At 68.7% G+C, this 56,511-nt stretch carries 55 protein-coding genes, 2 tRNA genes and 1 pseudogene (2 of these 58 only partly in view); 27 read left to right on the plus strand and 31 right to left on the minus strand.

Annotation, left to right across the window (positions count from 1 at the left end; genetic code table 11):
* The 3 genes from AC0LPE_RS14780 to AC0LPE_RS14790 form a co-directional block, all read right to left on the minus strand.
* Positions 1–197 carry the start of a DUF3145 domain-containing protein gene (locus AC0LPE_RS14780; protein WP_088897242.1) on the minus strand. Its footprint begins 310 nt before the window's first position, so only the first 197 of its 507 coding nucleotides appear in the window; its start codon is at positions 195–197; the stop codon falls past the left edge of the window.
* A 123-nt stretch (positions 198–320) separates the two neighbouring features.
* Complete coding sequence (locus AC0LPE_RS14785; protein WP_088897241.1) at positions 321–1,133, minus strand: serine hydrolase domain-containing protein; 813 nt, start codon at positions 1,131–1,133, stop codon at positions 321–323.
* Between the two features lie 52 nt (positions 1,134–1,185).
* Entirely contained in the window at positions 1,186–2,313 is a 1,128-nt protein-coding gene (locus AC0LPE_RS14790) for an NDMA-dependent alcohol dehydrogenase (RefSeq protein WP_016691368.1), read from the minus strand.
* A gap of 168 nt (positions 2,314–2,481) precedes the next feature.
* Here AC0LPE_RS14790 and AC0LPE_RS14795 point away from each other — a divergent pair, with 168 nt between their 5' ends.
* The 4 genes and pseudogenes from AC0LPE_RS14795 (at position 2,482) to AC0LPE_RS14810 (ending at position 7,041) form a co-directional block, all read left to right on the plus strand.
* On the plus strand, positions 2,482–4,134 hold the full coding sequence (locus AC0LPE_RS14795; RefSeq protein WP_490604742.1) for an MBL fold metallo-hydrolase: 1,653 nt from the start codon (positions 2,482–2,484) through the stop codon (positions 4,132–4,134).
* A gap of 144 nt (positions 4,135–4,278) precedes the next feature.
* The gene (locus tag AC0LPE_RS14800) at positions 4,279–4,698 is read left to right on the plus strand and encodes a Zn-ribbon domain-containing OB-fold protein (RefSeq protein ID WP_016691366.1); all 420 of its coding nucleotides are present in this window, start codon (positions 4,279–4,281) and stop codon (positions 4,696–4,698) included.
* Positions 4,699–4,732: 34 nt separating this feature from the next.
* Positions 4,733–5,803, plus strand: a pseudogene (locus AC0LPE_RS14805) (thiolase family protein).
* Between the two features lie 200 nt (positions 5,804–6,003).
* Complete coding sequence (locus AC0LPE_RS14810) at positions 6,004–7,041, plus strand: alpha/beta hydrolase (RefSeq protein WP_490604743.1); 1,038 nt, start codon at positions 6,004–6,006, stop codon at positions 7,039–7,041.
* Between the two features lie 9 nt (positions 7,042–7,050).
* Here AC0LPE_RS14810 and AC0LPE_RS14815 read toward each other — a convergent pair whose 3' ends face one another.
* Together AC0LPE_RS14815 and AC0LPE_RS14820 are read right to left on the minus strand one after the other, a co-directional pair.
* Entirely contained in the window at positions 7,051–7,902 is an 852-nt protein-coding gene (locus AC0LPE_RS14815; protein ID WP_490604744.1) for an endonuclease/exonuclease/phosphatase family protein, read from the minus strand.
* Positions 7,903–8,056: 154 nt separating this feature from the next.
* Positions 8,057–9,022, minus strand: a complete 966-nt coding sequence (locus tag AC0LPE_RS14820; protein WP_490604745.1) for a helix-turn-helix transcriptional regulator — start codon at positions 9,020–9,022, stop codon at positions 8,057–8,059.
* Positions 9,023–9,083: 61 nt separating this feature from the next.
* On the opposite strand from AC0LPE_RS14820, the gene AC0LPE_RS14825 reads away from it, so the two are divergent.
* A complete protein-coding gene (locus tag AC0LPE_RS14825) occupies positions 9,084–9,656 on the plus strand; it encodes a DinB family protein (RefSeq protein WP_490604746.1) in 573 nt (190 codons plus the stop codon).
* A 1-nt stretch (position 9,657) separates the two neighbouring features.
* Positions 9,658–10,095, plus strand: coding sequence for a VOC family protein (locus AC0LPE_RS14830; protein ID WP_490604747.1), 438 nt, complete (start codon positions 9,658–9,660; stop codon positions 10,093–10,095).
* 12 nt (positions 10,096–10,107) lie between these two features.
* On the opposite strand, the gene AC0LPE_RS14835 is transcribed toward AC0LPE_RS14830, so the two are convergent.
* A complete protein-coding gene (locus AC0LPE_RS14835; RefSeq protein ID WP_490604748.1) occupies positions 10,108–10,497 on the minus strand; it encodes a VOC family protein in 390 nt (129 codons plus the stop codon).
* 73 nt (positions 10,498–10,570) lie between these two features.
* Between AC0LPE_RS14835 and AC0LPE_RS14840 the strand changes: the two genes are divergently transcribed.
* Complete coding sequence (locus AC0LPE_RS14840) at positions 10,571–11,317, plus strand: TetR/AcrR family transcriptional regulator (RefSeq protein WP_490604749.1); 747 nt, start codon at positions 10,571–10,573, stop codon at positions 11,315–11,317.
* A gap of 315 nt (positions 11,318–11,632) precedes the next feature.
* Here AC0LPE_RS14840 and nhaA read toward each other — a convergent pair whose 3' ends face one another.
* Positions 11,633–13,486 carry a Na+/H+ antiporter NhaA gene (gene nhaA, locus AC0LPE_RS14845; protein WP_490604750.1) on the minus strand — a complete coding sequence of 618 codons (1,854 nt, stop codon included), beginning with the start codon at positions 13,484–13,486 and terminating at the stop codon, positions 11,633–11,635.
* A 437-nt stretch (positions 13,487–13,923) separates the two neighbouring features.
* On the opposite strand from nhaA, the gene AC0LPE_RS14850 reads away from it, so the two are divergent.
* Complete coding sequence (locus AC0LPE_RS14850; protein WP_490604751.1) at positions 13,924–14,370, plus strand: hypothetical protein; 447 nt, start codon at positions 13,924–13,926, stop codon at positions 14,368–14,370.
* Here AC0LPE_RS14850 and AC0LPE_RS14855 read toward each other — a convergent pair.
* The 3 genes from AC0LPE_RS14855 to AC0LPE_RS14865 form a co-directional block, all read right to left on the minus strand.
* Complete coding sequence (locus AC0LPE_RS14855; RefSeq protein ID WP_490604752.1) at positions 14,367–14,810, minus strand: hypothetical protein; 444 nt, start codon at positions 14,808–14,810, stop codon at positions 14,367–14,369. The genes AC0LPE_RS14850 and AC0LPE_RS14855 overlap by 4 nt on opposite strands.
* Positions 14,811–14,869: 59 nt before the next feature.
* Positions 14,870–14,943: transfer RNA gene (locus tag AC0LPE_RS14860), tRNA-Ile, on the minus strand.
* Positions 14,944–15,132: 189 nt separating this feature from the next.
* Positions 15,133–15,205 (minus strand) — tRNA-Asn (locus AC0LPE_RS14865).
* 148 nt (positions 15,206–15,353) lie between these two features.
* Here AC0LPE_RS14865 and AC0LPE_RS14870 point away from each other — a divergent pair.
* Complete coding sequence (locus AC0LPE_RS14870; protein WP_024101344.1) at positions 15,354–15,599, plus strand: hypothetical protein; 246 nt, start codon at positions 15,354–15,356, stop codon at positions 15,597–15,599.
* Positions 15,600–15,603: 4 nt separating this feature from the next.
* Here the strand turns inward: AC0LPE_RS14870 and dnaG are convergent, their stop codons facing one another.
* The 3 genes from dnaG to AC0LPE_RS14885 form a co-directional block, all read right to left on the minus strand.
* Positions 15,604–17,499, minus strand: coding sequence for a DNA primase (gene dnaG / locus AC0LPE_RS14875; RefSeq protein ID WP_490604753.1), 1,896 nt, complete (start codon positions 17,497–17,499; stop codon positions 15,604–15,606).
* A gap of 79 nt (positions 17,500–17,578) precedes the next feature.
* Entirely contained in the window at positions 17,579–18,850 is a 1,272-nt protein-coding gene (locus AC0LPE_RS14880; protein WP_088897228.1) for a deoxyguanosinetriphosphate triphosphohydrolase, read from the minus strand.
* A 38-nt stretch (positions 18,851–18,888) separates the two neighbouring features.
* Complete coding sequence (locus AC0LPE_RS14885; RefSeq protein ID WP_059380849.1) at positions 18,889–19,581, minus strand: YdcF family protein; 693 nt, start codon at positions 19,579–19,581, stop codon at positions 18,889–18,891.
* 86 nt (positions 19,582–19,667) lie between these two features.
* On the opposite strand from AC0LPE_RS14885, the gene AC0LPE_RS14890 reads away from it, so the two are divergent.
* Complete coding sequence (locus AC0LPE_RS14890; RefSeq protein ID WP_490604754.1) at positions 19,668–21,677, plus strand: TPM domain-containing protein; 2,010 nt, start codon at positions 19,668–19,670, stop codon at positions 21,675–21,677.
* Between the two features lie 3 nt (positions 21,678–21,680).
* Positions 21,681–22,751: a DUF6670 family protein gene (locus AC0LPE_RS14895; RefSeq protein ID WP_490604755.1), complete on the plus strand. Its 1,071-nt coding sequence runs from the start codon at positions 21,681–21,683 to the stop codon at positions 22,749–22,751.
* 82 nt (positions 22,752–22,833) lie between these two features.
* Here the strand turns inward: AC0LPE_RS14895 and AC0LPE_RS14900 are convergent, their stop codons facing one another.
* Positions 22,834–24,225, minus strand: coding sequence for a glycine--tRNA ligase (locus tag AC0LPE_RS14900; protein ID WP_006554466.1), 1,392 nt, complete (start codon positions 24,223–24,225; stop codon positions 22,834–22,836).
* Positions 24,226–24,341: 116 nt separating this feature from the next.
* On the opposite strand from AC0LPE_RS14900, the gene AC0LPE_RS14905 reads away from it, so the two are divergent.
* Complete coding sequence (locus AC0LPE_RS14905) at positions 24,342–24,785, plus strand: ArsR/SmtB family transcription factor (protein ID WP_202399854.1); 444 nt, start codon at positions 24,342–24,344, stop codon at positions 24,783–24,785.
* A complete protein-coding gene (locus AC0LPE_RS14910) occupies positions 24,782–25,198 on the plus strand; it encodes a Fur family transcriptional regulator (RefSeq protein WP_088897226.1) in 417 nt (138 codons plus the stop codon). The genes AC0LPE_RS14905 and AC0LPE_RS14910 overlap by 4 nt, the downstream gene beginning before the upstream one ends.
* Positions 25,199–25,238: 40 nt before the next feature.
* Here the strand turns inward: AC0LPE_RS14910 and AC0LPE_RS14915 are convergent, their stop codons facing one another.
* Genes AC0LPE_RS14915 through recO form a run of 4 tightly spaced genes read right to left on the minus strand, consistent with a single transcriptional unit; the run spans position 25,239 to position 27,808 of the window.
* Positions 25,239–25,796, minus strand: coding sequence for a T3SS (YopN, CesT) and YbjN peptide-binding chaperone 1 (locus AC0LPE_RS14915; RefSeq protein WP_088897225.1), 558 nt, complete (start codon positions 25,794–25,796; stop codon positions 25,239–25,241).
* Complete coding sequence (locus AC0LPE_RS14920) at positions 25,793–26,218, minus strand: hypothetical protein (protein WP_016691345.1); 426 nt, start codon at positions 26,216–26,218, stop codon at positions 25,793–25,795. The genes AC0LPE_RS14915 and AC0LPE_RS14920 overlap by 4 nt, the downstream gene beginning before the upstream one ends.
* Entirely contained in the window at positions 26,215–27,021 is an 807-nt protein-coding gene (locus tag AC0LPE_RS14925) for an isoprenyl transferase (protein WP_051032947.1), read from the minus strand. Before AC0LPE_RS14925 ends, AC0LPE_RS14920 begins: the two co-directional genes overlap by 4 nt.
* On the minus strand, positions 26,978–27,808 hold the full coding sequence (recO, locus tag AC0LPE_RS14930) for a DNA repair protein RecO (RefSeq protein ID WP_072740431.1): 831 nt from the start codon (positions 27,806–27,808) through the stop codon (positions 26,978–26,980). The genes AC0LPE_RS14925 and recO overlap by 44 nt, the downstream gene beginning before the upstream one ends.
* A gap of 103 nt (positions 27,809–27,911) precedes the next feature.
* Between recO and AC0LPE_RS14935 the strand changes: the two genes are divergently transcribed.
* The 4 genes from AC0LPE_RS14935 to AC0LPE_RS14950 all read left to right on the plus strand — a co-directional run bounded on the left by AC0LPE_RS14935 (position 27,912) and on the right by AC0LPE_RS14950 (position 32,347).
* Positions 27,912–29,321, plus strand: a complete 1,410-nt coding sequence (locus tag AC0LPE_RS14935; protein WP_490604756.1) for an amidase — start codon at positions 27,912–27,914, stop codon at positions 29,319–29,321.
* Positions 29,312–29,887 carry a TetR/AcrR family transcriptional regulator gene (locus AC0LPE_RS14940; protein WP_490606356.1) on the plus strand — a complete coding sequence of 192 codons (576 nt, stop codon included), beginning with the start codon at positions 29,312–29,314 and terminating at the stop codon, positions 29,885–29,887. The genes AC0LPE_RS14935 and AC0LPE_RS14940 overlap by 10 nt, the downstream gene beginning before the upstream one ends.
* 259 nt (positions 29,888–30,146) lie before the next feature.
* Positions 30,147–31,658, plus strand: a complete 1,512-nt coding sequence (locus AC0LPE_RS14945) for a permease (RefSeq protein ID WP_490604757.1) — start codon at positions 30,147–30,149, stop codon at positions 31,656–31,658.
* 41 nt (positions 31,659–31,699) lie between these two features.
* Positions 31,700–32,347 carry a cysteine hydrolase family protein gene (locus AC0LPE_RS14950; RefSeq protein WP_490606357.1) on the plus strand — a complete coding sequence of 216 codons (648 nt, stop codon included), beginning with the start codon at positions 31,700–31,702 and terminating at the stop codon, positions 32,345–32,347.
* A 10-nt stretch (positions 32,348–32,357) separates the two neighbouring features.
* On the opposite strand, the gene era is transcribed toward AC0LPE_RS14950, so the two are convergent.
* The 5 genes from era to AC0LPE_RS14975 form a co-directional block, all read right to left on the minus strand.
* On the minus strand, positions 32,358–33,275 hold the full coding sequence (gene era, locus AC0LPE_RS14955; RefSeq protein WP_024101353.1) for a GTPase Era: 918 nt from the start codon (positions 33,273–33,275) through the stop codon (positions 32,358–32,360).
* Positions 33,272–34,588, minus strand: a complete 1,317-nt coding sequence (locus AC0LPE_RS14960; RefSeq protein ID WP_088897220.1) for a hemolysin family protein — start codon at positions 34,586–34,588, stop codon at positions 33,272–33,274. Before AC0LPE_RS14960 ends, era begins: the two co-directional genes overlap by 4 nt.
* A gap of 58 nt (positions 34,589–34,646) precedes the next feature.
* Positions 34,647–35,189: an rRNA maturation RNase YbeY gene (gene ybeY / locus AC0LPE_RS14965; RefSeq protein ID WP_006554478.1), complete on the minus strand. Its 543-nt coding sequence runs from the start codon at positions 35,187–35,189 to the stop codon at positions 34,647–34,649.
* A gap of 49 nt (positions 35,190–35,238) precedes the next feature.
* Positions 35,239–36,300, minus strand: a complete 1,062-nt coding sequence (locus tag AC0LPE_RS14970) for a PhoH family protein (protein WP_016691337.1) — start codon at positions 36,298–36,300, stop codon at positions 35,239–35,241.
* Between the two features lie 103 nt (positions 36,301–36,403).
* Positions 36,404–37,006 (minus strand): TetR/AcrR family transcriptional regulator, encoded by a 603-nt coding sequence (locus tag AC0LPE_RS14975; protein ID WP_172414873.1) that lies wholly within the window; start codon positions 37,004–37,006, stop codon positions 36,404–36,406.
* A gap of 181 nt (positions 37,007–37,187) precedes the next feature.
* On the opposite strand from AC0LPE_RS14975, the gene AC0LPE_RS14980 reads away from it, so the two are divergent.
* A complete protein-coding gene (locus AC0LPE_RS14980) occupies positions 37,188–38,801 on the plus strand; it encodes an MFS transporter (RefSeq protein ID WP_490604758.1) in 1,614 nt (537 codons plus the stop codon).
* Here AC0LPE_RS14980 and AC0LPE_RS14985 read toward each other — a convergent pair.
* The 4 genes from AC0LPE_RS14985 to hrcA all read right to left on the minus strand — a co-directional run bounded on the left by AC0LPE_RS14985 (position 38,745) and on the right by hrcA (position 42,709).
* Complete coding sequence (locus AC0LPE_RS14985) at positions 38,745–39,557, minus strand: alpha/beta hydrolase family protein (RefSeq protein ID WP_088897217.1); 813 nt, start codon at positions 39,555–39,557, stop codon at positions 38,745–38,747. The genes AC0LPE_RS14980 and AC0LPE_RS14985 overlap by 57 nt on opposite strands.
* 140 nt (positions 39,558–39,697) lie before the next feature.
* The gene (locus AC0LPE_RS14990; protein ID WP_088897216.1) at positions 39,698–40,456 is read right to left on the minus strand and encodes a 16S rRNA (uracil(1498)-N(3))-methyltransferase; all 759 of its coding nucleotides are present in this window, start codon (positions 40,454–40,456) and stop codon (positions 39,698–39,700) included.
* 9 nt (positions 40,457–40,465) lie between these two features.
* Entirely contained in the window at positions 40,466–41,617 is a 1,152-nt protein-coding gene (dnaJ, locus tag AC0LPE_RS14995; RefSeq protein WP_088897215.1) for a molecular chaperone DnaJ, read from the minus strand.
* Positions 41,618–41,665: 48 nt separating this feature from the next.
* Complete coding sequence (gene hrcA, locus AC0LPE_RS15000; RefSeq protein ID WP_490604759.1) at positions 41,666–42,709, minus strand: heat-inducible transcriptional repressor HrcA; 1,044 nt, start codon at positions 42,707–42,709, stop codon at positions 41,666–41,668.
* 157 nt (positions 42,710–42,866) lie between these two features.
* Between hrcA and AC0LPE_RS15005 the strand changes: the two genes are divergently transcribed.
* Complete coding sequence (locus AC0LPE_RS15005) at positions 42,867–43,220, plus strand: type II toxin-antitoxin system VapB family antitoxin (RefSeq protein ID WP_060651486.1); 354 nt, start codon at positions 42,867–42,869, stop codon at positions 43,218–43,220.
* A gap of 84 nt (positions 43,221–43,304) precedes the next feature.
* Positions 43,305–44,801, plus strand: a complete 1,497-nt coding sequence (locus AC0LPE_RS15010) for a serine/threonine-protein kinase (RefSeq protein ID WP_490604760.1) — start codon at positions 43,305–43,307, stop codon at positions 44,799–44,801.
* A 40-nt stretch (positions 44,802–44,841) separates the two neighbouring features.
* Here the strand turns inward: AC0LPE_RS15010 and hemW are convergent, their stop codons facing one another.
* The gene (hemW, locus tag AC0LPE_RS15015) at positions 44,842–46,065 is read right to left on the minus strand and encodes a radical SAM family heme chaperone HemW (RefSeq protein ID WP_490606358.1); all 1,224 of its coding nucleotides are present in this window, start codon (positions 46,063–46,065) and stop codon (positions 44,842–44,844) included.
* A 392-nt stretch (positions 46,066–46,457) separates the two neighbouring features.
* On the opposite strand from hemW, the gene AC0LPE_RS15020 reads away from it, so the two are divergent.
* From AC0LPE_RS15020 to AC0LPE_RS15050, 7 genes are all read left to right on the plus strand, one after another.
* Complete coding sequence (locus AC0LPE_RS15020) at positions 46,458–48,173, plus strand: nitrite/sulfite reductase (protein WP_088897211.1); 1,716 nt, start codon at positions 46,458–46,460, stop codon at positions 48,171–48,173.
* Positions 48,174–48,222: 49 nt separating this feature from the next.
* Positions 48,223–48,951, plus strand: coding sequence for a phosphoadenylyl-sulfate reductase (locus AC0LPE_RS15025; protein WP_016695466.1), 729 nt, complete (start codon positions 48,223–48,225; stop codon positions 48,949–48,951).
* Positions 48,948–49,892 carry a sulfate adenylyltransferase subunit CysD gene (cysD, locus tag AC0LPE_RS15030; protein WP_088897210.1) on the plus strand — a complete coding sequence of 315 codons (945 nt, stop codon included), beginning with the start codon at positions 48,948–48,950 and terminating at the stop codon, positions 49,890–49,892. The genes AC0LPE_RS15025 and cysD overlap by 4 nt, the downstream gene beginning before the upstream one ends.
* A 2-nt stretch (positions 49,893–49,894) precedes the next feature.
* Positions 49,895–51,229 (plus strand): sulfate adenylyltransferase subunit 1, encoded by a 1,335-nt coding sequence (locus tag AC0LPE_RS15035; protein WP_120279711.1) that lies wholly within the window; start codon positions 49,895–49,897, stop codon positions 51,227–51,229.
* Positions 51,226–51,969, plus strand: coding sequence for a sirohydrochlorin chelatase (locus tag AC0LPE_RS15040; protein ID WP_229565093.1), 744 nt, complete (start codon positions 51,226–51,228; stop codon positions 51,967–51,969). The genes AC0LPE_RS15035 and AC0LPE_RS15040 overlap by 4 nt, the downstream gene beginning before the upstream one ends.
* Positions 51,970–52,074: 105 nt before the next feature.
* Positions 52,075–52,965, plus strand: a complete 891-nt coding sequence (ppk2, locus tag AC0LPE_RS15045) for a polyphosphate kinase 2 (protein WP_120279713.1) — start codon at positions 52,075–52,077, stop codon at positions 52,963–52,965.
* Between the two features lie 96 nt (positions 52,966–53,061).
* Positions 53,062–53,934, plus strand: a complete 873-nt coding sequence (locus AC0LPE_RS15050) for a universal stress protein (RefSeq protein WP_229565094.1) — start codon at positions 53,062–53,064, stop codon at positions 53,932–53,934.
* Positions 53,935–53,967: 33 nt separating this feature from the next.
* Here the strand turns inward: AC0LPE_RS15050 and AC0LPE_RS15055 are convergent, their stop codons facing one another.
* The 3 genes in view from AC0LPE_RS15055 to cysT are tightly spaced (each overlapping or abutting the next) and all read right to left on the minus strand, a layout consistent with a single transcriptional unit that may run on beyond the window.
* Complete coding sequence (locus tag AC0LPE_RS15055; protein ID WP_490604761.1) at positions 53,968–54,966, minus strand: sulfate/molybdate ABC transporter ATP-binding protein; 999 nt, start codon at positions 54,964–54,966, stop codon at positions 53,968–53,970.
* The gene (cysW, locus tag AC0LPE_RS15060) at positions 54,963–55,769 is read right to left on the minus strand and encodes a sulfate ABC transporter permease subunit CysW (protein WP_145692437.1); all 807 of its coding nucleotides are present in this window, start codon (positions 55,767–55,769) and stop codon (positions 54,963–54,965) included. Before cysW ends, AC0LPE_RS15055 begins: the two co-directional genes overlap by 4 nt.
* Positions 55,766–56,511 carry the 3' portion of a sulfate ABC transporter permease subunit CysT gene (cysT, locus tag AC0LPE_RS15065; RefSeq protein ID WP_016694104.1) on the minus strand. Its footprint extends 52 nt past the window's final position, so the window shows 746 of its 798 coding nt (coding positions 53–798); the start codon falls outside the window, past its right edge — the gene reads right to left on this strand; its stop codon occupies positions 55,766–55,768. Before cysT ends, cysW begins: the two co-directional genes overlap by 4 nt.

The raw sequence follows: 56,511 nt of genomic DNA on the forward strand, positions 1-56,511 counted from the left end.
GTGCCCACGGGCCCGACCCAGTCGACGCAGGTGCGCAGCAGCCCCGGTGCGGCGGGCTGGCCCGTCCACGAGAGATCGGGCCGGCAGTCGAGGATGTCGGCCAGTGCCCACTCGATGTGCGGGCACACGGCCGCCGGTGAGGAATGGACATAGATCACCCCCGCCGTGGCATCCGCGAATTGGTTGGATGCGCGCATACATTCACCTCCGATTCGACCAGGACGTCTTCCCCAACGACCTTCGTCGATCAAGGCTTCTCCATGCAGGCTGCGTACAAGTGTGCCCGTGTGGCGTGTGTTTCGCCAGCGAACCAGAGAGGTTTATGTGAATTCGGTGATGATCGCGTCTCCGAGGGCAGGCCAGAGCGGTTTCGCCCAGTCTCCGAACGCACGATCAGTAAGTACCACAGCGGCGACGGAAATTTCGGGATCTACCCAAATGAAGGTGCCCGACTGACCGAAATGACCGAAAGTGCGCGGTGAATTACCGATGGCGGTCCAATGCGGATTCTTCTCACCGCGGATCTCGAATCCGAGGCCCCAGTCGTTGGGCTTGAACATCCCGTAGCCGGGCACGAGTCCGTTCAGACCCGGGAACTGCACGCTGGTCGCCTCGGCGAGGGTTTCGCGCGAGACCAGCACGGGGTCGAGCAGCTCGCGCGCGAACAACGCGAGATCGGCGACCGAGGACTGCGCCCCGTGACCGGCCGGCCCCGGCAGGGACGAGGACGGCATGCCGAGCGGCTCGAAGACCGCCTGCCGGAGGTATTCCGGGAACTCGATACCGGTTTCCGTCTCGACGAGTTCGGCGAGCACCTCGAAGCCCGCACTCGAGTAGATCCGCTTGCGTTCGGGTTCGGTCTGCACGGTGCGCTCACCGAACGCCAGACCCGAGGCGTGGGCGAGCAGATGGCGCACCGTCGACCCCTCGGGGCCCGCGGGCTGATCGAGCTCGATCGCGCCCTCCTCGACGGCCACCAGCGCGGCGTACGCCACGAGCGGCTTCGTCACCGATGCGAGGGGGAAGACCTCGTCGAGGTCTCCCCTGGACGCGACCGTTCCGCCGTCGCGGGTCACCACCGCGGCGGCGGAACGGTCGACAGGCCAGTCGCTGAGCAGATCGAGGCTGTGCACGCGATCAGCCTACGAGACGGCCCGGCGGGGCGAGGTCACCGGTCGGAACCGGTCACCAGTCGGCTTCGGTGTAGCGGATGACGCCGCGGATGTTCCTGCCCTCGAGCATGTCCCGGTATCCGTCGTTGATCTGCTCGAGGGTGTAGGTGCGCGTGACCATGTCGGCCAGGTTCAGCTGACCGGACTTGTACAGGTCGAGCAGGTTCGGGATGTCGACGCGGGCGTTGCACCCACCGAAGATGTTGCCCTTGAGGTCCTTCTGCAGCATCGAGAACAGGAACGAGTTCAGCTTGACGTCCATGTCGGACATGTAGCCCATCGCCGTGACGACGCACCGGCCGCCCTTGGCCGTGAGGGTCAACGCGGGATCGACCAGTTCACCCTTCATCTCGCCCACCGTGATGATCGTCGAGTGGCACATGCGGCCCCACGTGATCTCCATGATCGGCACGATGGCCTCCTCGATGGAGGCGTAGGTGTGCGTGGCACCGAACTTCAGCGCCTGCTCGCGCTTGAACGGTTCCGGGTCGATCGCGAAGACGTGACGCGCACCGGAGGCCACGGCGCCCTGCAGGGCGCTCATGCCGACGCCGCCGACGCCGATGATGGCAACCGAGTCGCCGGCCTTGACCTCGGCGATGTTCGTCGCCGAACCCCAACCGGTGGGCACGCCGCAGCCGACGAGCGCGGCGAGCTCGAACGGCACGTCCTTGTCGATCTTGACGACCTGGCTCTGGTTGACTGTCATGTACGGCGAGAAGGTACCGAGCAGGCACATCGCGATCACGTTCTGGCCGCGCGCCTGGATGCGGTAGGTGCCGTCGGAGATCGCCTGGCCGCTGAGCAGTCCGGCGCCGAGATCGCACAGGTTCGAATGCCCCGAGGCACAGGACGGACACCGCCCGCACGCGGGGATGAAGGACAGCACGACGTGGTCGCCCACCTCGAGGCCCACCACTCCCTCACCGACCTTGGTGATCACGCCCGAACCTTCGTGACCGCCCATGGCGGGGAACGACGGCATCGGGGTTGCGCCCGTGACGATGTGGTGGTCGGAATGGCACATGCCGGCGGCTTCCATGCGGATCTGCACTTCGCCCGCGACGGGATCGCCGAGTTCGATCTCCTCGACCGACCACGGTTCGTCGATGCCCCACAGCACTGCACCCTTGGTCTTCATCTGGCTCGCCCTCCATCGCATTGCCGGTTGTGCACGTGACGATAGACACAATCGCACAGAATTGGAACAGGTTCTAGCCCTCGTCCCGGTCCGGTCGACATGCGACCGCGGATACCGTGGGACCCGAGCACCGCGGGTCCCCACCGCCCGACCGTCCGAGGAGATGCCGTGCCCGACAATCCGGAACTCACCTTCCACGGCGCGGCGAGAACCGTCACCGGCTCGTGCGCGATGATCGAACTCGGCGACGCCCGCATCCTGGTCGACTGCGGGATGTTCCAGGGTTCGCGCAGCCTCGAGAAACTCAACGTCGCAGAGTTCGCGTTCGCTCCGGAGTCGATCGACGCGGTGATCCTCACCCACGCGCACATCGACCACTGCGGGCTGCTTCCCAAGCTCGTCGCGCGCGGATTCGGGGGCCGCATCTTCTGCACCGCACCGACGGCCGAGCTGCTCTCGTTCATGCTCGCCGACTCGGCGCGGATCCAGGAGTTCGAGGCCCAGCGCCGCAATCGGCGCCGCGACCGCGCGCACCGGCCGAAGTTCCACCCGATCTACACCGAGGAGGACGCCCGACTCGCCGCCTCACGCGCCCGCCCGGTCCCACTCGAGGAGTGGTTCGAGCCGGCACCCGGTTTCCGGGTCCGCCTGTGGAATGCCGGACACATCCTGGGATCGGCGTCGGCGGAGATCGAGGCCGGTGGTGTGCGCATGTTGTTCTCGGGCGATCTCGGCCCGGAACAGAAGGCCTTCCACGCCGATCCGGAAGGCCCGACCGGACTCGACCACGTCGTCTGCGAATCCACCTACGGGGACCGCTCGCGCCCTCGGCTCACGATCGCCGAGCGCCGCGACCTCCTTGCCCGGGAGGTGAACGAGGCACTCGAGCGGGGCGGAAATCTGATCGTGCCCTCGTTCGCCCTCGAACGCACCCAGGAGTTGTTGCTCGACATCGGATACCTGCTCGACGACGAGCGGATTCCGGGGGTGCCGGTCTTCGTCGACTCCCCGCTCGCGATCCGCGCCACCGATGTCTTCGCCGCGCATGCCGAAGAGCTCGAGGACCTCGACGGCCGGAACGTCTTCCGCCATCCCGGCATCCGGTACACCGCCGAGGCCGAGGAGTCGATGCGGATCGACACCTACCGACGCGCGATCATCATCGCGGCCTCCGGGATGTGTGAGGCGGGACGGGTTCGGCACCACCTGCGGAACAACCTCGCCCGCTCCGACTCGACGGTGCTCTTCGTCGGCTACCAGGCGCAGGGCACGCTCGGCAGGGTGATTCTCGAGGGTGCCTCGAAGGTCCGGATCTCGGGTGAGGACATCGACGTCCGGGCGCAGATCCGGTGGATCGACAGCTACTCCGCGCACGCCGACCGCGGTGAGCTGGTGCGCTGGGTCGGGCACCGCGCGCCGATCTCCGGCACGGCCTTCCTCGACCACGGCGAGCCCGATGCGCTCGCCGCCTTCACGGCGTCGCTGCACGGACTCGATGCGGACCTGAACGTGGTCGTTCCGGAGATCGGTGCGCGATACAAGCTCGTGGCAGGTGGCCCGGCCGAGTACGTCGCGACCGTCGCACCGCCGGCGCCGGTGCACGTCGGCCGCGACTGGCAGAACGAGTACGCCGAGTTCGCCACCGGTCTGCGCGACCAGCTGCTCGAGATCGACGACCCGCGAACCCGGGAGCGCGCGATCGCCGCGATGCGGAAGGTGCTCGACGAATACCGCACGGGTGCCCCGCCCCCGGAGGAGCACCGACGCCACTCGAGGCCGGGCCGACGCAAGCCACCACCTCGTCGGAGGCGCCGTTTCTGAGCCGATCCCTCCACCTTCCGCGAGAATCGTCTCGCGCGATATGCATCCTCTCATTGTAGAGAATGGCATTTCCGTCTAACGTGATCCTCATGTTCGACCGCGGCGAGGGCCGCCGCATCGGCATCGGACAACGGAGGACGAACCATGACGACGAAGGCGCTCGCGCCCGACGTATCCACGTGGCCGGCAGAGAACCCGCAGCTCATCGGCAGCCGCTGCGACGACTGCTCCGCGACCACGTGGCCCACCCAGCCGCGCTGCCCCCGGTGCAGCGGGGCGAACATCTCGGAACTGCTGCTGCCGCGTCGCGGCACGCTCGTGGCATGGACCACGCAGGGCTTCGTGCCGAAGCAGCCCTACGCGGGCAACGAGACGGCGGCGACCTTCACGCCCTTCGCGTTCGGCCTCGTCCAGCTCGACGACGTGGTCCGCGTCGAGGCCCGCCTCACGGAGACCGACCCCGAGAAACTGCGCCCGGGTATGGAGCTCGAGCTCACCTTCGTCCCCTTCTACACCGACGAAGAGGGCACCGACATCGTCACGTGGGCCTTCGCGCCGATCTGATCCGCACACATCCCATCGAGGAGTTCCCGACATCATGAACGACGTTGCCATCATCGGGGTGGGCCTTCACCCGTTCGGTAGATTCGGCGCCAAGTCGGCCATCGAAATGGCCGCAGACGCAATCCAGCTCGCGCTCGAGGACTCGGGTGTCGCCTGGAAGGACATCCAGTTCGGCATCGGCGGCAGCTACGAGGTCGACAACACCGACGCCGTCACCCGCCTCGTCGGCCTGACCGGCATCCCCTTCACCAACGTGTTCAACGCGTGCGCGACGTCCGCCAGCGCGATCGAGCAGACCGCCGACGGGATCCGTTCCGGCAAGTACGACATCGGCATCGCGGTCGGCACCGACAAGCATCCCCGCGGCGCCTTCACCGCCGATCCCGCCATGCTCGGCCTGCCCGCCTGGTACGCCGAGAACGGACAGTTCGTCACCACCAAGTTCTTCGGCATGAAGGCGAACCGCTACGCCATCGAACCATAACATCTCGCACGAGACGCTCGCGCGGGTCGCCGCGAAGAACTACCGCAACGGCAGCCTCAACCCGAAGGCCTTCCGCCGCACGGAGTTCGGCATCGAGGAGATCCTGTCGTCCCCGATGCTCAACTACCCGCTCACCGCGAAGATGTTCTGCGCGCCGGACGAGGGCGCCGCAGCGGTGATCATGTGCCGCGGCGACCTGGTGTCGAAGTACACCGCCAACAAGCCGGTCCATCTGCGCTCCACCGCGATTCGCACGCGCACCTACGGCGCGTACGAGGTCCACGCGACGTGGGCGTCGGTCGAGGAGGACGTCTCCCCCACCGTCTACGCCGCCAAGGCCGCCTACGAAGCCGCCGGGATCGGCCCCGAGGACGTCGACGTCGCCCAACTCCAGGACACCGACGCCGGCGCGGAAGTGATCCACATGGCCGAGACCGGCCTGTGCGCCGACGGCGACCAGGAGAAGCTGATCGCCGAGGGCGCCACCGACAGGTCCACGAACTGGTGCTGCAGTTGCGCGGCCAGGCCGGCGAGCGGCAGGTTCCGGGCGAACCGAAGGTGGGCCTCGCCCAGGTCTACGGTGCACCCGGCACCGCCGCCGCGTCGATCCTGTCACTCTGAGTACCACGTGATTGTTCGAAAGTTCGGCCACCGCACGAGATCCCGAGCGCGGTGTCCGAACTCGTCCCGCGGCCACCGCGAGTCCGGAATCACAGCACCCCGGGGCGCTTTTCGCAACCGGAGGAAGGTACTGTCCAGCTCAGCGGGTCGAGCGTGGGGGAACGACTCATCAGCATCAATTCGAGTCGAGGAGTTCATCCGTGCGCCGATCCGTCGCGTCCCGTCGTGGCTTCCGCAGCCTTGCGATCGGTCTCGCAGGCCTGTCGGCACTCGTGTTCGGCACCGCCACCGCGCACGCCGATCCCGAGCAGCCCGACGCCGAACCCACCACCGCCTATGTCGACGGCGTCGACGAGGTGACCGACCAGCACTGGACGGTCCGCGTCTACTCCCCCGCCATGGACACCATCGTCCCGCTCGACGTCCTGCGACCGGCCGATCCGAGCGAGCCCCGGCCGGTCGTCTACGCCCTCGGCGGCGCGGGCGTCGGCGTGATCGACGGCACCGGATGGATGGAGAGCAGCGACATCGCCGAGTTCTTCTCGGACAAGAACGTCAACGTCGTCATCCCCGCCACCGGCAACTTCAGCTACTTCACCGACTGGGATCTCGACGATCCGGTCCTCGGTCGCAACCAGTGGCAGACCTTCCTCATCGAAGAACTGCCGCCCGTCGTCGACGAACTGCTCGACACCGACGGCAAGCAGTCGATCATCGGGATGTCCATGAGCGCCGGCTCCGCGCTGGACCTCGCGATCCAGAGCGGCGACCTGTACTCCGGCGTCGCGTCCCTCAGCGGATGCGTCCGCACGAGCGATCCGGTCGGTCAGCTGTACGTGAGGCTCGTCGTCGAGCGTCGCGGCAAGGGCAACGTCGAGAACATGTGGGGTCCGGCCGACGGTCCGCGCTGGGCCGAGCACGACGTCTACCTCAACGCGGAAGGCCTGCGCGGCAAGGCCTTGTACCTGTCGAGCCGCAACGGTCTGCCCGGCCCGTACGACATCCCCGGCCAGGAACGAGCGGCCGGTGAGTCGTTCGCGACGCAGATCGTCGCCGGCGGAGCGATCGAGGCCGCCACGAACGCCTGCACGCGTCAGCTGGTGGACCGGCTCGAAGCGCTCGACATCCCGGTCACGGCCGAACTCGATGCCGACGGCACGCATTCGTGGGGTTACTGGGAGGACGACCTGCGCAAGGCATGGCCGATCCTCGCCGAATCGATGGGCGCCGAGGCCTGATCCCCGACGTCACGCACCGGGATTCAGCCGGATCCGGGCGACCACCGCGCGGTGGTCTGCCCCGGGCAGCTCGACGGGCTCGAATGTGATTGCCGTCCCGTCCGCGACGAGGATGTGGTCGATCGCGACGAGCGGTGTGCGCCGCCGGTCCGCGGGGTAGGTACGCACCGCACCGGCCCCCGCCTGCTCGGCAGCATCGGCGAACCGCCCCGACAGCAGAGCGCGGAATTGCGAGTGACCGTAGGTCGCGTTGAAATCGCCGCCGGCGACCCCCGGGATGTCCGCGCGGAACCGCTCGAGGATCTCTCGCAACTGTGACAGTTCGGCAGCCCAGATATGGGTACCGAGCACGGGCGGCACGGGGTGGAAGGCGTGAATCGCGAGCGGCCCTGCGCCCGGGACGTCCGCGATCACAGAAATCTGGTGGAACACGAACCCGTCGTGCTCGACCGTGTCCGAAAGCGGGAAGCGGCTCCAGATTCCCGTTCCCGACGCCAGCCGTCCGGGAACGAGATACCGATAAGGCAACAGACCGTCGAGACCGGCGCGGGTCAGGGCACCGGCCGCAGCGGACGTGAGTTCGTCGACCGTGAGCACGTCGACGTCCCGCTCCCGCACTCGTGCGACGAGGACGTCGGGATCGGCACCTCCCTGGAACAGGATGTTCGCCTGCATCACCGTGACTTCCGGCCCGTCCCTGGGCACGGCCGTTGCGATGTGGAGGGGCGCCTGCGTCCAGATCGCTGCCACGGCCACCGCGACCGACACGAGGACAGCGACCCAGCGACGACGAGCCGCCAACACCACCGGCCCGACCAGTGCTCCGACCATCAGATACGGGGCGCCGGACGCTGTGAGCACGAGCGGTCGTGCCGACGACGTACTGAAATAGAGTGCGAGGCCGACCGCACCTGTCGCGGTCGCTGCCCACCCGAGAACATCTGCTCCGAGCCGGAGCCACTTCGTCGTCACCTTCGCCAGACAACCATGCCGCGGGTCCGTGCGCGAGGACCGGTCACCGATCGGAGCGGGAGGCGATCGCGGCGAGGCGCGTCGCGAGCCGGTCCGCGGCGACCCGAAGTTCCGGCGGATCGAGGACGACCGCCTCGAAACCCATCCGCGCGACGTGCATCACGACCCAGTCCGGGTCGTCCGCGCCGACGACGAGTACGCACCACCCGTTCTCGTCGTCCTCCACCCGCCCCACCTGCGGCGGCACCATGTCGCGCACCTGGTCGGCATCCGCCCGCAGACTGATCCGCGCGATGTACCGGTAGGGCGACTCGCTCACCGAACGCTGGACGTAGGCCACCGGATCGGGGTGCTGCCGCGGCCGGAACCGCCACGTCGTGGGCGTCACGTCGCGCATCCGGTCGAGCCGGAAGGTGCGCCAGTCGTCGCGATCGACGTCCCATGCCATGAGGTACCAGCGCTGCCCTGCAGCGACCATCCGCACCGGTTCCACGGTGCGCTCGTCGTCCACCTCCTGCCGGGTGGTGTACCGGAACCGCACGCGGATCGCGTCGCGGCATGCGCGGGCCAAGCCCAGCAGCGTGTCGGCATCGATCTCGGTGCTCGTGCCGACAACGGTTTCGGTGGCGCCGTAGATCGCCCGCACCTCCGCGCGCAGGCGCGGCGGCATCACCTGGTCGAGCTTGGCCAGTGCGCGCAGGGCCGCCTCAGCGGCACCGGCGATGGTGCTGCCCGACGCCAGTCGCAGCGACACCGCCGTCGCGATCGCTTCGTCGTCGTGCAGGAGCAGCGGCGGCAGTCTCGTGCCGGCACCGAGTTGATAACCACCGCCGACACCGGGGGTCGCGCGGACGGGATAACCGAGGGCGCGCAGCCGATCGACGTCGCGGCGCACCGAGCGATCGGTCACGCCGAGTTCCGCAGCCAGTTCATCAGCGGTCCACGAGGGGCGACTCTGCAACAGCGCAAGCACCCTCAGGACCCGTTCGGTGGTCGACTCGACGGTCACACGACGATCGTCGCACGGATCACGGACCGAATCTGTCCGGAATATGGGTCAACCTGGAGCCATGACAGAACTCGACTGGAACCACCTACTGCGACAGCAACTCGACTATCCGGTACGCCGCCGCCTCGACGGCCTCACCGACGACGAATACTTCTTCGAACCCGCACCCGACTGCTGGAGCGTGCGGCCGCGCGGGACGGGTACCGCTCCCGTGCAGGGAGGCGCCGGTGCGATGACGATCGATTTCGCGTTCCCCGAACCCGATCCGCCGCCCTTCACGACCATTGCGTGGCGGCTCGGTCATGTGATCGTCGGTGTACTGGCGATGCGCAACGCGAGTCATTTCGGACGCACCCCAACCGATTACATGTCGTTCGAGTACGCAGCGACCGCGGACGACGCCCTCGCCCAGCTCGATGCCGAACTCGCCACGTGGATCGCAGGCGTCGAGTCCCTCGGGGAAGACGGACTCGCCCAGCCGTGCGGTGAAGCGGAAGGACCGTACGCCGAGTACCCGATGGGCACGCTGGTCCTGCACATCCACCGCGAACTCATCCACCATCTGTCCGAGGTCAGCCTCCTGCGGGACCTCTACCTGCACACCCGTACCCGCGCCCGACAGGAGGCGAGCTGACATGGCACGCGACATCCAGATCACGTTCGACTGCGCCGATCCCGCGGCCCTCGCGGACTTCTGGGCGGACGCCCTCGGTTACGAACTCCAGAAGCCGCCCGGAAATTTCGTGTCGTGGGACGACGCGCTCGACGCGATGGGCGTGCCGCCCGAACGACGCAACGACGCCTCGGCCGTCGTCGACCCGGACGAGACAGGACCCCGGCTGTTCTTCCAGAAGGTGCCCGAGGGCAAGCAGGCCAAGAACCGGGTGCACCTCGACGTGCGTGCGGCGCCCGGACTCGACGGCGACGAGCGCATGGCCGCGCTGGAAGCCGAGGCCGAACGGCTCGTCACGCGCGGGGCCACGCGCCTCGAGCGTCACGACCCCGCGCCGCCGTTCGGGGCCGGCCACATCGTCATGGCCGACCCCGAGGGCAACGAATTCTGTCTCGACTGAAACGTCGCGTGGTCAGGCCGGTTCCGAGACCCAGTGGACGAGCTGCCAGATGATCCCGTTGGGATCGGCGAACTGGCAGTACCGCTCGCCCCACGGCTCGGTCTCCGGCTTGGTCACCACCGTCGCACCGGATTCCGCGATGCGCGCGAACTCGGTGTCGACGTCGTCGACGACGAAGGCGATGAGCATGCCCTGCCCGGCCGGACCGGCGACGGATTCCGGCTTGAAGGTCGACAGCCCGGTACGCAGGAACACGATGTTGACGCCTGCGTCCGGGTGGGTCAACGAGACGAATCCGTCCGCGGACATCTCCTCGGCGAAACCGAAGTGCCGGATCGCGAAATCGGCCGATGCGGCCGTGTCGGCGACGTTGAGCGACAACGCTGTCGAATTGATTTTCATAGGACCTCCCCCGGGACAGAAACCTTGTACGACGTAGAGAGTACTCTCGAAAGCGAGTTTTCGGGAGGCATGTATGGCGCGCGATCTGATCGACCTGCTGTGGCGCGACCATCCCGATGCGCCGACCGGCGGTTCACGTGGGCCGAAAGCCAAGGTCACCACCACATCCGCGGTGGACGCGGCCGTCACCGTCGCTGACGCGGAGGGCCTCGACGCGGTGACGATCCGTCGCCTCGCGACCGATCTGGGTATCTCCGCCATGGCTCTCTACACCCACGTCGGGTCGCGTGACGATCTGCTCGTCCTCATGGTCGACCGGGTCCACGCCCGGCAATCCCGGCTGCCCTACGAGTCCCCGTCGTGGCGGGATCGGGTACGGCAGGTCGCCGAAGCCGAACTCGAGCACTACGCCGCGCGCTGGTGGCTGCTCGACGTCGACGATCAGCGCACGGCCCTCGGCCCCGGCACGATCGCGAAGTACGACCACGAACTCCACGCCTTCGACGGAACATCCCTCGGCGACATCGATCGCGACGCCGCGCTCACGTTCGTCGCGAACTTCGTGCGGGGTGCGGCCCGAGCCCGACGCCCCGATCCGCACGCCGCCGACATGGGCGAGGCCTGGTCGCGATGGAACGAGCGACTCGCGCACTATCTCGGCGACGACCATCCCCTCGCGCAGCGGGTGGGGGCGGCGGCCGGAGCAGAGATGAACGCCGCCTACAGCCCGCACCACGCATGGGAGTTCGGGCTGCAGCGCGTCCTCGACGGGCTCGAACCGCTCGTCTCGAATGGCGGGGTGCGGCCCACCGGGGAATGATTTCCCCGAAGGTTCGTACGAGAGATTCGAGGTTTCATGAAGCGATTCGCCGCGGGCGTGCTCGGTTGTGCCGCAATCGCCCTTGCCGCGCCGACCACTGCGTACGCAGACACCCCTACCCTCCCCACCGAGGACTACTCCGGGTGCCGCTTCGCGTCGATCTCCGCGGAGTGCCGCTGGGAATCGCTGTTTACCAGCCTGGCGGGCTTGCTACCGACCGGATCCGCGCAGGCCGGAACCACCCTCCGCTGACAGCCCGTCACGATTTGGGTGGATCTGCCCCCGCTTTCCGGGGTCGGATCCACCCGAATCGGATCATCCCTCGCGCACCTCTTCGAGCCTGCGGATCAGCGTTGCCGCATCGAACGGGCCGGTGTGCCGGGTGAGGTCCGAGCCGGTAACGCCGAGATAGAAAGTCGGTGTTCCGAAGACGTCGCTGATCTCGGCGTCGAGATCGTCGTCCTCGACGCGGTGCCGGTGACGCCCGAGGCGCAGGTCCTCGTCCAACAGGTCCATGTCGAGCCCCAGTTGCTGGGCGTGTTCGTAGATCTCGTCACGGGACAGAGCGTCGCTGTGGGCGAACAGATGGTCGTGCATGTCCCAGAAGCGACCCTGCGCGGCGGCAGCCTCGGCCGCTTCGGCAGCGAACCGTGCGTGCGGGTGGTGTTCGTCGAGGGGAAGGTGCCGGAAGACGTACCGCAGGTCGTCGCCGAAGTGCTCGCGCACGTCGCGGATGCTGCCGGTGGCCTTGCTGCAGAACGGGCACTCGAAGTCTCCGTACTCGACGAGTGAGAGCGGAGCGTCGACCGGTCCCCGCACGTGATCGCGGTCCGGGTCCACCGGACGCAGCAGTACGAGCCCAGCGGGTCCTTGCGGCGGATGCAGGCGGTCGGACAGCCGGAACAACGCCCAGCCCAGTGCGGTGGCGAGAACCGCCGCGAGGAGTACGCCGATCCGGGCGTCGTTGGCCGCTTCGGGAGATTCGATCGCCAGATCCACGATGAACAGGGAGATCGTGAACCCGATGCCGGCGAGCGCCGCACCCCCGCTGACGCGCGAGAGAGTGAGTCCCGGCGGCAGGCTGCCCGGCCGCAGACTCGAGAAGACGGCGGTGGCCGCGGTGATGCCCACCAGTTTGCCGACGACCAGACCGAGGACGACGCCCCACGTGATCGGCGACCGGATCGCAATGCCGACGGTCTCGGCGGAGATCACCACACCCGCGTTGGCGAGGGCGAAGATCGGCACGACGAGAAACGCCGTGTACGGCTGGTAGAGCCGTAACAGCCGCTCGTTGACGGACACCGCGCGGAGCACCCCGAGTTGCGCGGCGCGCGCGTAGTCGGAGTTGGGCGATTGACGGAACGCCCGCGTGAGTTCGCCGGCGCGCTCCACTTCGCTGCGACGCGGCGGATAGACGGGAAGGATCAACGCGATCAGCACACCGGCGAGGGTCGGGTGCACACCGGATTCGTAGAACGCCACCCATGTCCCCGCCGCGACGACGAAGTAGACGACGCCCCGCCACACCTCGAGCCGGCGGAACTGCAGGATCAGCAACAGTCCGATCGCGGCAGGTATCAGGTAGACCGGCTGCAGATCGTCGGTGTAGACGAAGGCGATGATGGCGAGGGCGCCGATGTCGTCGGCCACGGCCAGCGTGAGGATGAACACGCGCAGGCGGGCCGGGCAGCGGGGTCCGACCAGCGCGAGCGCACCGAGCACGAAGGCGGTGTCGGTGGACACGACCACACCCCACGCTCCTGCGGCCTCCCCGCTGGGATTGAGCAGTAGGAACAGCGCTGCGGGCAGCGCCAGACCCGCGATCGCGGCCACGAGCGGGACCGCGGCGCGCGTCCGGTCGGTGAGCTCTCCCATGGTGAGCTCGCGTTTGACCTCGAGGCCGACGACGAAGAAGAACAGCGTCATGACGGCGTCGTTGACCCAGTGTTTGAGGTCGAGGTCGATGCCGTAGTCGCCGATGCTGATGCTGAGCGGCGTGTGCCAGAACGCCTCGTACGAGTCGCCCAGGTTGGCCCAGACCAGAGCGATCAGGGTCGCCGCGAGTACGACGCCTGCCGCGAGCGTGTCGTCGTCCGTGCCGTCGCGGACCCCTGCCAGGAGATCGGACGCCCGGCGGAGCGTCGTCGGTTTCTCGTCGACCGTCATGTGCTCCCTCGTTCCACGGTCCGCTTCGAGCAACTCGGTGCCGGTGAGTACGCCGACGAAACCGCACAACGCCGGACCCCGGGACGATTATTTCCGGAACCGACCATTCGGAACTGCATTGTCCGAACACAACAATGCAACCGGATCGGTCGTCCAGGAGGCGGAATGCACCCTTCCGACTACCGACCTCGTCCGAAACTAGACCGAATCGTTGTGCCAACAACCGTTTTCGGCGGTTCGACAGCCCGACCGTTACATTCCGCCGCTTCGTGTCACTTCCACGGACGATAGCCCTGCGCGTCCGCGCCGGGTATCGTCACGATCCACCGAAGCGTCGGTTCCGAATAACCCTCGGCGAGAACAACTTTCCTAAGTTCTCTTACGGAGAGGAGGTGGATCCGTTGCTGCACAGGGGAACGATCCGAAGAACCCGATGGATGTTGATCACCGCACTGGGAGCAGGGGTGCTCGTCGCGGCGACGACACATCAGCCCGTCTCTGTGGACGGGACCGACCCGACGGTCGCGCATGCCCGGTCGTCGCACTCCTCGGTCCCGGTGTGCGCGCCGCCGGACGGCGCGCCCGCCTGGCGTCCGGACGAGCTCGGCGACCACCCGGATCCACCGGCTGCGATCGGAGCGGTGGCGAACGGACGGATCGGAGGCGTCTTCCATCCGTCCACCACGATTCGACTGATCGGCCGGGACGTGTGCGAGCAGTACATCGACCGCAGCATCGTCACGACGAGCGAGGGTTGGTTCCTGTTCACCGGTCTCATGCCGGGTCGCTACACGCTGTTGGGAGACGACGGAACGGTGCTCATCGAGGTCGAGGTCTCCGCCGAGTCACCGGATCACTCCGGACTGGTGCTGGCTCCCGGTTAGGCCGTCAGCACGAGGAGGTAGCCGCCGCCGGCCGACTCGATCCTGGTGTCGAACCGCACTCCCGGCTCGAGGCGCGACAAGCGGTCGAGGAGCCACTCGGAGGCCTCCTCCGCGTCCGACTTCTCGGGACACCGAGCGACGGCGACGCGACCGCCCTTGCGCGTGAGCTGCTCGACGACGCCGATGATGGGCGCCGGGTCGACGACGAACAGCCGGTCGGGCCACAGCACGACGGGTTTGACGGCACCCTTCTTGGTGTTGCAGGCGCGGTGCGCGAGCCGCTCGACTCCACCCTTCCCCTTGCCACCCTTCTTGGCGGTGTTGATGCTGTCGATACTGGGACCGCGCGGGTCGTTGACCGACATGTCGGGGTCCACGGGCTCGTCGCACAACCAGCAACGCCACGCCTCGCGTTCGCCGACTTCTCGAAGGGTGCTCATGGGGTCGAACGCTACCGTTCCGAGAAGCAGGAACATCTCGCGGCCACGAGCGGAGGATGTGGGGCGGGCGGGGCTCGAACCCGCGACCAGCGGATTATGAGTCCGCGGCTCTAACCGACTGAGCTACCGCCCCGTCGCGACGACACGCGTCGCACAGTGCCGCACTCGTCGCACGGCGCGATCGAATGCTACCCGGACACAGCGGGCAACACGCTGCCGGGCGCGAAGTAACAGAGATCACATTGGGGATGCTCTGCCGCATCGGCCCACCCCGGATACACAGAATCCTCCCACCCGTGGCGGGTGGGAGGATTCTTGGGCGCTCCCCCGGCTGGACTCGAACCAGCAACCGTTCGATTAACAGTCGAATGCTCTGCCAATTGAGCTACAGGGGATTGTCCTGCGGTGCTCCGCGGTTTCCCCCGGTGCGTGAAAAACCATAGCGTCCTACCCACCGCAGCACCAAATCGCCTGCTTGTGGGCATGCTGCGGGGTCATCGGGCAGGATGGGGACGACGCAGTCACGGGTGGAAGGACAACACATTGATGGGTTTGTTGGTCGGGGTCGCTGCGGGATACGTGCTCGGCACCCGAGCGGGTCGCGCGAGATACGAACAGATCAGCAAGACGGCCAAGGCGGTGGCCGCGAGCCCCGTCACGAAGAAGGCGATCGAGGTGGGCCGGCAGAAGCTCGCCGACTCGCTCAGCCCTCAGCCCAAGCTCGAGCCGATGAAGCCCATCGACGAGACGACGACGATCATGATCCCGCGGGACCAGTTGAAGAAGTAGACGGTCAGCCGGCCAGGCCGTCCCCGATGGCCTGGTCGAGCAGGCTCCGCCGGTACTGTTCGAGCGCCATGAGGTCACCGAGCAGGGCGTGGAACTCCTCGGACTCGGTGGCCGGGGAGATCCGCTGCAGTTTGGACTTCAGTTCGGCCACCTGCTCGCCGACCCAGACCTCCTGCAGCCGCGCGAGTACGCCGCCGATGTAGCGCGGCAGCCGGTCCTCTTCGGTGGGGACGGGTTCGACGGCGAGTTCCATCACGAGCGAATGCGCGACGGGGTCGGTCGCGGCCCTTCCGACGGCGTCGACCCATTCGGCTCCCCCGAGGCCCGCTGCGGTTCCGCCGGCGTCGGCGACGGCCTGCCGCACGGCCGCGTAGGCGGGGTCGGTGAAGGTCTCCGGCGGCAAGGAGTCGAAGACGGTCCCGGCGATGCCGGGATACTGCAGGGCGGCCTTGAGCGCGTCGCGCTGCGGCCACAACGTCGGATCGTTGGGGCGGGGACGTCGCAGGGCCGACGCAGGCTCTGCCGTGGCCGTTGCGGCCCGCGTCTTCGCTTCCGGTGCACGGACTCCCCGTCGCGCTTCCTCCTGCACGCGCCGGCGCACGGTGGGGATGTCGTCCCATCCCGTCCAGTGCGCGAGTTGCACCGCGTAGTTGTCGCGGATCGTGCGGTCCTTGATCCGTCCCACCACCGGGACGCATCGGCGCAGGGCCTCGACGCGACCTTCGACGGTGTCGAGATCGTGTTCGGCGAGAATCGATTTCACGACGAACTCGAACATCGGGGTGCGGCGGGCCACCAGGTCGCGCACCGCGCCGTCGCCCGACTGTTGCCGCAACTCGCACGGGTCCATGCCCTTGGGTGCGATCGCGACGTAGGTCTTCGCAGCGGTCTTCTGATCTCCCTCGAACGCCTTCATCGCCGCCGCGCGACCGGCGTCGTCGCCGTCGAAGGTGTAGATGACCTCACCGCGGAAGAAGCTGTCGTCCATGAGCAGACGACGCAGTAGTGCGAGATGCTCGTCACCGAAGGCGGTGCCGCACGCGGCGACCGCGGTCTTCACACCGGCCAGGTGCATGGCCATGACGTCGGTGTAGCCCTCGACGATCACGGCCTGATGGGACCGGGCGATCTCGCGCTTGGCGAGGTCGAGACCGAACAACACCTGAGACTTCTTGTACAGCACCGTTTCCGGTGTGTTCATGTACTTGGCGGTGATCTGGTCGTCGTCGTACAGACGGCGGGCACCGAAGCCGATGACGTCGCCCGCTAGATTGCGGATGGGCCACAGCAGCCGACGGTGGAAGCGGTCGATCGGACCGCGGCGTCCCTGCCGGGACAGTCCGGCGGCCTCGAGTTCGGAGAAGTCGAATCCCCGGCCGAGGAGGTGCTTGGTGAGCGCGTCCCAGCCGGCGGGTGCGTAGCCGCAACCGAACGTCTCGGCGGCCGCCTGGTCGAAGTTGCGTTCGGTCAGGTAGTCGCGGGCGGCCTGGGCGTCGGGCGTGCGCAGCTGCTCGGCGTAGAACTGCTGGGCGGCCGCGTTCGCCGCGACCAGCCGGGCACGGGTGCCCCGGTCGCGCTGGACGGACGGACCGCCGCCCTCGTAGTTCAGCGTGTAGCCGACACGCTCGGCGAGCTGCTCGACGGCTTCGACGAAGCTGACGTGTTCGATCTTCTGCAGGAACGAGTAGACATCGCCGCCCTCACCGCAGCCGAAGCAGTGGTAGTGCCCGTGATTGGGCCGCACGTGGAAGGACGGGGACTTCTCGTCGTGGAAGGGACACAGGCCCTTGAGCGAGTCGGCGCCCCCGCGCTTGAGTGCGACGTACTCGCCGACGATGTCCTCGATGCGCACGCGGTCGCGAATGGCCGCGATGTCTCTGTCTGAAATACGGCCGGCCACGAGACGAGTCTAAGCCGCCCCGCAGACTGCTCGGCAGGACGGTCGGCCGCGACCTGCCGTCGCGATCGCTCGAGCCTCGTCAGCCCCAGCTCGCCTGCGCGGCGAGGCTGTCGCGGTCGATCCGTTCGAGGCGTGATTCGGTGCACGAGGCGATCTGATCGACCACGACCCGCACCTTCGCAGCATCGTCGGGCGCGGACTTCCAGGCAGCGACGAAGAACGGGTCGAGACCGACCGGCGCGGTGCGCAGCAGCCACTCGGCGACGCGGTGGATGCGCTCGCGTTGTGATTCCTGGCGGGTGCGGTGGGCGCGGTCGGACATGACGAACTGCAGCGCCATCGTCTTGAGCAACGCGACCTCCGAGACCACGATCGGCGGGACCACGAGGTCGGCGTCGTACCGGGTGACGCGTCGGCCTTCCGTCGCCTCCCGGGTCCCGAGGATCGCTGCGTTGGCGAAGCGGCCCACCAGCTCGCTGGTCAGCTTCTTGAGCGCGACCGAGCAGGCGAGGGTGCCGTCGAAGGTGCCGACGGCGCGGACCACCGGCATGGAGGACAACCGCTTGGCCGCCTCGGTCAACTCGGCCGGGTCGAGACCCGAGAATTCGCGCATGCCCACCTCGATGAGTCCGGCGACATCGTCGGGATCGTCGAGCATCCGCAGGTCGATGCGACCGTCGATCACACCGTCCTCGAGGTCGTGCACCGAGTACGCGACGTCGTCGGACCAGTCCATGATCTGCGCCTCGAGGCACTTGCGGCGCTCGGGTGCGTCTTCGCGGATCCAGTGGAGGACCTCGGCGTCGTCGTCGTACGAGCCGAACTTCGCGCCCGGGCGCGGACGCGTCCACGGGTACTTGAGCGTCGCGTCGAGCGAGGCCCGGGTGAGGTTGAGACCGGCGCTCGAGCCGTCCGGATAGAGGATCTTCGGTTCGAGGCAGGTGAGGATGCGCAGGTTCTGCGCGTTGCCCTCGAATCCGCCGCAGGACTCCGCGACCGCGTCGAGTGCCCGCTCACCGTTGTGCCCGTAGGGCGGGTGCCCGATGTCGTGGGCGAGGCCGGCGAGGTCGACGAGATCGGGGTCGGCGCCGAGTCCTTCGGCGATGCTGCGGCCGATCTGCGCGACCTCCATCGAGTGCGTCAGACGGGTGCGCGGGGTGTCGCCGTCGCGGGGGCCGACGACCTGTGTCTTGTCGGCCAGGCGGCGCAGGGCCGCGCAGTGCTGCACGCGCGCACGGTCGCGTGCGAAGGCGGTCCGCTCGGACGCCGCTCCCTCGGACCCGGCGAGCGCCGAGGTCTTCCGCGGCTCGGCAACGCGCCGTTCGAGATCGTGTTCGCTGTAGCCCTGCATCACACTGCCTTCCGTCACCGAAGACCCTACGTTCCGCCTCACTGCTGCGCCGTGTACGGGAAATCGGCGGAGAAGTGGGTGATCTGGTACCAGATCAACGCGCCGGTCTCGCGGGCGATGCCGTGCAGTTGCGACTCGCGGGTGAACACTGCCGGACCCTGGCGGGTGGGAGCTGTCCAGGCGTCGAGACCGGCGTCGCGCGCCATGGTCCGGGTGCGCAGCGAATGCCACGGGTCGCTGACGAGCACGACCGACGACAGGCCCAGATCCGACATCTCGCGGCTGACGGCCTCGACGCTGAGCAGTGTGTCCGAGCCTTCCTCGACGGCGACGATCGCCTCGGCGGGCACCCCGCGCGAGACGAGATAGTTCTTGCCCGCCGCGGCCTCGGTGAACAGGTCGCCTTCCTGCTTGCCGCCGACGGTGACGATCCGCGGCGACACTCCCGCTTCGTAGAGCTTGAGGGCCTGCTCGAGGCGGGCCTCGAAGACCGACGACGGTGTGCCCGAATACTGGGCGGCCCCGAGCACGACGATGGCGTCGGCTGGGGTGCGGTCGTCGATCCGCGCGACCTGCCACACCCGCAACGCCGTGCCGCCGACGACGAGGACGGCGGCGAGCAGCACCCCGACGATCAGTCGCCGGAGCCAGCGCGCGATGCGCGCGCCGACCCCGAGGTCGTCCCCGGTGTACGTCGCGGTGGTGCCGGTGCGGCGGGATGCGGTGCTCACCCCCTGATTCTGCCAGCGAACGAGAACGCGTCGACCGGACGACGCGCCGACCCCGTCCTCACCTCGCAGCCACTAGATTCGATTCCATGGCACACGTATCGGCCGCACCGCCCCGGCGACCTGCACGGTCCGCGCTCGCATTCGTCCCCGCCCTGCTGGCAGTGGCCGCGTGGCTGCTCCTTCCCGCGTCGGCGTCCGCGGAGCCACCCTCGCGGCTCCCCCAGCCGATCACCGACACGGCGGGCGTGCTCGACGACGCCGACGTCGCACGGATCCAGGAAGCGACGAACACCCTGTACGACGAGCACGGCCTGCAGTTGTGGGTGACCTACGTGTCGAGCTTCGACGGACGCGACTACGACAGTTGGGCGCAGGCCACCGCGCAGGCGAGCAACTTCGGTCCCGACACCGCCCTGCTGGCGGTCGCGACCGACGACCGCGAGTTCGCGCTGTGGACACCGACGGGTTCGGAGATCTCCGAGAGCGAACGCGACCGGATCAGCTCGTCCGACGTCGTGCCGGCGCTACGCAACAGTGATTGGGCAGGTGCCGCCGTGGGTGCGGCCGACGGGTTGAGCAACGCCCTTACGCCGTCGGCCGCTCCGGTGACGACGTTGCTCGTCGGCGGCGGTGTCATCGCAGCCGGCGGTGCCGGTGTCTACGCCTACAACCGGCGGTCGAAGAAGAAGCGCGCCGAGGCCGGTGCAGCGCAGGCCGCGCAGATCGATCCGGCCGACACCACCGCCCTGCGCGGTCTGCCGATCGAGGGTCTCGACCAGTACGCGCAGACCCTCCTGGTGGACACCGACAACGCGGTGCGGTCCAGTGCCGAAGCGCTCGAGCTCGCCCGGGGCGAGTTCGGGGACTCGGCGGTGGCTCCCTTCGACCGCGCGCACCGGCAGGCGCAGGTCGCGTTGGCGAACGCCTTCGAGATCCGTCAGCGTCTCGACGACGACATCCCCGAGACGCCCGAACAGCAGCGCGACATGCTCGTGCAGCTCGTCTCCTCGTGTGGGCAGGCGAACCGCGAACTCGACGCGCAGGTCGAGGCGTTCGACAAGATGCGGAATCTGCTGCTCGACGCTCCGGCCCGTCTGGACGGGCTCACGCAGCGCGCGATCGCGCTGACGGCCCGCATCCCGGAGGCCGAGCGGATCCTCGGGCAGCTGCACTCGGAGTTCCCCACCGGCGCCCTGACCCCGGTGGTGGACAACGTCTCGCTGGCCCGGGAGGAGATCTCCTTCGCGGAGAACGCGATCGACCAGGGCCGCACCGCGGTGGCGCGACCGGTCGGTGAGCAGGGCGACGCCGTGCGCGCGATCCGCGAGGCCGAACGCGCACTGGGGCATGCCGCGACGCTGCTCGACGCGCTCGACCATGCGGCGGAGGACATCCGGCGCGCGATCGCGACGCTTCCCGCCGCGGTGGAGGACGCCGAACAGGGTGTCGCCGACGCGAAGCAGCTCCTCGACGCGGGCGGCCCCGAACTCGTCGACGCCCTGAAGGCCGTGCAGGAAGCCCTCGAACACGCTCGGGCCGAGCAGCACACCGACCCGCTGGGCAGTTTCACGCGGGTCGTCGAGGCCGATGCGCGGCTCGACGAGTTGCGTGCCCGGACGCGGCAGGCCAAGCAGCAGGCCGAGGAGATGCGTCGCCGCCTCGAGCAGGATCTGAGCGCGGCGCAGGCGCAGGTCACCGCCGCGGCCGACTTCATCGGGACGCGCCGCGGCGTCGTGGGTGCCCAGGCACGCACCCGCCTGTCGGAGGCCCAGCGGCACCTGCAGGCCGCGCAGCAGGCAGCCGAGTCCGATCCGGCGGCGGCCATCCAGTACGCGCGGTCCGCCGCGTCGCTGGCCGCGCAGGCACTGCGCAGCGCCCAGAACGACGTGCAGCGCTGGAACAACCAGCACCGTCCGCCCCGCGGTGGTTCGTCGGGCAGCAACGTCGCCGGCGCCGTGCTCGGTGGCATCCTCATCAACAGCGTGCTCAACAGCGGCCGCGGTGGTGGTTTCGGCGGCGGTTTCGGTGGGGGCGGCTTCGGCGGCGGTGGTTTCGGGGGCGGCGGCTTCGGCGGATCGAGCGGAGGACGCTTCTAGACCATGCGCCCGATCGCAGCACGCGCACTGGGTGCCGGTCTCGGATCGGCCGTCCGCCTGTTCGATTCCGCCGCGTCGTCCGACGGAAAACCGTTCTCCGAACCCGACATCCTGCGCCCGCACGTCGACACGCGTCGGTTGGGGTGGGTGCACTACGGCGTCATGATCCCGGATCTGCCGGAGCCGCACCGGTTCTTCTCGATGATGTCGCTGATCGGCGCCACCGGGTCGCTCGCCTTCGACAACGACCACGCGCTCGTGGCGCCGCCGCGCCGCAACGCCACCGTGGTCGCCGGCACGGCGGCATCGCATCCCGCGCACTTCGGGAACTACGCCGTGGGCGACGATTTCGTGTCCTCCCCGGACGGATCACTGGTGAAGTTCGGGGACGATCTGAGCCTGACCGGCCGCTACCCCCACTACGAACTCGTGGGACGGCTCGGAACGGTCGACGTCGCGCTGACACTGACCAACACGGACACGGTCTCGTGGTTCTTCCGCAGCCCGCTCTACAAGCACTTCGGGTTGCTCACCGAATACGAGGGCACCTTCACCCACGAGGGCCACAGCGTCACGGCCGAAGGTCTGTGCTCGTTCGAGTACGGGGCGATGCCGAGCCCGTATCTGATGCGGTCCACTCCCCTGCCACCCGCGGCGAAGGCTCCGCTCGACCATTTCGTCTACCAGATCGTCGATCTCGACGCCGACACGCAGATCCTGTTGAGCCGCTACGCGATCGGTGGCCGGCCCTTCATGACGACGGCGATCCTGCGCACCCGCGGCGGCTACGGAACCCGTTTCCGGGGCGTGGACTTCGAGATACTCGAACTGCACGACGAGCCCGAGCCGACTCCCTACGGCATCCCGATGCCGGTGCCGCGCCGGACCCGGTTCCTGGTGAAGGACACCCGCGGTCGTCCCTGGCTGGATCTCGAAGGGATCATGGACACTCCGTTCACCTACGGTCTGGGCACCGGATTCGTCACCGGTTTCGCGTGGTCGGCGACCTGGCGGGGCGAGGAGATCTCCGGTCGCGGATATTTCGAGTACATCGATCGGCGCTCGACGACCTGACCGCTACGAAACACCCGCCTACGAAGTGACAGATGCCCTCCGGTCCGTCGGGACCGGAGGGCATCTGCGTCTCTCGGGTCGGTCAGCAGCCGATCAGGCGCTGCGCGAGGTAACCCTCGACCTGGTCGAGGCTCACGCGCTCCTGCGCCATGGTGTCGCGCTCACGGATCGTGACGGCCTGGTCCTCGAGGGTGTCGAAGTCGACCGTGATGCAGAACGGGGTGCCGATCTCGTCCTGGCGACGGTAGCGGCGGCCGATGGCGCCGGCGTCGTCGAACTCGATGTTCCAGTTCTGGCGCAGCTTCGCAGCGAGGTCCTTGGCCTTCGGGCTCAGGTCGGCGTTGCGGCTGAGCGGCAGCACGGCGGCCTTGACCGGCGCGAGGCGACGGTCGAGGCGCAGCACGGTGCGCTTGTCGACACCGCCCTTGGCGTTGGGCGCCTCGTCCTCGGTGTAGGCGTCGACGAGGAAGGCCATGAGCGAACGGGTCAGGCCGGCCGCCGGCTCGATGACGTACGGCGTGTAGCGCTCGTTGGTGGCCTGATCGAAGAAGCTCAGGTCGGTGCCGGAGTGCTTCGAGTGCGTCGACAGGTCGAAGTCGGTGCGGTTCGCGACGCCCTCGAGCTCACCCCACTCGCTGCCCTGGAAGTGGAAGCGGTACTCGATGTCGACGGTGCGCTTCGAGTAGTGCGACAGCTTCTCGAGCGGGTGCTCGTACAGGCGCAGGTTGTCCTTGTTGATGCCCAGATCGGTGTACCAGTTCATCCGGTAGTCGATCCAGTACTGGTGCCACTGCTCGTCCTCGCCGGGCTTGACGAAGAACTCCATCTCCATCTGCTCGAACTCGCGGGTGCGGAAGATGAAGTTGCCAGGGGTGATCTCGTTGCGGAAGCTCTTGCCGATCTGGCCGATGCCGAAGGGGGGCTTCTTGCGCGAGGTGGTGAGCACGTTCGCGAAGTTCACGAAGATGCCCTGCGCCGTCTCGGGGCGCAGGTAGTGCAGGCCTTCCTCGCTCTCGATCGGGCCGAGGAAGGTCTTGAGCATCATGTTGAAGTCGCGGGGTTCGGTCCACTGGCCCTTGGTGCCGCAGTCCGGGCAGACGATCTCGGTCATCGGCACGGCATCGGGGTCGTCGAGCTTGTTCTTCTCGGCGTAGGCCTCCTGCAGGTGGTCCTGCCGGTGGCGCTTGTGACAGCTCAGGCACTCGACGAGCGGGTCGTTGAAGACACCGACGTGGCCGGAGGCGACCCAGACCTGACGCGGCAGGATCACCGACGAGTCGAGGCCGACGACGTCCTCGCGGCTGGTGACCATGTTGCGCCACCACTGCTTCTTGATGTTGTCCTTGAGCTCCACGCCGAGCGGCCCGTAATCCCAGGCGGACCTGGTGCCGCCGTAGATCTCACCGCAGGGATAGACCAGGCCCCGGCGCTTGGCGAGGTTGGCGACGGTATCGATCTTGGATTTGGGTGCCACTCGGTTTCTCCATCTTCGATGCGGGTTTTCGCAGCATGCGTCGATCTGTAAGCCTATCGCTCCTCGTTCGCAGCTCGAATTCGCGCCGGTTGACATGCACAACCGTGCATATCAAAATGGAATCGATTTGCAATAAGGCCCGCCGACCGGCGGCCGTCCCCGCCCCGAGGAGCCCCGTGAGCATCGACGCCGATCCACGTGAGTGCAGCACGGGCGAGCGCGCCCGCGGACCGATCGGAAGCGACGCCCTGCCGTCCCCGGTCGACGTCTCCCCCGCCACCCTCATCGCGGCCGGTGAGCTGCTGCGCGCGCTGTCGGCGCCCGTCCGCATCTCGATCGTGCTCGAACTGCGCGAGTCGGCCCGCTGCGTGCACGAACTCGTCGGCGCCCTCGGCGTCACCCAGCCGCTCATCAGCCAGCATCTCCGCGTGCTCAAGACCGCCGGCGTGGTGCGCGGCGAACGCTCGGGGCGCGAAGTGCTCTACCACCTGGCCGACGACCACCTCGCCCGCATCGTCGTCGACGCCGTCGCTCACGCCCAGGAAGGACGATCGCAGTGACCTCCGCCCGCAAACCTCTCGTGGGGGTCCGCTCGACCCGTCAACGCAGCGCCATCGTCGACCTGCTCGACAACACCGAGGAGTTCCGGTCCGCCCAGGACCTGCACGACGAGCTGCGCAAGCGCGGCGAGGGCATCGGCCTGACCACCGTCTACCGCACCCTGCAGTCGCTCGCCGAGGTCGGCAGCGTCGACGTGCTGCGCACCGACAGCGGCGAATCGCTGTTCCGGCGGTGCTCCTCCGGGCACCACCACCATCTCGTGTGCCGCCACTGCGGCTTCACGGTCGAGGTGGACGGCCCGGAGGTCGAACGCTGGTCGCACGAGGTGGCCGAGTCGAACGGCTTCGTCGACGTCAGCCACACCGTCGAGATCTTCGGCAACTGCCGCGACTGCGCCCTCGCTCAGGCCTGAAGCGAGGGCCGTCGGCCGTCAGTCGCAATCACCGCGGCGATCAGCCGCAATCGCAGTCACCACAGCCGCAACCGTCGACGAGCAGGTTCTCGTCGTCGTCCTCGGCCTCACCGTCGAAGACCGACGCTTCGCCGCCGAGACGCTGCGCCAGCGCGCGTGCCTGCTCGACGACCGGCACGAGCGATGCGACGGCCCGCACGAGATGGATCGGGACCAGCGGCGACGCTGCGACCCGCAGCTCGACGGTGACCCGGTCCTTGTCGAGGACGAACTTGACCTCGGGGAACTCGACCTGCAGGTCGCCGAGGACCTCGGCGGCCCGGGTGCGGCCCGTGATGCCCTCGACCAGGTAGGTGGTGAGCAGCACGAAGCCGCCCTCGGCGTCGACGGTCGCGTAGGTGAGCACGTCGTCGATCCAGATCGGGATCTCGCCGTCCTCGTCGGGCTCGGGCGCTTCCTCGAGGATCTCGGACAGCGTCTCGACCACGGCAGCGGTCAGTGCGTCGTCGTCCTCGGTGGGGATCGCGACGGCGTGCGCCCCGTCGGCGGCGACGACCTCCTCGGTGGTGGTCTCGACGTCGGCGTCGGTGGTGGTCACGAATTCTCCTTGGGGTCGGGGGTGCCGGCGACGGCACCGCGCGCGTCGGCGGCACCGTCGAGCACGAGCAACAGCATGGTGGTCAGCGCCGTGTCGTCGAGACCGGTCGCGGGGAACGAGTACCGCAGCACGACATCGGCGTCGGTCTCGCGTTCGATGAGGTGGACCGAGCCGAACTGCAGGGCGTCGGCGGCGGCCGCGACCCGACCGCGCACGGCGTCGTCGAGCGGAAGATCCCACGCGAGCACTCCGGTGACGGAGACCACGTCGAGTCCTTCGGTGAGCGTGACGACCTGCAGGGCGAACGGCACGGCGCCGTAGTCGAATCCGAACGAGCCGTCGCCGTTCGCGGCGGACGACGGGGTGCGGACGTCGACGAAGGGCGTCAGCGCACCTGCGATCCGCTCACGCAGCGACGTCACTTCACACCACCGAACCGCCGGTCGCGCGAGGCGTATTCGACGCACGCCGCCCACAGATCGCGCCGGTCGAAATCGGGGAACATCGTGTCCTGGAAGACGAGTTCGGCGTAGGCCGACTGCCACAGCAGGAAGTTCGAGGTGCGCTGCTCGCCCGAGGGCCGCAGGAACAGGTCGACGTCGGGCATGTCGGGCTCGTCGAGATACCGCGCGATCGTCGACTCGGTGATGCGTTCGGGATCGAGTTCTCCTGCCGCGACCCGGCGGGCGATCTCCCGTGCGGCGTCGGCGATCTCGGCGCGACCGCCGTAGTTGACGCACATCGTGAGGGTCATGACGTCGTTGTCCTTCGTCAGTTCCTCGGCGATCTCGAGTTCCTTGATCACGCTGCGCCACAGGCGGGGACGGCGACCGGCCCACCGGACGCGCACACCCATCTCGTGCATCTCGTCGCGGCGGCGGCGGATCACGTCGCGGTTGAAGCCCATGAGGAAGCGGACCTCGTCGGGGCTGCGCTTCCAGTTCTCGGTGGAGAAGGCGTAGGCCGAGAGCCACTTGACGCCCATCTCGATGCATCCGCACACCGTGTCCATCAGCACGGCCTCGCCGCGTTCGTGGCCGGCGGTGCGCGGCAGACCGCGCTCCTGCGCCCAGCGACCGTTGCCGTCCATCACGAGCGCCACGTGCTGGGGAATCAGCTCGGGTTGCAGTACGGGAGGTCGCGCGCCCGACGGATGCGGGTCGGGCGGCCGGATCACCCGCTCAGGCGATGGGGGCGTGGTACGTCGTCGAATCACGGTCCCCATCCTGCCGGACACCGCGGGCGACGTCATCAACCCGGTTCCCCGTCGCAGGTTCGGTACGACCGCGCTCGACGAGGGGCAGCGAGCGCAGTTGCCGTTCGAGATGCCACTGCAGGTGCGCGGCGACGAGGCCGCTGGCCTGGCGGCGCACCGCCGTGTCGGCGGCCTCGGTGTCGGCCCAGCGTCCGTGGTTGAGCGCGTCGAGCAGCGCCAACACGCCCGGGGCGGGGGTGGCCGCCCCCGGCGGGCGGCAGTGCACGCACACCGCACCTCCGGCAGCGACGTGGAAGGCGGTGTGCGGGCCGGGACGGTCGCAGCGCGCGCAGTGGGTGATCGCCGGCGCCCATCCCGCGTAGGCCATGGCCCGCAGCAGATAGGCGTCGAGCACGAGTTCGGGCGGCCGGGTGCGGTCGCACACCGCGCGGAGGGCTCCGACAGTGAGCGCGTGCAGGCGCGGCACGGGCGCGCGTTCCTCACCGGCGAGGCGTTCGGCGGTCTCGAGGATCGCGCACGCGGTGGTGTAGCGGGGGTAGTCGTCGACGATGCCCACCGCAAAGGCGTCGAGGGTCTGCACCTGGGTGATGACGTCGAGACTGCGGCCCGGGTGGAGCTGGACGTCGATGTGGGCGAACGGTTCGAGCCGTGCGCCGAACTTCGAGCGCGTCCGGCGCACGCCCTTCGCGACGGCCCGCACGAGTCCGTGCCGGCGCGTCAGCAGGGTGACGATGCGGTCGGCCTCGCCCAGCTTGTGCTGGCGCAGCACCACCGCGTTGTCCCGATAAAGCCTCACTCCCCGAGTCTGTCATGTCGCGGTGACACGGGACGACCCGCGAAGGGACTCGACACCCAGAACTGGAACGCGTTATTGTTCGTTCGAACGAACGGGGGAACGAATGGACGCTCGAACCGACCTGCGCGACCTGAAGGCGACCGTCGAGGCGCTCGACCGCGGCGAGACCACCTCCACGGATCTCGTCCGTGCGAGCCTCGACCGGATCGACGAGTCGCAACCGCACCTGAACGCCTTCCGCCTCGTGCGCCGCACGGCCGCACTCGACGAGGCCCGCGAGGCCGACCGGCGCCGCGCGAACGGCGAGCGTCTCCCCCTGCTGGGCGTCCCCATCGCGATCAAGGACGACACCGACATCGTCGGCGAGACGACGATGTTCGGCTGCGCCGGCACCTTCACCCCGAAGGACACCGACGCCGAGGTCGTGCGCCGTCTACGAGCCGCCGGCGCGGTGATCGTCGGCAAGACGCACTCCCCCGAACTCGGCCAGTGGCCGCTCACCGGCGGCGACGCCTTCGGGCACACCCGCAGCGCGTGGTCGCGCGACCACACCCCCGGCGGCTCGTCGGGTGGCAGTGCCGCGGCGGTCGCCGCGGGCCTCGTGCCGGCCGCCCTGGGATCCGACGGCGCCGGATCGGTCCGCATCCCCGCCTCGTGGTCCAATCTCGTCGGCATCAAGCCGCAACGCGGCCGGATCTCCATGTGGCCCGACGCCGAATCCTTCAACGGACTCACCACACACGGCCCGCTCGCCCGCACGGTCGCCGACGCGGCCCTGCTCCTCGACGTCGTGTCCGGAAACCACCCCGGCGACCGGCACAGGTGCGCGCCGCTCACCGTCTCCGACGCTGTGGGACGAGATCCCGGCAGGCTGAACATCGCTCTGTCGCTGAAGATTCCGTTCACCGCGACACCCACCCGCCTCGACGCCCGCGTCCGCACCCGTATCGCCGCACTCGCCGCCGTGCTGCGCGATCTCGGCCACGAGGTGACCCTCGCCGACCCCGACTACGGAACGACGTTCGGCCTCGCCTTCCTCCCGCGATCCATGGCCGGTATCGAGGACTGGCTGTACCGCCTGCCCGACCCGTCCCTCGCCGACGTCCGCACCCGCGCCAACGCCCGCACCGGCCGGTACCTGCACGGCTATCCGTTGCGGGCGGCGCGCGCGATCGAACCGCGCCTGCACCGTCGGGTCGGCCGCATCTTCGACCGGTTCGACGTCGTGCTCGCCCCCACCACCGCCACCCCGCCGCTACCGGTGACGGCGATCGACGGCATCGGCGGCTGGGCGACCGACAAGGTCATCACCGGTGCATGCCCCTACGCGTGGCCGTGGAACGTGCTGGGCTGGCCCGCGATCAACGTCCCCGCGGGATTCACCGACGAGCGACTTCCGGTGGGAGCCCAGCTGCTCGGCCCGGAGAACTCCGAACCGCTGCTGGTGTCCCTCGCCTCCCAACTCGAGTCGGTGCTGCGCTGGCACGAACACACCCCGGAGCACTGGTGGTGACCACACGCGACGACGCCCGCTCGCGGATCGTCCACGCCACCCTGCATCTCGTCGGCACAGACGGGATCGCCGGAGTGACCAACCGGCGCATCGCAGCGCGCGCCGAGGTCTCGCTCGGGTCGATCACCTACCACTTCCCCACCCAGGCCGACCTGCTGCGCGCCGCGCTCGAGTTCTTCGTCGACGAGGAGACCGAGCGGCTGCGAGAACTCGCCGAGCAGTATCGATCCCGTGCCCTGTCGCTGACCGAGGCCGCCGAGCTCACCGAACGCGTCGCCCACGACCTGACCTTCACGGCCGAACGCATCGCCCCCTTCGAGCTGTACGTGCAGGCGGGGCGCGACGAGGAACTGCGGCGGGTCGCCGAACGCTGCTGGCGTGCCTACGACGCGTTGACCGTCTCGATCCTCTCCGCCCTGGGGGTGCCGGAACCGGAGACGATCGCCCCGACGGTCGTCGCGACCATCACCGGGTTGCAACTGCGCCGCCTGTCGACGGGTACGGAACCGGATCTGTCGGAGGCCGTTCTGCTGTTGCTGCACGGCGCGGCGGCCACGCGTCACTGAGTTCCGCTCGGTCGCCCGCCCGGCGTGACGATGCGTTCACATCCGCGTCCCCGACGAAACACCACCGTCACGAATTGTGCACTGTGCACAGTTCTTTCCTGTCCCGAGTGGTCTGTCGGCCGATTGCCGAGACCTGTCCGACTCTTCAAGATCGACATGTTCCGGCCGCCGACGGCGGTGCCGCCCATCGATGTCGCGGCGCCCTTCGATCCGTCCACGGTCGTCACCCGCCGCATGTTCACACGTCGAGGAGTCTCCCGTGACCGTCGCGCACATCGTCTTCCTGCTCGGACTGGTCGGCCTGATCGTCGCCATGGCCCTGCGCAAGAACGTCCTGATCCCGGCCGTCGTCGCCACTTTCGCCACCGCCCTCGCCTACGACGGCAACGTCGCCTCCGCCGTCATGGCGGTCTTCCGCGCCACCCTCACCGCCGGCGGAGCGCTCTTCGAGATCTTCGTCGTCATCGCCGCCGTGACATCGATGCTTGCGGCGATGCGCACCATCGGCGCCGACGAACTCATGGTGCGCCCCTTCGGCCGCTGGATGATCAACGGCCGCGTCGCCTATGTCGTGCTGTTCGTCGTCACCTACCTGTTGTCGCTGTTCTTCTGGCCCACACCCGCTCTCGCACTCATCGGTGCCGTGCTGCTCCCGGCGGCGATCAAGGCCGGGCTGCCGCCGCTCGGCGCCGCGCTCGCCCTCGCGATCTCCGGGCAGGGCATGGCACTCGCCTCCGACTACGTCATCGGTCTCGCACCGTCGATCTCGGCGAGCGGCGCAGGTGTGCCGGCCGACGACATCGCCGACCGCGCACTGGTGTTGTCCCTCATCGTGGGTCTGACCGCGGCCGTGCTCGCGTGGTTCCTCACCATCCGCAAGGAGATCGTGCGCCACTCCGCGGATCTCGTGTCTGCGACGGACGATCCGGGCACGGGTGGCTCCGTCTCCGGACGTCCGGCACTGCACCCGAACGGGGACCTCCCGACCCCCGAGAACGATCACACCGCACCGGTGGGCACGGTGGCCGACATCGACCTGCCCGGAACTCTCACACCGGTCCTCACGCGCCCCACCCGGGCACGCGCCTGGGCGATCGGGGTTCCCGCGACCTTCGGTCTGGTACTCGTCTACATGATGCTGGGGCGCTTCACCGATCTCGTGCCGTGGTCGGACGGCGCCGGCGCCTCGCTCGTCGGCGGCACCGCACTGGTCCTCATGGCCGCCGTGACCCTGACGACGCGTCCGGCCGACGCCCTCGAACACTGCGCCACCCATTTCGTCGACGGCCTGGTGTATGCGTTCAAGGCCATGGGAATCATCCTGCCGGTGGCCGGATTCGTGTACCTCGGCATCCCCGACTACTCCGGTTCGATCCTCGGACTCGAGGACGGCACCGGACCGGCCTTCCTGTTCGACACCGTCGAGAGCATCCAGACCTACATCCCCGACAACGGCCTCTTCGCCGCGTTCAGCATGCTCCTCATCGGCATGCTCATCGGCCTGGACGGCTCCGGCTGGGCAGGTCTGCCACTCACCGGTGGTATCGCCGCCGCGCTCGCCGCGCAGGCCGGTATGGACACCGCGACGCTCGCTGCCCTCGCGCAGAACGCCGCGACCTGGACCGGCGGCGGCACCCTCGTCATCTGGTCGTCGCTGATCGTGGTCGCGGGCTTCTGCCGTGTCCCGGTCGGAGATCTCGTGCGACGACTCGCGATCCCGGTGGTGAGCGGACTGCTCGTCGCCGCCGTCGCCGCGGTGGTGATCTGGTGACCACCGCATCCGTACCGAACACCTTCGAGGCGAGGATCCCCGTGGACGAATCCGGTTTCCGCTACGACCCGCGACGCTGCGCCCTGGTCGTCGTCGACATGCAGAACGACTTCTGTTCCCCCGAGGGCGCTCTCGCCGGCTGCGGCTTCGATGTCTCCGCCGCCGTCGCCATGACACCGCGGCTGGCGGAACTGATCGACCGCGCCCGCCGCAGGGACGTGCCCGTCGTGTGGGTTCGCACGGAGCACGACGAGACCACGGACACGCCGCAGTGGCTGGGCCGCGTCGGCACCGGTCCCGGCACCGCGCGGACCGGTCTGACCTGCCGGCCCGGTACTCCCGGGGCGGACTTCTACGGGGTTCGTCCGGAGGCGGGAGAACCGGTGATCGTCAAACATCGCTTCAGCGCGTTCGTCGGCACCGACCTCGACAGCGTCCTGCGGGCACGGGGTATCGAATCGTTGTTGTTCACCGGTGTCGCCACCGAGATCTGCGTCGAATCGAGCCTGCGCAGCGGGCTGTTCCACGAATACTGGGTCTCGCTCGTCGAGGACTGCACCGCGTCCTACAGTCCCGCGGCGCACGCCGCCTCGGTCGCGGTGGTCGCGCAGAACTTCGGGACCGTGGTGACCGCAGACGACCTCGCGTCGATGTGGGTCGCCCGGCCGATCACCGCGTCCACCCCGTAGGGGCTCGGCGTCAGAATCCCAGACGGCCCAGCTGTTTGGGATCTCGCTGCCAGTCCTTCGCGACCTTCACGTGCAGGTCGAGGTAGATCTTCACGCCGAGGAGCTTCTCGATCTGGGTGCGTGCGGCGGTGCCCACCTCGCGCAGCCGCGCACCCCCCTTGCCGATGACGATGCCCTTCTGGCTCGGCCGCTCGACGTAGAGCAGGGCGTGCACGTCGAGCATCTCGCCCTGCTTCTCGGTGCGACCCTCACGTTCGGTGATCTCCTCGATCACAACGGCGAGCGAGTGGGGCAGCTCGTCGCCGAGACCTTCGAGGGCGGCCTCGCGGATGAGCTCGGCCATCAGGGTCTCCTCCGGCTCGTCGGTGAGCTCGCCGTCGGGATAGAAGGCCGGTCCGGGCTCCATGTGCGAGACGAGGACGTCGACGAGGACCTCGACCTGCTCACCCGAGGCCGCGGAGACCGGCACGACCTCGCAGTTCTCGCCGAGGAGTTTCGACACGGCGAGCAACTGCGCGGCGACCTGCTGTTTGCCCACCTTGTCGATCTTCGTGACGATGCCGATGACCGGGGTCTTCGGCGCCATGTGGCGCACCTGCTCGAGGATCCAGCGGTCGCCGGGGCCGATCTTCTCGTCGGCGGGGAAGCACATGCCGATCGCGTCGACCTCGGAGTAGGTGTCCTGCACCAGATCGTTCAGCCGCTGGCCGAGCAGGGTGCGCGGGCGGTGCAGTCCCGGGGTGTCCACCAGGATGAGCTGGGCGTTGTCGCGGTGGACGATGCCGCGGATGGTGTGACGGGTGGTCTGCGGGCGCGACGAGGTGATCGCGATCTTGCTGCCGACGAGTGCATTCGTGAGCGTCGACTTCCCGGTGTTGGGCCGGCCGACGAAACAGATGAAGCCGGAACGGAAGTCGGTGTCGGTCATGCATGCTCCTCGGTGGTGGCCGTATCGGTATCGGTGGGTTCTTCTTCGGGTGTGGCGCGCTGCACGAAGACGGTGCTCACACGCACCCGTCCGCGGACGTCCGGTCCGCCCTCGCCGCGGAGCAGCAGGCCGTGGGTCCGTACCTCCGCACCCGGCAGCGGAACTCGGCCGAGTTCGTAACCGAGGAGTCCGCCGACGGTGTCGACCTCGTCGTCCTCGATGTCGATGTCGAACAGTTCGCCGAGGTCCTCGACGGCAAGTCGCGCGGAGACCCGGTAGGTGTCGTCGCCGAGGTCCTCGACGTCGGGGATCTCCCCGGTGTCGTACTCGTCGGCGATCTCACCGACGATCTCCTCGATGACGTCCTCGATCGTCACGAGACCGGCGATGCCGCCGTATTCGTCGACGAGGACCGCCATGTGGTTGCGGTCGCGTTGCATGTCGGCGAGCAGGTCGTCGAGGCGCTTCGAATCCGGCACGAAGACCGCCGGTCGCATGACGTCGGCGACGGAGACGCTGCGTCCGCCGTCGCGGTGGTAGTAGGTCTGCTGGACGAGGTCCTTGAGGTAGACGACTCCGCGGATGTCGTCGACGTTCTCGCCGATCACCGGGATCCGGGAGTGCCCGCTGCGCACGGCGAGCGAGGTGGCCTGACCGGCGGTCTTGGTCTCCTCGATCCACACCATCTCGGGGCGCGGGACCATGATCTCGCGGGCGGTGGTGTCGCCGAAATCGAACACCGACTGGATCATCCGGCGTTCCTCGTCGGCCACGACCCCGCTCTCCTGAGCGAGGTCGACCAGTTCGCGCAGTTCGATCTCGTTGGAGAACGGGCCGTTCCGGAAACCGCGACCGGGCGTGACGGCATTGCCGACGCTGATGAGGATGCGGCTGATCGGACCGAGCAGGACACCGAGGATCCGCAGCGGTCCGGTGGCGGCGAGCGCGATCGGATACGCGTGCTGGCGTCCGAGCGTGCGCGGACCGACACCGATCACGACGTAGTCGACGATCACCATCACCGCAGCGCCCACGACGAGCGCCCACGTGCGGTCGAGCACGGCGAGCAACGCACCGACGAGCACGACGGTGGCGGTGATCTCGCAGAGGATGCGCAGCAGCACCGTCAGATTGACGTAGCGGGGCCGGTCGTCGAGCAGACCGAGCAGGCGGCGCGCACTGGGCCGGCCCTCTTTCGCGAGTTCCTCGGCGCGCGCCGCGGATACCGTGTTGAGCGCGGAATCGACTGCGGCGAACAGGCCGCCGAGCACCACCAGGACGACCGCCAGGACGACGAGGGGCACGGTACTCACGCGATCGTCACTCCCTCGATCGGTGTCGTCCGATCACGATGGCTCGTACTGTCGCCGCTCATGATTCGGGGGTGTCGACGAAACCGGCCTTGCCCAGCAACTTCCGGTCGCGGGCGGCGAGACGCGCCTCGTGCTCGGCGCGACGGATCTCCTCGTACCACTCGGCGAGGAGCTGGTTCTGCAGGCCGAACATCTCCTTCTCCTCCTCCGGTTCGGCGTGGTCGTAGCCGAGGAGGTGGAGCATGCCGTGCACGGTGAGCAGGGCGAGTTCGTGGGCGACCGGGTGACCGGCCTTCGCGGCCTGGTCGGCGGCGAACTGCGGACACAGCACGATGTCGCCGAGCATCGACGGTCCCGGTTCGGGAGCGTCGGGACGCCCGCCGGGTTCGAGTTCGTCCATGGGGAACGACATCACGTCGGTGGGGCCGGGCAGGTCCATCCACCGAACGTGCAGATCGGCCATGGTGTCGAGATCCACGAGCACCATCGACAACTCCGCTGCCGGATGCACATCCATCCGGGCGATCACGAAGCGGGCGACGTCGAGGAGTTCCTCCTCCGAGACGTCCATTCCCGATTCGTTCGAGATCTCGATGCTCATGACTGGAGTTCCTTCTGCACGACGGTATTCGGTTGATCTACAAGGGCGTTCATCGACGCTGCACCCGCTGCGCGCGACGCTGGGCGCGGTTGCCGGGGATCCCGTCGCCGTCGCGGGTGGTGGCCTCGAAACGGCTGTAGGCGTCGACGATGTCGGAGACGAGCCGGTGCCGCACGACGTCGCTGCTGTCGAGTCGCGCGATGTGGATGTCGTCGATGCCGTCGAGGATCTCGGTGGCGGCGGCGAGACCCGAACGGGCACCGCCGGGCAGGTCGATCTGCGTGATGTCGCCCGTCACGACAATCTTGGAGCCGAAGCCCAGGCGCGTGAGGAACATCTTCATCTGCTCGGCGGTGGTGTTCTGCGCCTCGTCGAGGATGATGAAGGCATCGTTCAGGGTGCGGCCACGCATGTACGCCAGGGGCGCGACCTCGATGACCCCGGCCTGCATGAGCTTCGGGATCGCCTCGGGATCCATCATGTCGTGCAGCGCGTCGTGCAGCGGCCGCAGATACGGGTCGATCTTCTCGTGCAGGGTGCCCGGCAGGAAGCCGAGCCGCTCCCCCGCCTCGACGGCGGGACGCGTGAGGATGATGCGGTTGACCTGCTTGGTCTGCAGCGCCTGCACGGCCTTCGCCATGGCGAGATAGGTCTTGCCCGTACCGGCCGGTCCGACACCGAAGACGATGGTGTGGGCGTCGATGGCGTCGACGTACCGCTTCTGGTTCAGGGTCTTGGGCCGGATCGTCTTCCCGCGCCGCGACAGGATGTCGAGACTGAGAACGTCGGCCGGCGACTCGGAGAGCCCCTGGGTGAGCATGCCCACGGTGCGACGCACGGCGTCGGGGGCGAGCGATTGTCCGCGACGGACGATGGTGACGAGCTCGGCGAGCGCACGTTCGGCGAGAGCGACGTCGGCGGGCGCTCCGGTCAGCGTGACGGTGTTGCCCCGCACGTGGATATCCGCCGCCAGGAGGGCTTCGAGGGCGATCAGATTCTCGTCCGCGGCTCCGAGCAGGGGCGCTGCGGCCTCCGAGGGGAGGTCGAGGCTCGATTTGACCGTGGTCGGTTCGAATTCGGCGGGCTCGTGGGGTCGGTCTGGTTCACTCACGTGGACGGTACGTCCTGCTTTCGGTTCGGCTCCTGCACGACGGTCGTCGTGTTCGTGCCAGTCTAGCGCCGGACGGGGCGTACCCCTCCCGCAACAGCGAGTTTCAGCGGGGTTCGGTTCCGCCGTCGCCCGAGCCGGCCTCCACGAGCCACCGTCGTGCCTCGGCGAGGATCCCGGGCGCTCGGTCGGGTGAGACCCCGGCGAGCACGAGGTTGCCCAGGACGATGGTGTCGCCGGAATCGTCGACCAGCCCGAGATTGGCCTGCTCGAGGGTGGCCATCGTCAGGCCTTCCATCATCCCCACGAGCACGGGCGCCGGAAGATAGTCGGAGAGCTGGCCCTGCGCGAGGCCGCGTTCGACGTGCCCGAGGACACGCGAGCGCACCGGGGAGACGAGTTCGGCGATGCGCTGTTCTCCCATCTCCTTGCGCGCGAACGAGAGCAGCACGCGGTAGCGGTCGCCGATGGGCCAGGTCCGCAGCGCCACGACCGCGAGCGCGACGGCGGGATCGTCCGGTTCGGGATGGTCGAGAGCCTCGGCGAGCGCGGTGGAGGCATCGTCGACGATCCCCTCGACGAGGGCTTCCCGATTGGGGAAGTGCGCGTAGACGGTGCGCCGGACGACACCCGCGGCCTTGGCGACATCGTCCATGCTCGCGTCGGAGTCGGCCGCAAAGCACATCACCGCAGCGTCGAGTATGCGCATGCGGTTCGCATTGAATCGGGTTCGCGGTCGTGTGACCGGGTTCTCCACGTTCTCGCCCTCTTCCGCCGACTGTGATCTGTCTTTCATTTTAGTTGCACACGGATGTGCAGCTGCGTAACTTGCACACCACCGTGTAGATCGGGGCTCCGGTCCCGGCCCGTGTCGCACCCGAGGAGAACCCATGACCACTGCCGTCACCCCCGCAGGAGGGACTGCAGCGAAGGAACCCTACCGGCTGCGCTGGGTAGGACTGACGGTGCTGTGCCTGAGTCTGCTCATCGTCGTGATGGCCAACACCTCGCTCATCGTCGCCGCCCCCGGCATGCTGCGCGACCTGCAGCTCACCAGCGCCGACATGCAGTGGATCATCGACGGCTACACCGTCCCCTACGCCGCGCTGATGCTGCTGTTCGGCGTGCTCGGCGACCGGTACGGGCGACGCCGCGCGTTGCTGGCCGGTCTGGTCGCCTTCGCCGCCGGCGCGGTCTACGGATCGTTCGCCGACAGCGCCGGCGACGTGATCGTCGCGCGCATCGTCATGGGGGTGGGCGCCGCCGTGATCATGCCCGCGACACTGTCGCTGCTCGTCGCGATGTTCCCCGTGCACGAGCGTGCCCGTGCGATCGCGGCCTGGGCAGCCACGTCCGGACTCGCCATCGCACTCGGTCCCCTGCTCGCCGGATGGCTCCTCGAATCGAACTCGTGGGGTTCGACCTTCCTCATCAACGTGCCGATCGCGGCGTTCGCGGCGATCGCGGCCCTGATCCTCGTGCCGGCCTCGAAGGCGGACGATCTCACCCGCACCGACTGGGTCGGCGGCGCCCTGTCCGTCGCCGCTCTCGGCGGAATCGTCTACGCGATCATCGAGGGGTTCCACTTCGGTTGGGGCACCGGGGTGATCGCCACCTCGATCGGCTCGGTGATCGCCGCGGTTCTCTTCGTGGTGTGGGAACTTCGCCACCCCCGGCCGCTGCTGGATGTGCGCCGGGTCGCGGACCGGACCGTCGGCGGCGCCTGCCTGTCGGTGCTGCTGCTGTTCCTCGTCGCCTTCGGGGCCATCTACTTCGTCGCGCAGCAGTTCCAGTTCGTGCTCGGTTACGGCCCGCTCGAGACCGGCCTGCGTCTGCTTCCTCTCGCGGTGACGGTCTCGCTCGGTGCGGCGCTGAGCGGCCGGCTCGCACCCCGACTCGATGCGCGGATCCTCGTGGGCGCGGGCATGGTCGCCGCCGCGGTGGGCATCCTCACCCTGACCGTCACGGACGGCGCCTCCGACTTCACGCCGCTCCTGATCTCGTTGCTGCTGCTGGGCTTGGGCATCGGTCTGGCCACGCCCCCGTCCACCGACCTGATCATGGGCGGTTTCCCCGACTCGGATCTCGGAGCTGCGGGCGGATTGAACGACACCGCAGTGGAATTCGGTGGTTCGCTGGGCATCGCCGTGCTCGGTTCGATCCTCGCGACCACCTATCACCGCGAGATCTCCGGCTTCCTCGACGGATTGCCGCTCGCGGATCTGACGGGCCCGATGGCCGATCAGGCCGCGATGGCGATCGAGGCGGCCGGCGATTCGGTGGGCGGGGCGGCGATCGTCGCGGAGGAACTCGCGGCGAACCCCTTCGCGGCGTCCTACGCACAACCGCTGCTCGACGCGTCGTCCGCAGCGTTCGCCCAAGCGATCTCGTCCGCGAGCCTCGTCGCCGGCATCGTCCTGCTCGTCGGCGCCGCGGCCGTCACCGCGCTACTCCCCCGCGGACTCCACACGCGCACCCGCAGCGAGGCCGAGATCGGCCACTGACCGCGCGGTGAGCAGGTCGAGCGACCGCTCCCAGGCACGGGTGGTCCGGTTCAGGAAGGCGACGTGGTCCTCGCCGTCGAACAGTTCCAGCGACACCGGATCCCCCGCCGCGTCGGCCGCGTCGACGTAACGATGCGCGACACTCACCGGCACCTGCTCGTCGGCGGTGCCGTGCAGCACCGCGACCGGCACACCGATCGGCGGCCGGTGCATCGGTGAGGCCGACCGGTAACGCTCGGGCGCATCCGCGTAGGACGCACCGAAGAGCGCCTCGAACGCCTCCACGCGACGACCACGTTCCCCGGCGGTGACGAGATCGAGCGCACCCGCCTGCGAGACCACGAATTCCGGTCGCACCGACGTGCTCTCACCCGCGAGCCACACAGCCAGCTGGCCTCCCGCCGAATGACCGACGAGGCGCACACGGTCGGGATCGACCTCGACACCGCCACGCTGCGCGTGCGGAACGACCTCGGTGAAGATCGTCTCGTACGCCGCGACCACATCGGCGGACATCTCGTCCCACGCGCCCCCGGCCTCGAGGCGTCGGTACTCGACGTTCCACGCCACCACACCGCGACGCGCGAGTTCCACCGACAGCGCCGTGCCGAGGGTGAGCTGGTAGCGGCCGTGCCACGAACCGCCGTGGACGACCATGACGACGGGAACGGGCCCCATCACCGTCTCGGGGTCGGGCAGGAAGACGTGCCCGAACTGCTGCGAGTGGGTGCCGTAGGCGATCTTCGTACGAGCCAAGAGAAATCCTTCGGTACGTATGGTCGGGACCCGCCAGCGGTCCCTCAGTACATGGTCGGGACCCGCAAGCGGTCCCTCAGTACATGGTCGGGACCCGCAAGCGGTCCCTCAGTACATGGTCGGGACCCGCAAGCGGTCCCTCAGTGCAACGGCCTGGTCCGCCACCGGTCGGTCAACACACCGATCGCGCCGAGTGCCACGGCCGCCGCGGTCGAGGTGCGCAGCACCGTGGGACCGAGACCGACGGCCACCGCGCCCGCGTCGACGAGCGCCTCGACCTCCGCGTCGTCGAGTCCGCCTTCGGGACCGACGATCAGCGTCAGCGAATCGGCATCGCGCACCGGCAGATCGGCGAAGGGGATGGTGGCGGATTCGTGGAGCACCGCGACGACCTCGCCGCGCTCGACGGCCGACCGGACCCGGGCGACGACCTCGGGTGTGCGGTGCAACCCGGCGACCGTCGGCACGTGCGCGCGCCGCGACTGCTTCGCCGCGGACGTCGCGACCGCCTGCCACTTGGCAACACCCTTGACCGCTTTGGCATCCCACCGGGCGACGCAGCGCGCCGACTGCCACGGCACGAACTCGTCGGCGCCGGCCTCGGTGGCCAGTTCGACGGCGAGTTCGGACCGATCGGATTTCGGCAGCGCCTGCACGACGGTCACGCTCGGACGCGGCGGGTCGACGACGCGACGACCGAGCACGAGCGCTTCGAGCCGGTCCTTCGCCACCGCCGTGACCTCGACGTCGGCGACTTCACCGGCACCGTCGGACAACACGAGCCGCTCGCCGACCGCGATGCGGCGCACCGTGGCGGCGTGCCGGCCCTCCTTGCCGTCGAGCACGGCCGTCCGCCCCTCGTCGGGCAGCGGATCGAGGTAGAACAGTGTCGCGGCCACCCGACCGACCTAGCGGGCGCTGAACGCGTCGCGCAGGCGCGAGAACAGGCCGCCGGTGTTCTGCGAACCCGTGGTCACGACCTCGACGTGCTCCCGGTCGCTGTGCCGGCGCAAGTCCTCGAGCAGCTTCGTCTGCTTGTGATCGAGCTTGCTCGGCACCACGACCTCGAGATGCGCGTGCAGGTCGCCGCGCGTACCCGAGCGCAGTTTCGGCATGCCGTGGCCGCGCAGCACCGAGATCGAACCGGGCTGGGTACCGGGATCGATGGTGATCTCGGTGGGTCCGTCGAGGATGGTCTCGACCGTCACCTTGGTGCCGAGCGCAGCGTCGACCATGGGCACGCGGATGGTGCAGTGCAGGTCGTCGCCGTCGCGCACGAAGACCTCGTGCTGCTGTTCGAGCACCTCGACGTAGAGATCGCCGGCAGGACCGCCGCCGGGACCGACCTCGCCCTGGGCAGCAAGGCGGATGCGCATCCCGTTGCCGACACCGGCGGGCACCTTGACGGTGATCTCGCGGCGGGCACGCACGCGGCCGTCGCCGCCGCACTTGCGGCAGGGATCCGGGATCGTCTCGCCGACACCGCGACAGGTGGGGCACGGCCGGGAGGTCATGACCTGGCCGAGGAAGGAACGCTGGACGGACTGGACCTCGCCGGCACCGCCGCAGGTCTCGCAGCGCACGGGCTTCGAGTCGCCGTGGGTGCCGGAACCGGTGCACGCGTCGCACAGGATCGCGGTGTCGACCGTGACCGTCTTGGTGACGCCGCGAGCGCATTCCTCGAGGGTCAGGCGGGTGCGGAGCAGCGAGTCGGCGCCGGGCTGGACGCGGCCGCGCGGACCGCGGGAACCGCCGGCGCCGCCACCGAAGAACGCCTCGAAGACGTCGCCGAGGCCGCCACCGAAGCCGGCACCGCCGAAGCCGCCTGCACCGCCGCCACCGGGTTCGAGCGGGTCGCCGCCGAGGTCGACGATGCGTCGCTTCTCGGGATCCGACAACACTTCGTAGGCGGCCGAGATCTCCTGGAAACGCTTCTGCGCCGACTCGTCGGGGTTCACATCCGGGTGGTGCTCGCGCGCCAACTTGCGGTACGCCCGTTTGATCTCCTGGTCGGTCGCGTTCTTGGACACGCCGAGCGTCCCGTAGTAGTCCCGTGCCACGTTTGGTTCTCGTCCTTACGTCGTTCTACAGAGCAAAATGGACGGTGCTCAGCGTTCGCCGAGCACCTCACCGATATATCTCGCAACGGTGGCGACCGATGCGATGGTTCCCGGATAGTCCATCCGGGTGGGGCCGAGCACCCCCAGACCACCGAAGACCGTACCCGCGGCCCCGTAACCGGTGGACACGACCGAGGTGGTGCGCATCTCCTCGAACTGGGTCTCCTCACCGATGCGGACGGTGACCCGGCCGGCGTCCTGGCTGGACGCGAGCAGTTTGAGCACCACGACCTGCTCCTCGAGGGCTTCGAGGACCGTGCGCAACGAACCCGGCACTATCCCGTGGCCGTCGAAGTCGGCGGCGTTACGGGTGAGATTGGCGGTGCCTCCGAGCACGAGACGCTCCTCGGGGTGCTCGACGAGGGTCTCCACCAGCACGGTGGTGCACCGGATGAGCGCGTCGCGCAGATCGTCCGGTGCGTTGTCGGCGAGCTCGGTGACCGCGACGGAAGCCGCGGCGAGCCGCTTGCCGGTCAATGCCCCACCGAGCAGCTCACGCAGCCGCGACAGGGCGTCCTCGTCGATCACGTCGCCGAGTTCGACGATGCGCTGATCGACGCGGCCCGAGTCGGTGATGAGCACGAGCAGCAGCCGCGCCGGCGTCAGCCCGACCACCTCGAGATGTCGCACGGACGACGCCGAGAGCGTCGGGTACTGCACGACCGCGACCTGGCGGGTGAGCTGCGCGAGCAACCGCACCGCGCGGCGCAGCACGTCGTCCAGGTCGACGCCCGATTCGAGGAACTGCAGGATCGCGCGGCGCTCGGCCGACGAGAGCGGTTTGACCTCCGCGATCCTGTCGACGAACTGGCGGTAGCCCTTGTCGGTGGGCACGCGTCCCGAGCTCGTGTGGGTCTGTGTGATGTATCCCTCTGCTTCGAGCACAGCCATGTCGTTACGGACCGTGGCGCTGGACACACCGAGGTTGTGCCGGTCGACGAGAGTCTTGGAGCCGATCGGCTCCTTGGTGGACACGTAATCCGCCACGATGGCGCGCAAGACCTTGAATCTCCGCTCCTCGGTACTCGACAACCCGCCACCTCCGTTTCCGCCGCCTGCAGGACTGCACCTCTCGGGGCCGTACCCTGCCAGTCTAATCGCGCGACGACCTCGAAGGTGTCGGGCACGTGTGCGACACCACCCCGAACCGGAGGCGACGCCGTCGGCGCGTCCCCCGTAATGTGTCCGCATGATCTTCAAGGGCGTCCGGGACGGGAAACCGTATCCCGATCACGGACTGTCTCTGCGCGACTGGTCGAGGATTCCGCCCCGCCAGGTGCGCCTCGACGAGATCGTCACGACGACGAAGGTGCTCGAACTCGACCGGCTGTTGTCGGAGGACTCGACCTTCTACGGCGATCTGTTCCCACACGCCGTCCAGTGGCAGGGCGTGCTGTACCTCGAGGACGGGCTCCACCGTGCCGTGCAGTCCGCACTGCGGAACCGGCCGGTGCTGCACGTGCGTGTCTTCGAGTACGACGTGCTGATTCCCGGTGGCGTGCCCGACCCGGGCGCCGAGGTTCGGGGCCCGTCTCCCGCATAGCCCGATCAGGGGTGGATTCGCCCCGTTTCGACCGACGTCCGACGGACCGCCCGAGCTCTCGGACACCGACCGGGAAGGAATGGCATGGGCGAGACGTTCGGCCGCTACGAACTGCAGACCCGGCTCGGCCAGGGCGGGATGGGTCAGGTGTGGTGCGCATTCGACTCGGTCACCGATCGTCAGGTCGCGGTCAAGGTCCTGCCGCCGGAACTCGCCGACGACGCCGGATACCGCGCGCGTTTCGATCGTGAGGCCCGGGCCGTCTCCAAGCTCCGCCATCCGAACATCGTCCCGATCCACAATTTCGGTGAGATCGACGGACGGCTGTACATCGACATGGCCCTGCTCGAGGGCGAGGATCTCGGCACCGTCCTACGACGTGAAGGTTCGCTGCCGCTCGACCGCACCGTGCGCGTGATCGGCCAGGTCGCTGCGGCTCTCGACGCCGCACACGATGCGGGACTGGTGCACCGGGACGTCAAACCGGCCAACATCGTGCTGCACCCCAGCGGCCATACCTATCTGATCGACTTCGGGATCGCACATGCCGACGGTCAGACCGCGCTCACGCGCGAGGCCGGAGCGATCGGCACTCTCGCGTACATGGCCCCGGAACGCTTCGACGGCCGATCCGGGCCGGGTTCCGACATCTACGCGCTGACCTGCGTGTTGTTCCAGTGCCTCACCGGACGAGCACCGTTCGCCACCGACAGCACCGCTCAGCACGTCGCCTCCCATCTCACGAAACCGCCGCCGCGTCCGACCGACCTCGTGCCCGGCCTCCCTGCCGCGCTGGACGGCGTCGTCGCACGTGGGATGGCCAAGCGGGTCGAGGATCGGTATCGCCGGGCCGGTGAACTCGCCGAGGATCTGGCCCGGAGCACGATGGACCGACGGCCGCCGCGCGGGGCACCGGTCCCGCTCCGGAAGGTCGAGCCCGGACCGCCGCCCACGGCGGTGATCCCGCCGACCGCGGTGAACCCGTCGAGCTGGATGGGCCCGCCGACCTTCCCGAACCGACCCCCGATGGGGCCTCCTCCCCCACCTCCGGCGCGTGCACCGCGCCGCGGTGCGGTCGTGGCACTCGCGGTCGCCGCCGCGGTGATCGCGGTGGGGGCGGTGCTCGCCTTCGTCCTCGGGCGGGGCACCGGCGACTCGCCGTCCGCCGGTGCCACGAGTCCACTCCCGGCGGAGACCTCGACACCCTCCACCGTGCCGTCCTCACCCGGATCGACGTCACCCGAACCGACCTCGTCGGAGTCACCGCCGAGGTTCGAGCGTATGGAGACCTTCGTGCGGGACTACTACGCGTTGCTCCCGGACGACACCGAACAGGCCTGGGCGTTGTTCGATCCCCACTACGCGGGGAAGGTCGGCCGGGCCGGGTTCGAGGAGTTCTGGCCGACGATCCGGTCCGTCTCGGTGGATGCCGTGGAGCCCCGCGATGCGTCGAGTGTGATCGTCACCCTGACGTTCGTCACCGTCGACGGCCGGACCGAGTCGGAGAAGCGCTGGGTGTCGGTGGTCGAGAACCGTGGGCGGCTGTCGGTCTACGACTCGGAGCGCATCGGCGCGGCATGACGCGACCGGTCGGTCGGAGCGGCGTGACGCGACCGGACGGTCAGTCGTCCGCGCCGAGCAGGATGGTGCGGACCACCGCGTCGGCGAGCAGCCTGCCCCGGTCGGTCAGCACGAGATGATCGTCGCGCTCCACGGCGAGCCCGTCGGCGACCACCGTCTCCGCCGCGACGCGCTCACCGTCGTCGAGTTCCGACAACGGCAGGCCCGTGCGCAGCCGCACGGTGAGCATGACGAGTTCGGTGTGCCGGTCCTCGGTGGTGAGATGTTCGCTTCCCGCGACGGGCAGGGCTCCGTCGGCGAGGGTCGACGCGTAGCGGGCCGGATGCTTGACGTTCCACCAGCGCACGCCGCCGACATGGCTGTGCGCGCCCGGCCCGGCGCCCCACCAGTCGCCGCCGTCCCAGTAACCGAGGTTGTGGGCGCAGCGCGCCGACGGATCGTCGGCCTTCGCCCAGTTGGACACCTCGTACCAGGTCATTCCGGCGTCGGCGAGTCGCACGTCGATCCGCTCGTACCGCGATGCGAGCACGTCGTCGTCCGGGGCCGGCAGCTCGCCGCGACGGACACGGCGGGCGAGGGCGGTGCCGTCCTCGACGATGAGCGCGTACGCCGAGACGTGGTCGACCCCTGCTTCGAGCACGGCGTCGAGGGAGGCGTCGAGGTCGGTGTCGCGCTCGCCGGGAGTGCCGTAGATCAGATCGAGGTTGACGTGGCCGAAACCGGCCGCGCGCGCTTCCTTCGCCGCCGCGACGGGACGCCCGGGTGTGTGGGTGCGGTCGAGGACCGCCAGCACGTGCGGCGCCGCGGACTGCATGCCGAGCGACACGCGGGTGTATCCGGCCTCGCGGATCGACGAGAAGAACTCCGTGGAGGTCGACTCCGGGTTCGATTCGGTCGTCACCTCGGCGCCGGGGGCGAGCCCGAACGAGTCGCGGATCGCGTCGAGTACCTGCGCGAGACCGTCCGCGCCGAGCAGCGAGGGCGTTCCGCCGCCGACGAAGACCGTCTCCGCGGCGGGGGCCGGTCGTCCGGCCTCGGACAGCAGCCGGGCACCGGCGTCGAGTTCGCGGCGCAGACCCTCGAGCCAGGACTGCGGCGAGGCCGCGCTGCCGAGTTCCCCGGCCGTGTAGGTGTTGAAGTCGCAGTAGCCGCAGCGGGTCGCGCAGAAGGGCACGTGCACGTACACGCCGAACGGTCGCGTCCCCACGCCGGCGAGTGCCGAAGCGGGAAGTTCGAGACCGGCCGGACGACCCGCGATACCGATTTCCGTGCCGGTGCGTCGACCGATCTCAGTGCTGTTCACGCCCTCCAGTGTTCCAGAGACCCGAAGGGCGGTTCCGCGCGCGACGCCCCTACCTCGACATTTCCCGAAAATTGGGTGGAAATACCGCCCGCAATTCGGAATCGCCCCGGTGACATGGCACAATGGTCCGCATGACAGGACACGGAGTGCGACTCGTGGCGCGACGCCACGTCGACTTCAAGCGCGTCTGCGCATCCTGTTGTCTGCCTTGCGCCGCTTGTCTCTGCGCCGACTGTCTCTAGTCGGCACTCCCCGGCACATCCCAGATCCCGCCGGGTCGAAGCATGCGTGCACGAGGTCAGCCCCCTCCTGCGCTCGTCGATCCGGTTCCAGCGAATATCAGGAGACCCTGTATGTCGTCGACCACCGACGTCACGCCCGCCGACGAGTCGGCCACTCCCGCCCGCCGCGCGCGTCCCGCCAAGCGTCGCGCCGAGGGCCAGTGGGCCCTCGGTTACCGCGAGCCGCTCAACGCCAACGAGCAGACGAAGAAGGACGACAACCCGCTCAACGTCCGCAAGCGTATCGAGAACATCTACGCGCAAACCGGTTTCGACGGAATCGACAAGAGCGATCTGCGCGGCCGCTTCCGCTGGTGGGGTCTGTACACCCAGCGCGAGCAGGGCTACGACGGCACCTACACCGGTGACGAGAACATCGACCTGCTCGAGGCGAAGTACTTCATGATGCGGGTGCGCTGCGACGCCGGCGCCCTGAATCTCGCGCAGCTGCGCACGATCGCCGGTATCTCCACCGAGTTCGGTCGCGACACCGCCGACCTGTCCGATCGCGAGAACGTCCAGTACCACTGGATCGAGGTCGAGAACGTCCCGGAGATCTGGCGTCGTCTCGAATCGGTCGGTCTGAAGACCACCGAGGCGTGCGGCGACTGCCCCCGCGTCGTGCTCGGTTCGCCGCTCGCCGGTGAGTCCCTCGACGAGATCATCGACGGCACTCCGGCGATCGACGAGATCGTGAGCCGCTACATCGGCAACCCCGAGTACTCGAATCTGCCGCGCAAGTTCAAGACCGCGATCTCCGGCCAGCAGGACGTCGTGCACGAGATCAACGACGTCGCCTTCATCGGCGTCGAGCACCCCGAGCACGGCCCCGGCTTCGACCTGTGGGTCGGCGGCGGTCTGTCCACCAACCCGATGCTCGCGCAGCGGGTCGGCGCGTGGGTGCCGCTCGAGGAGGTCGCCGATGTGTGGGAAGGCGTCGTCGCGATCTTCCGCGACTACGGCTACCGCCGGCTGCGGTCCAAGGCACGCCTGAAGTTCCTCATCAAGGACTGGGGCATCGAGAAGTTCCGCGAGGTGCTCGAGACCGAATACCTGAAGCGTCCGCTGATCGACGGCCCGGCCCCGGCTGCACCGGAGCGTCCGATCGATCACGTCGGAGTCCAGAAGCTGCGCAACGGCCTCAACGCCGTGGGTGTCGCGCCGATCGCCGGTCGTGTCTCGGGCACGATCCTGTCGAAGGTCGCCGACGCCGCCGAGCGTGCGGGTTCGGACCGGATCCGGTTCACCCCGTACCAGAAGCTGATCGTGCTCGACGTGGCCGACGACAAGGTCGAGCAGCTCGTCACCGAGCTCGAGGCGCTGGGTCTGCCGGCTTCCCCGTCGCCGTGGCGCAAGAACCTCATGGCGTGCACGGGAATCGAGTTCTGCAAGCTGTCCTTCGTCGAGACGCGCAAGCGTTCGCAGGCTCTCGTGCCCGAGCTCGAGGAGCGTCTCGCCGACATCAACGCGCAGCTCGACGTCCCGGTGACGATCAACATCAACGGCTGCCCGAACTCGTGCGCGCGCTCCCAGATCGCCGACATCGGCTTCAAGGGTCAGCTCGTCGACGACGGTGAGGGCAACCAGGTCGAGGGTTTCCAGGTGCACCTCGGCGGTGCGCTGGGCTTCGACGCGAAGTTCGGACGCAAGCTGCGCCAGCACAAGGTCACCAGCGCCGAGCTCGGCGACTACATCGAGCGGGTGGTGCGCACCTTCGTCAAGGAGCGCGCGCCCGGCGAGCGCTTCGGCGAATGGGTCGTCCGCGCCGAGGAGGCAGACCTGCGATGACGGGCACTGCTGCAGCGGTCGACACGAAGACGGATCGGGAAGGGACGCGATGACGATCGATACGAACATCGACGAGCTCCGAAGTATTGCCGCGCAGGGGGCGGCAGAACTCGAAGGTGCGTCGGCGCAGGAACTCCTGCGGTGGACGGACGAGACCTTCGGTACCCCCACCACCGACGGTGGACGTAGCGGGTACATCGTCGCGTCCAACATGCAGGACGGTGTCCTGGTCCATCTGGCCGCGCAGCAGCGCCCCGGCGTGGACGTGCTGTTCCTCGACACCGGCTACCACTTCGCCGAGACGCTCGGCACGCGCGATGCGGTGGAGCAGGTGTACGGCGTGAACATCGTCAACGCCCGGGCGCAGCAGTCCGTCGCGGAGCAGGACGCCCTGCTCGGCAAGGATCTGTTCGCTCGCGACCCGAACGAGTGCTGCCGCCTGCGCAAGGTGGTGCCGCTGAAGGAGAGTCTGAAGGGCTACCGCGCCTGGGTGACCGGCATCCGCCGTGTCGAGGCGCCCACCCGCGCGAACGCACCGCTGATCTCGTTCGACGACGCGTTCGGACTGGTGAAGATCAATCCGATCGCGGCATGGTCCGACGAGGACATGCAGAACTACATCGACGAACACGGGATCCTCGTCAATCCCCTCGTCGACGAGGGCTACCCGTCCATCGGGTGCGCCCCGTGCACCACCAAACCACTTCCCGGAGCCGATCCGCGCAGCGGGCGCTGGGCCGGCCGAGCCAAGACCGAATGCGGGTTGCACGCCTCATGACACTCACCGATACGAATCCCACCGACACCCGGACGCTGCTGGACGGCAACCGTTTCGACACCCTCGACGCCCTCGAGTCGGAGGCGATCCACGTCTTCCGCGAGGTCGCGGGCGAGTTCGAGCGCCCCGTCATCCTGTTCTCGGGAGGCAAGGACTCCACCGTCCTGCTGCACCTCGCGATCAAGGCGTTCTGGCCCGCGCCGCTGCCCTTCGCGCTGTTGCACGTCGACACCGGCCACAACCTCCCCGAGGTCCTCGAGTTCCGCGACCACGTCGTCGAGAAGTACAACCTGCGACTGCACGTCGCGAGCGTCGAGGACTACCTCGCCGACGGCCGGCTCACCGAGCGTCCCGACGGCATCCGCAACCCGCTGCAGACCGTGCCGCTGCTCGACGCGATCTCGGAGAACCGGTTCGACGCCGTCTTCGGCGGCGGTCGCCGCGACGAGGAGCGTTCGCGCGCCAAGGAGCGCATCTTCTCGCTGCGCAACGCATTCGGTCAGTGGGATCCGAAGCGTCAGCGTCCGGAGCTGTGGAATCTGTACAACGGGAAGCACGCACCCGGTGAGCACGTGCGGGTCTTCCCGCTGAGCAACTTCACCGAGCTCGACATCTGGCGCTACATCGCCCGCGAGAACGTCGAACTGGCGAGCATCTACTACGCGCACGAGCGTCCCGTCTACCGCCGCGACGGCATGTGGATGACCCCGGGTGTCTGGGGTGGTCCGGCCGAGGGCGAAGAGCTCGAGACGCGTTCAGTGCGCTACCGCACCGTCGGCGACGGCTCGACCACCGGCGCGATCCTGTCCGAGGCCTCCACGAACGAGGAGATCCTCGCCGAGGTCGCGGCATCACGACTGACCGAGCGCGGCGCCACCCGCGGCGACGACCGGGTTTCCGAAGCGGCGATGGAAGACCGCAAGCGAGAGGGCTATTTCTGATCATGAGCGACCTTCACGAGCGGAGCGTGCAGAGCGACACGCAGCTGCTGCGCCTCGCCACCGCCGGTTCGGTCGACGACGGCAAGTCCACCCTGGTGGGCCGGCTGCTCTACGACACCAAGTCCGTACTCGCCGACCAGATCGACGCCGTCACCCGCGCGTCGGTCGACCGCGGCCTCGACACCCCCGACCTGTCGCTGCTCGTCGACGGCCTGCGCGCCGAGCGTGAGCAGGGCATCACCATCGACGTGGCCTACCGCTACTTCGCGACGCCGAAGCGCAGCTTCGTCCTGGCCGACACGCCGGGTCACGTCCAGTACACCCGCAACACGGTGTCGGGTGCGTCCACAGCGCAGCTCGTCGTCCTGCTGGTCGACGCGCGCAAGGGTGTCGTCTCGCAGACCCGTAAGCACGCCGCCGTGCTGGCCCTGCTCGGTGTGCCGAAGCTCGTCCTCGCGGTCAACAAGATCGACCTCGTCGAGGATCCGGCCTCGGTGTTCGCGCAGATCTCCGCCGAGTTCGGCGAACTGACGAGCTCGCTCGGCTGGGCCCCCGAGGACGTGCAGGAGATCCCTGTCTCCGCGCTGCACGGCGACAACGTGGCGGTGCGCAGCGAGAACACCCCCTACTACGACGGCCCGACCCTCATCGAGTACCTCGAGTCGGTCCCCGTCGACGCCGACGTGCACGGCCGGCACGAGACCGGTCTGCGCTTCCCGGTGCAGTACGTGATCCGTCCCCGCACCGCCGAGTTCCCCGACTACCGCGGCTACGCCGGTCAGGTCGCGGCAGGCTCCGTGCGCCCCGGCGACGAGGTCGTCGTGCTGCCGTCCGGTGTCCGCACCACCGTCGAGCGCATCGACAGTGCCGACGGCGCATTCGATGTCGCGCACGCCGGCCGGTCGGTGACCCTGGTGCTCGCCGACGACGTCGACGTCTCCCGCGGCGACATCATCGCCACCCCGGAGGCGGCACCCGAGCCGCTGTCGGAGTTCGAGGCCACCGTGTGCTGGCTCGCCGAGAAGCCGCTGCGTCCCGGCGCCCGGCTGCTGCTCAAGCACGGCACCCGCACCACGCAGGCCATCGTCGGCACGATCGACGAGCGGTTCGACGAGCAGAACCTCTCCTCCGTCCCGAGCCCGGACAGCATCGAGCTCAACGAGATCGCGCGCATCACGGTGCGTGTGGCCGAGCCGATCGCCGCGGACGACTACCGCGTCAACCGCCGTAGCGGCAGCTTCCTGCTCATCGATCCGGCCGGGGGCAACACCCTGGCTGCGGGTCTCGTGGGCGACGGACTCGCCGACATCGAGCTCGGGGACCGCGTCCCGGCATGATGCCGCTCGTCGCCGTCGCGCACGGCAGCCGCGACCCGCGTTCGGCGCGGGCCGTGGCTGCCGCGCTCGACACCGTCCGGGCCGAGAACCCCGGTCTGGACGTGCGACTCGCGTTCCTGGACCTGAACACCCCCTCGGTCGGGCAGGTCCTCGACGCGCTCGCCGCGGACGGGCATCGGCAGGTCGCGGTGGTGCCACTGCTGCTCGGCAGCGCCTTCCACGCGCGGGTCGATCTGCCGGCCCTGTTGCACGAGGCGCAGCAACGTCATCCGTTGCTCGAGGTGCTGTGCTCGCCGATCCTCGGCGACGACGATCTCCTCGTCGACGCGGCTCGCGACCTGATCACGGCCACGGGGGTGTCGGTCGATGATCCGTCCGTCGGTGTCGCGGTGTGCGCGGTGGGATCGCGGCGCCCCGAAGCGAACCGGGCGACAGAACTCGTCGTGCCCCGCATCCTCGCCGGGACGGCGTGGACGCAGGCCGCGGCGTGCTTCGCCACCACCGGCCCGTCGGTCGGAACGACCCTCGCCGATCTCACCTCCCGCGGCGCACGCACCGTCGTGCTGACGCCGTGGATCCTCGCCCCCGGACTGCTGTGGGACCGCGCCTGCGCCGAGGCCGAGAGTCTCGGGCACGTGCGGGTCGCGGAAACTCTCACCCGGCACGATGCCGTCGCGCGGGTGATCGCCCAGCGCTACACCGAGGCCGTGCACCGCCGGCGCGGACTGCGCGTGGCCTGAGTCGCGTCCGACTCTCCGCCCGAGTTCACGCACGATTCGCATTCCTCCGCTACAACGGAGTCACAGTCGTCGTTCGACGACATCGGTGATCCGGGAGGACCTCGCGTGCAGAACGAACTCCGTCGCTACATCGACCGGCTCCGCACGGAGGGCTATTCGGTGCGCGACGACCACGGTGAGGACCCCGATCTGATCGACATCGAGGGCCGGGCCGTCGACACCTGGCGGGAGAACTATCCGTACGACACCCGGATGGACCGCGCCACCTACGAGGTCGAGAAGTACCTACTGCAGATCGAACTGCTGAAGTTCCAGTCGTGGGCCAAGGACAACGGGTCCAAGCACATCATCGTGTTCGAAGGTCGCGACGCCGCCGGCAAGGGCGGCACCATCAAGCGGTTCCAGGAGTACATCAACGTCCGGCACGCCCGGACCGTCGCGCTCAACAAGCCGTCCGACCGCGAGCAGGGCCAGTGGTACATGCAGCGCTACATCCAGCACTTCCCCACCGCCGGTGAGCTCGTGCTGTTCGACCGCTCCTGGTACAACCGTGCCGGGGTCGAACGCGTCATGGGGTTCTGCAGCGACGACGAGTACGAACGCTTCATCACTCAAATCCCGATGTTCGAGCAGCTCATCGTCGACGCCGGGATCTCGCTGACCAAGTTCTGGTTCTCGGTCACGCAGAACGAGCAGCGCACGCGGTTCGCGATTCGCCAGCTCGACCCCGTCCGCCGCTGGAAGCTGTCGGAGATGGACCTCGAATCGCTCGACAAGTGGGACCAGTACACCGAGGCGAAGGAAGAGATGTTCCGTCGCACCGACACCGATCACGCCCCGTGGACGACGATCAAGTCGAACGACAAGAAGCGGGCCCGGATCAACGCGATGCGGTTCTTCCTGAACCAGTTCGAGTACGACGACAAGGACCGTCAGATCGTCTTCCCGGCCGACCCGAAGATCGTCCAGCGCGGCAAGGACGCCGTCGGCGACTAGCTGCCGGGAGGTCGTGCTCCGGGCGTGCCGAGGCGCGCAGGGCTGGCGCGCAGCCTGTGATCCGTACCACACTGGACGGTGACGCGAGGAGGCAGCATGGGCACAGCCAATGTCGGTCACGGAATCGTCGTCGGCATCGACGGATCGGACAGCGCACTCGATGCGGCCCGGTGGGCCGCGTGCGTCGCCCAACGTCTCGGCGAACCGATCGACCTGGTGCACGTTCATCCCCCCACCTCCGACAACGGGACCGACCCGTCGGAGGCCGTTCTCACCGCCGCGGAAGCAGCCGTTCGTGGCGCAGTCGACCGGGTGGAGGTCCGGCGGTCCACCCCGTCTGGCAAGCCGGATCGTGTGCTCACCGACCTGTCGCGCGAGGCACGGATGATCGTTCTCGGTCACACCACCACCACCGAATGGCAGTCGATGGTGCGGCGCTCGGACGTCGTGTCGGTCGCCAACCACGCCGAATGCCCGGTGGTGACGTGGCGCAGCCGCGAGGGATTCCAGCCACCCGACGGTCGTCCGGTCGTCGTCGGCGTGGACGGCACCGAGGTCAGTGCGGGGGCTGTCGAGCACGCCTTCGCGACCGCGGCGGCGCTCGAGGCACCGCTCGTCGCGATCCACACGTGGACGGAGCAGTCCACGCTCACCTACGGCGAGGGGTCACGGTTCACGGACTGGACGGCCTACGTCGAGTACCGGAGGGAGGAGATGAGGTCGAACACCTCCGGGCACACCGAGCGGTTCCCCGACGTCGAGGTCTCCTACCGGGTCGAGCGGGGCAAGCCCGACATCGTCCTGCTCGAGGAGTCCAAGAGCGCCCAGCTCGTGGTGGTGGGCAGCCACGGGCGGAGTCCGCTGGCCGCTGCGGTGGTCGGCTCGAGCAGCCAGGGACTGATCCACCACAGTTGCTGTCCGGTCATGATCTGCCGGGCCCACCACCGGTCGGAGACCGAAGCGCACTGACCCGGCGCGCATGAGCCCGACGCCGGCGTTCGGTTACTGCGCGGCGGTACCGAGCGGGGCGGCCTCGGACGCGGCGGGAGCGTGCGCGTAGACGGTGTCGCCCGCGACGAGCCCCAGGTCGTGGGCTTCGCCGCGGGTGATCTGCGTCGTGAACTGCTCACCGGTCGCGTCGTTGCGCAGTTCGACACGTACCTCGAAGCCCAGCCGGACGACACGCTCGACGGTCGCCCGCGTGACACCGACCGAGCCGCCGGAGGTGTCGGAGAGCGCGGGTTGCCGGGCGAGCCGGATGTCGTGCGGCCGCACCAGCACGCCGTTGAGCTTGGACACCGTCCCGAGGAACGACATCACGAAGCTGTTCGCCGGGCGATCGTAGAGCTCCTCCGGCGTTCCGACCTGTTCGATGCGTCCGGCGCTCATCACCGCGATGCGGTCGGCGACGTCGAGCGCCTCCTCCTGGTCGTGCGTGACGAGCACGGTGGTCACGTGCACCTCGTCGTGCAGGCGGCGCAGCCAGGTCCGCAGGTCGGCGCGGACCTTCGCGTCCAGGGCGCCGAACGGCTCGTCGAGCAGCAGCACCTGCGGGTCCACCGCGAGGGCACGCGCGAGCGCCATGCGCTGACGCTGGCCGCCGGACAGCTGCGCAGGATAGCGTCGCTGGAATCCGCCGAGCCCGACGATCTCGAGCAGGTCGTCGACCCGCTTCGTGATCTCGGCCTTGGGTCGCTTGCGGATCTTGAGTCCGAAGGCGACGTTCTCGCGCACAGTCATGTGCTTGAACGCGGCGTAGTGCTGGAACACGAACCCGATGTCGCGCTTCTGCGGAGTGACGCCGGTGACGTCCTTGCCGGCGATGTGGACGGTGCCCGCGTCGAGGGTCTCGAGGCCCGCGATCGAGCGCAGCAGGGTCGACTTCCCCGAACCCGACGGGCCGAGCAGGGCGGTGAGCGAGCCGGACGGGATGTCGATGTCGACGTCGTCGAGTGCGGCGAAGTCTCCGTAGTTCTTGCGCGCCCCGGTGACGGTGATCATTCGGTGCTCCTCTTCCGGTCGAGCAGGGTCATCAGCAGCAGGACGATCACCGCGATGGCCATGAGCAGGGTCGCGGCGCTGTAGGCGCCGAAGGTGTTGTGGTCGTCGATGTACCGGGCGTGCACGAGCAGCGTCAGCGTCTGGGAGACGCCGGGGAAGCCGGACGAGACCATGATGACGGCACCGAACTCGCCGAGGGCCCGCGCGACGGTGAGGACGATGCCGTAGGTCAGGCCCCAGCGGATCGCCGGCAACGTGATCCGCCAGAAGGTCTGCCAGGTGTTCGCGCCGAGGGTCGCGGCGGCCTGTTCCTGCTCCTCCCCGATCTCGCGCAGCACCGGTTCGACCTCGCGCACGACGAACGGCAGCGTCACGAAGATCGTCGCGAGCACCATGCCCGGCAGGCCGAAGATCACCTTGAAGCCGAGATCCTCGACGGCACCGAACCATCCGTTGGCGCCCCAGAGCATGATCAGGGCGACACCCACGACGATCGGCGAGACCGCGAAGGGCAGGTCGACGACGGCCTGCAGCAGTCCCCTCCCCGGGAATCTGCCGCGGACGAGGGCCAGCGCGACGACGATGCCGAAGATCACGTTCACGGGTACGACGATCGCGACGATGAGCAGCGACAGGTTCAGCGCCGAGATCGCGGCGGGGGTGCTGATCGACTCGGCGAACGCCACGATGCCGTTCTCGAAGGTTCGGTAGAGGATCACCCCGATCGGGACGAGCAACAGCACGAACAGGTAGGCGAGCGCGACGAAGCGCAGCGACAATCGGGATGCGAGGGACGGTTTCACCGGTCGTCCTCCTCTCGGCGCAGCCCCCGGTTCGCGACCAGGCGCAGGACGAACAGCACGACGAAGGCGATCACCAGCAACGCGACGGAGACCGCGGCAGCGTTGACCGGCCGGTCGATCTCGATCTGCTGCTGGATGTACTGCGACGCGACCTGCGTCTTGTACGGGATGTTGCCGCCGATGAGCACGATCGAGCCGTACTCACCGATGGCGCGGGCGAATGCCAGGCCGGTGCCGCCGAGGACGGCCGGTGCGAGCACGGGCAGCACCACCGTGCGGAAGATCGTGAAGTTGCCGGCTCCGAGCGAGGCGGCGGCCTCCTCGACCTCACGGTCGGCCTCGATGAGCACCGGCTGCACCGAGCGCACCACGAACGGCAGCGTGACGAATGCCAGCGCCACCACCAGTCCCGGCTCGGTCGCGTTGAGCTGCACACCGATCGGGCTCTGCGGCCCGTACAGCGAGAGCAGCACGATGCTCGCGACGATCGTCGGCAGGGCGAAGGGCAGGTCGATGAGGGCGTTGACGAACTTCTTCCCCGGGAACTCGTCGCGGACGAGCACCCAGGCGATCACCGTGCCCATCACCGCGTTGATCGCCGCGACGACCAGCGAGACGACGACGGTGATCCGCAGGGTCGCCAGGGCGGCCGGCGCGGTGATCGCATCGACGAAGGTCCCGAGACCGTCGGAGACGGAGTGGAAGGCCAGGGCCGCAAGGGGAAGCAGGACGATCAGGCTCA

The organism is Rhodococcus sp. S3 (assembly GCF_058211795.1).

What these genes read in the sequence shown, in the direction of transcription:
- AC0LPE_RS15020 (WP_088897211.1), top strand. Translation starts at nt 46,458, where the DNA reads ATGTCGTCGACCACCGACGTCACGCCCGCCGACGAGTCGGCCACTCCC.
- AC0LPE_RS14935 (WP_490604756.1), top strand. Translation starts at nt 27,912, where the DNA reads ATGGACGCTCGAACCGACCTGCGCGACCTGAAGGCGACCGTCGAGGCG.
- AC0LPE_RS15055 (WP_490604761.1), bottom strand. Translation starts at nt 54,966, where the DNA reads ATGATCACCGTCACCGGGGCGCGCAAGAACTACGGAGACTTCGCCGCA.
- AC0LPE_RS14840 (WP_490604749.1), top strand. Translation starts at nt 10,571, where the DNA reads ATGGCGCGCGATCTGATCGACCTGCTGTGGCGCGACCATCCCGATGCG.
- nhaA (WP_490604750.1), bottom strand. Translation starts at nt 13,486, where the DNA reads ATGACGGTCGACGAGAAACCGACGACGCTCCGCCGGGCGTCCGATCTC.
- AC0LPE_RS14855 (WP_490604752.1), bottom strand. Translation starts at nt 14,810, where the DNA reads ATGAGCACCCTTCGAGAAGTCGGCGAACGCGAGGCGTGGCGTTGCTGG.
- AC0LPE_RS14925 (WP_051032947.1), bottom strand. Translation starts at nt 27,021, where the DNA reads ATGGGGACCGTGATTCGACGACGTACCACGCCCCCATCGCCTGAGCGG.
- AC0LPE_RS14880 (WP_088897228.1), bottom strand. Translation starts at nt 18,850, where the DNA reads ATGCAGGGCTACAGCGAACACGATCTCGAACGGCGCGTTGCCGAGCCG.
- AC0LPE_RS14790 (WP_016691368.1), bottom strand. Translation starts at nt 2,313, where the DNA reads ATGAAGACCAAGGGTGCAGTGCTGTGGGGCATCGACGAACCGTGGTCG.
- AC0LPE_RS14850 (WP_490604751.1), top strand. Translation starts at nt 13,924, where the DNA reads ATGTTGATCACCGCACTGGGAGCAGGGGTGCTCGTCGCGGCGACGACA.
- AC0LPE_RS14825 (WP_490604746.1), top strand. Translation starts at nt 9,084, where the DNA reads ATGACAGAACTCGACTGGAACCACCTACTGCGACAGCAACTCGACTAT.
- AC0LPE_RS15040 (WP_229565093.1), top strand. Translation starts at nt 51,226, where the DNA reads ATGATGCCGCTCGTCGCCGTCGCGCACGGCAGCCGCGACCCGCGTTCG.
- AC0LPE_RS14895 (WP_490604755.1), top strand. Translation starts at nt 21,681, where the DNA reads ATGCGCCCGATCGCAGCACGCGCACTGGGTGCCGGTCTCGGATCGGCC.
- AC0LPE_RS15025 (WP_016695466.1), top strand. Translation starts at nt 48,223, where the DNA reads ATGACGATCGATACGAACATCGACGAGCTCCGAAGTATTGCCGCGCAG.
- AC0LPE_RS15010 (WP_490604760.1), top strand. Translation starts at nt 43,305, where the DNA reads ATGGGCGAGACGTTCGGCCGCTACGAACTGCAGACCCGGCTCGGCCAG.
- AC0LPE_RS14835 (WP_490604748.1), bottom strand. Translation starts at nt 10,497, where the DNA reads ATGAAAATCAATTCGACAGCGTTGTCGCTCAACGTCGCCGACACGGCC.
- AC0LPE_RS15005 (WP_060651486.1), top strand. Translation starts at nt 42,867, where the DNA reads ATGATCTTCAAGGGCGTCCGGGACGGGAAACCGTATCCCGATCACGGA.
- cysD (WP_088897210.1), top strand. Translation starts at nt 48,948, where the DNA reads ATGACACTCACCGATACGAATCCCACCGACACCCGGACGCTGCTGGAC.
- AC0LPE_RS14830 (WP_490604747.1), top strand. Translation starts at nt 9,658, where the DNA reads ATGGCACGCGACATCCAGATCACGTTCGACTGCGCCGATCCCGCGGCC.
- AC0LPE_RS14980 (WP_490604758.1), top strand. Translation starts at nt 37,188, where the DNA reads ATGACCACTGCCGTCACCCCCGCAGGAGGGACTGCAGCGAAGGAACCC.
- ybeY (WP_006554478.1), bottom strand. Translation starts at nt 35,189, where the DNA reads ATGAGCATCGAGATCTCGAACGAATCGGGAATGGACGTCTCGGAGGAG.
- AC0LPE_RS14800 (WP_016691366.1), top strand. Translation starts at nt 4,279, where the DNA reads ATGACGACGAAGGCGCTCGCGCCCGACGTATCCACGTGGCCGGCAGAG.
- AC0LPE_RS14890 (WP_490604754.1), top strand. Translation starts at nt 19,668, where the DNA reads ATGGCACACGTATCGGCCGCACCGCCCCGGCGACCTGCACGGTCCGCG.
- AC0LPE_RS15050 (WP_229565094.1), top strand. Translation starts at nt 53,062, where the DNA reads ATGGGCACAGCCAATGTCGGTCACGGAATCGTCGTCGGCATCGACGGA.
- AC0LPE_RS14975 (WP_172414873.1), bottom strand. Translation starts at nt 37,006, where the DNA reads ATGCGCATACTCGACGCTGCGGTGATGTGCTTTGCGGCCGACTCCGAC.
- AC0LPE_RS14905 (WP_202399854.1), top strand. Translation starts at nt 24,342, where the DNA reads ATGGAATCGATTTGCAATAAGGCCCGCCGACCGGCGGCCGTCCCCGCC.
- era (WP_024101353.1), bottom strand. Translation starts at nt 33,275, where the DNA reads ATGACCGACACCGACTTCCGTTCCGGCTTCATCTGTTTCGTCGGCCGG.
- AC0LPE_RS15035 (WP_120279711.1), top strand. Translation starts at nt 49,895, where the DNA reads ATGAGCGACCTTCACGAGCGGAGCGTGCAGAGCGACACGCAGCTGCTG.